This window comes from Thiorhodococcus minor (assembly GCF_010820565.1).
In the GTDB taxonomy this organism is placed as follows: Bacteria; Pseudomonadota; Gammaproteobacteria; order Chromatiales; family Chromatiaceae; genus Thiorhodococcus; species Thiorhodococcus minor.
Window position 1 is genome coordinate 57,672 of record NZ_JAAIJQ010000006.1, and the last position, 57,545, is coordinate 115,216.

Annotated in this window: 51 protein-coding genes and 1 tRNA gene (1 of these 52 only partly in view); 34 read left to right on the top strand and 18 right to left on the bottom strand. The window is 64.8% G+C overall.

The features are described from left to right. The 12 genes from mutL to bioA form a co-directional block, all read left to right on the top strand. On the top strand, positions 1-341 hold the 3' end of the coding sequence (mutL, locus tag G3446_RS03280) for a DNA mismatch repair endonuclease MutL (RefSeq protein WP_164450977.1). 1,543 nt of this gene lie to the left of the window's left edge; only the last 341 of its 1,884 coding nucleotides appear in the window; its start codon lies off the left edge, out of view; its stop codon occupies positions 339-341. A 1-nt stretch (position 342) separates the two neighbouring features. Beyond that, positions 343-1,347, top strand: coding sequence for a tRNA (adenosine(37)-N6)-dimethylallyltransferase MiaA (gene miaA, locus G3446_RS03285; protein WP_164450978.1), 1,005 nt, complete (start codon positions 343-345; stop codon positions 1,345-1,347). A gap of 373 nt (positions 1,348-1,720) precedes the next feature. Next, a complete protein-coding gene (gene hfq / locus G3446_RS03290) occupies positions 1,721-1,972 on the top strand; it encodes an RNA chaperone Hfq (RefSeq protein ID WP_164450979.1) in 252 nt (83 codons plus the stop codon). Positions 1,973-2,010: 38 nt separating this feature from the next. Further along, on the top strand, positions 2,011-3,330 hold the full coding sequence (gene hflX, locus G3446_RS03295; RefSeq protein WP_164450980.1) for a ribosome rescue GTPase HflX: 1,320 nt from the start codon (positions 2,011-2,013) through the stop codon (positions 3,328-3,330). 258 nt (positions 3,331-3,588) lie between these two features. Continuing rightward, positions 3,589-4,761, top strand: a complete 1,173-nt coding sequence (hflK, locus tag G3446_RS03300; RefSeq protein ID WP_164450981.1) for an FtsH protease activity modulator HflK — start codon at positions 3,589-3,591, stop codon at positions 4,759-4,761. Continuing rightward, entirely contained in the window at positions 4,761-5,642 is an 882-nt protein-coding gene (hflC, locus tag G3446_RS03305) for a protease modulator HflC (RefSeq protein WP_164450982.1), read from the top strand. The genes hflK and hflC overlap by 1 nt, the downstream gene beginning before the upstream one ends. 186 nt (positions 5,643-5,828) lie before the next feature. Continuing rightward, on the top strand, positions 5,829-6,011 hold the full coding sequence (locus G3446_RS03310) for a DUF2065 family protein (protein WP_164450983.1): 183 nt from the start codon (positions 5,829-5,831) through the stop codon (positions 6,009-6,011). Positions 6,012-6,020: 9 nt separating this feature from the next. Further along, on the top strand, positions 6,021-7,259 hold the full coding sequence (locus tag G3446_RS03315) for an ATP phosphoribosyltransferase regulatory subunit (protein ID WP_164450984.1): 1,239 nt from the start codon (positions 6,021-6,023) through the stop codon (positions 7,257-7,259). 23 nt (positions 7,260-7,282) lie between these two features. Continuing rightward, entirely contained in the window at positions 7,283-8,578 is a 1,296-nt protein-coding gene (locus G3446_RS03320; protein WP_164450985.1) for an adenylosuccinate synthase, read from the top strand. Between the two features lie 264 nt (positions 8,579-8,842). Next, entirely contained in the window at positions 8,843-11,923 is a 3,081-nt protein-coding gene (locus tag G3446_RS03325) for a DUF2868 domain-containing protein (RefSeq protein WP_164450986.1), read from the top strand. After that, positions 11,923-13,359 (top strand): GTPase/DUF3482 domain-containing protein, encoded by a 1,437-nt coding sequence (locus G3446_RS03330; RefSeq protein WP_164450987.1) that lies wholly within the window; start codon positions 11,923-11,925, stop codon positions 13,357-13,359. Before G3446_RS03325 ends, G3446_RS03330 begins: the two co-directional genes overlap by 1 nt. Positions 13,360-13,458: 99 nt before the next feature. Further along, complete coding sequence (bioA, locus tag G3446_RS03335; RefSeq protein WP_164450988.1) at positions 13,459-14,742, top strand: adenosylmethionine--8-amino-7-oxononanoate transaminase; 1,284 nt, start codon at positions 13,459-13,461, stop codon at positions 14,740-14,742. Between the two features lie 420 nt (positions 14,743-15,162). On the opposite strand, the gene G3446_RS03340 is transcribed toward bioA, so the two are convergent. The 3 genes from G3446_RS03340 to G3446_RS03350 all read right to left on the bottom strand — a co-directional run bounded on the left by G3446_RS03340 (position 15,163) and on the right by G3446_RS03350 (position 19,993). Beyond that, a complete protein-coding gene (locus G3446_RS03340) occupies positions 15,163-16,092 on the bottom strand; it encodes a hypothetical protein (protein WP_164450989.1) in 930 nt (309 codons plus the stop codon). Positions 16,093-16,607: 515 nt separating this feature from the next. After that, entirely contained in the window at positions 16,608-17,519 is a 912-nt protein-coding gene (locus G3446_RS03345) for a cysteine peptidase family C39 domain-containing protein (RefSeq protein ID WP_164450990.1), read from the bottom strand. A 590-nt stretch (positions 17,520-18,109) separates the two neighbouring features. Continuing rightward, a complete protein-coding gene (locus G3446_RS03350) occupies positions 18,110-19,993 on the bottom strand; it encodes an LTA synthase family protein (protein ID WP_342450020.1) in 1,884 nt (627 codons plus the stop codon). A gap of 155 nt (positions 19,994-20,148) precedes the next feature. Here G3446_RS03350 and G3446_RS03355 point away from each other — a divergent pair, with 155 nt between their 5' ends. Genes G3446_RS03355 through G3446_RS03370 form a run of 4 tightly spaced genes read left to right on the top strand, consistent with a single transcriptional unit; the run spans position 20,149 to position 24,359 of the window. Next, complete coding sequence (locus tag G3446_RS03355) at positions 20,149-20,604, top strand: (2Fe-2S)-binding protein (RefSeq protein ID WP_164450992.1); 456 nt, start codon at positions 20,149-20,151, stop codon at positions 20,602-20,604. A gap of 10 nt (positions 20,605-20,614) precedes the next feature. After that, positions 20,615-22,789 (top strand): xanthine dehydrogenase family protein molybdopterin-binding subunit, encoded by a 2,175-nt coding sequence (locus tag G3446_RS03360; RefSeq protein ID WP_164450993.1) that lies wholly within the window; start codon positions 20,615-20,617, stop codon positions 22,787-22,789. Then, the gene (locus tag G3446_RS03365; RefSeq protein WP_164450994.1) at positions 22,789-23,754 is read left to right on the top strand and encodes an XdhC family protein; all 966 of its coding nucleotides are present in this window, start codon (positions 22,789-22,791) and stop codon (positions 23,752-23,754) included. The genes G3446_RS03360 and G3446_RS03365 overlap by 1 nt, the downstream gene beginning before the upstream one ends. Next, positions 23,751-24,359, top strand: a complete 609-nt coding sequence (locus G3446_RS03370) for an NTP transferase domain-containing protein (RefSeq protein WP_164450995.1) — start codon at positions 23,751-23,753, stop codon at positions 24,357-24,359. The genes G3446_RS03365 and G3446_RS03370 overlap by 4 nt, the downstream gene beginning before the upstream one ends. Before the next feature lie 45 nt (positions 24,360-24,404). On the opposite strand, the gene G3446_RS03375 is transcribed toward G3446_RS03370, so the two are convergent. The 8 genes from G3446_RS03375 to G3446_RS03410 all read right to left on the bottom strand — a co-directional run bounded on the left by G3446_RS03375 (position 24,405) and on the right by G3446_RS03410 (position 30,887). Then, entirely contained in the window at positions 24,405-25,145 is a 741-nt protein-coding gene (locus G3446_RS03375; protein WP_164450996.1) for an SDR family NAD(P)-dependent oxidoreductase, read from the bottom strand. Positions 25,146-25,185: 40 nt separating this feature from the next. Further along, entirely contained in the window at positions 25,186-26,763 is a 1,578-nt protein-coding gene (locus G3446_RS03380; protein WP_164450997.1) for a GAF domain-containing protein, read from the bottom strand. A 292-nt stretch (positions 26,764-27,055) separates the two neighbouring features. Then, positions 27,056-28,267, bottom strand: a complete 1,212-nt coding sequence (locus G3446_RS03385) for a phosphatidylserine decarboxylase (RefSeq protein ID WP_164450998.1) — start codon at positions 28,265-28,267, stop codon at positions 27,056-27,058. 159 nt (positions 28,268-28,426) lie between these two features. Further along, positions 28,427-28,948, bottom strand: coding sequence for a phospholipase D-like domain-containing protein (locus G3446_RS03390; RefSeq protein WP_164450999.1), 522 nt, complete (start codon positions 28,946-28,948; stop codon positions 28,427-28,429). 35 nt (positions 28,949-28,983) lie between these two features. Continuing rightward, positions 28,984-29,409, bottom strand: coding sequence for a HEPN domain-containing protein (locus G3446_RS03395; RefSeq protein ID WP_342450021.1), 426 nt, complete (start codon positions 29,407-29,409; stop codon positions 28,984-28,986). Then, a complete protein-coding gene (locus G3446_RS03400; RefSeq protein WP_164451000.1) occupies positions 29,406-29,756 on the bottom strand; it encodes a nucleotidyltransferase domain-containing protein in 351 nt (116 codons plus the stop codon). The genes G3446_RS03395 and G3446_RS03400 overlap by 4 nt, the downstream gene beginning before the upstream one ends. Positions 29,757-30,030: 274 nt before the next feature. Continuing rightward, on the bottom strand, positions 30,031-30,387 hold the full coding sequence (locus tag G3446_RS03405; RefSeq protein WP_164451001.1) for a hypothetical protein: 357 nt from the start codon (positions 30,385-30,387) through the stop codon (positions 30,031-30,033). A gap of 80 nt (positions 30,388-30,467) precedes the next feature. Continuing rightward, the gene (locus tag G3446_RS03410; RefSeq protein WP_164451002.1) at positions 30,468-30,887 is read right to left on the bottom strand and encodes a hypothetical protein; all 420 of its coding nucleotides are present in this window, start codon (positions 30,885-30,887) and stop codon (positions 30,468-30,470) included. Positions 30,888-31,276: 389 nt separating this feature from the next. Between G3446_RS03410 and G3446_RS03415 the strand changes: the two genes are divergently transcribed. The 5 genes from G3446_RS03415 to G3446_RS03435 all read left to right on the top strand — a co-directional run bounded on the left by G3446_RS03415 (position 31,277) and on the right by G3446_RS03435 (position 35,199). After that, positions 31,277-32,134, top strand: a complete 858-nt coding sequence (locus tag G3446_RS03415) for a L,D-transpeptidase family protein (RefSeq protein ID WP_164451003.1) — start codon at positions 31,277-31,279, stop codon at positions 32,132-32,134. A 19-nt stretch (positions 32,135-32,153) separates the two neighbouring features. Further along, a complete protein-coding gene (locus G3446_RS03420) occupies positions 32,154-32,813 on the top strand; it encodes a hypothetical protein (protein WP_164451004.1) in 660 nt (219 codons plus the stop codon). 45 nt (positions 32,814-32,858) lie between these two features. Further along, positions 32,859-33,764 carry an SH3 domain-containing protein gene (locus tag G3446_RS03425; RefSeq protein ID WP_164451005.1) on the top strand — a complete coding sequence of 302 codons (906 nt, stop codon included), beginning with the start codon at positions 32,859-32,861 and terminating at the stop codon, positions 33,762-33,764. Between the two features lie 63 nt (positions 33,765-33,827). Next, positions 33,828-34,229: a hypothetical protein gene (locus tag G3446_RS03430; protein ID WP_209262239.1), complete on the top strand. Its 402-nt coding sequence runs from the start codon at positions 33,828-33,830 to the stop codon at positions 34,227-34,229. A gap of 73 nt (positions 34,230-34,302) precedes the next feature. Next, a complete protein-coding gene (locus G3446_RS03435) occupies positions 34,303-35,199 on the top strand; it encodes a patatin-like phospholipase family protein (protein ID WP_164451006.1) in 897 nt (298 codons plus the stop codon). A 21-nt stretch (positions 35,200-35,220) separates the two neighbouring features. Here the strand turns inward: G3446_RS03435 and G3446_RS03440 are convergent, their stop codons facing one another. After that, the gene (locus tag G3446_RS03440) at positions 35,221-35,610 is read right to left on the bottom strand and encodes a hypothetical protein (protein WP_164451007.1); all 390 of its coding nucleotides are present in this window, start codon (positions 35,608-35,610) and stop codon (positions 35,221-35,223) included. 226 nt (positions 35,611-35,836) lie between these two features. Beyond that, a complete protein-coding gene (locus G3446_RS03445; RefSeq protein WP_164451008.1) occupies positions 35,837-36,301 on the bottom strand; it encodes an Lrp/AsnC ligand binding domain-containing protein in 465 nt (154 codons plus the stop codon). Positions 36,302-37,008: 707 nt separating this feature from the next. On the opposite strand from G3446_RS03445, the gene leuA reads away from it, so the two are divergent. Both leuA and G3446_RS03455 read left to right on the top strand, forming a co-directional pair. Beyond that, on the top strand, positions 37,009-38,676 hold the full coding sequence (leuA, locus tag G3446_RS03450) for a 2-isopropylmalate synthase (RefSeq protein WP_164451009.1): 1,668 nt from the start codon (positions 37,009-37,011) through the stop codon (positions 38,674-38,676). A 156-nt stretch (positions 38,677-38,832) separates the two neighbouring features. Beyond that, entirely contained in the window at positions 38,833-40,059 is a 1,227-nt protein-coding gene (locus tag G3446_RS03455; RefSeq protein ID WP_164451010.1) for a cyclic di-GMP phosphodiesterase, read from the top strand. A 178-nt stretch (positions 40,060-40,237) separates the two neighbouring features. Here G3446_RS03455 and G3446_RS03460 read toward each other — a convergent pair whose 3' ends face one another. The 4 genes from G3446_RS03460 to G3446_RS03475 all read right to left on the bottom strand — a co-directional run bounded on the left by G3446_RS03460 (position 40,238) and on the right by G3446_RS03475 (position 44,753). Next, complete coding sequence (locus G3446_RS03460; protein WP_164451011.1) at positions 40,238-40,573, bottom strand: STAS domain-containing protein; 336 nt, start codon at positions 40,571-40,573, stop codon at positions 40,238-40,240. A 334-nt stretch (positions 40,574-40,907) separates the two neighbouring features. Continuing rightward, complete coding sequence (locus G3446_RS03465; RefSeq protein WP_164451012.1) at positions 40,908-42,137, bottom strand: HD-GYP domain-containing protein; 1,230 nt, start codon at positions 42,135-42,137, stop codon at positions 40,908-40,910. Between the two features lie 52 nt (positions 42,138-42,189). Beyond that, positions 42,190-43,860, bottom strand: coding sequence for a DNA repair protein RecN (gene recN, locus G3446_RS03470; protein WP_164451013.1), 1,671 nt, complete (start codon positions 43,858-43,860; stop codon positions 42,190-42,192). Further along, on the bottom strand, positions 43,854-44,753 hold the full coding sequence (locus tag G3446_RS03475) for an NAD(+) kinase (RefSeq protein WP_164451014.1): 900 nt from the start codon (positions 44,751-44,753) through the stop codon (positions 43,854-43,856). Before G3446_RS03475 ends, recN begins: the two co-directional genes overlap by 7 nt. 501 nt (positions 44,754-45,254) lie before the next feature. Here G3446_RS03475 and hrcA point away from each other — a divergent pair. From hrcA to dapB, 5 genes are all read left to right on the top strand, one after another. Further along, on the top strand, positions 45,255-46,328 hold the full coding sequence (gene hrcA, locus G3446_RS03480; protein ID WP_342450022.1) for a heat-inducible transcriptional repressor HrcA: 1,074 nt from the start codon (positions 45,255-45,257) through the stop codon (positions 46,326-46,328). An 88-nt stretch (positions 46,329-46,416) separates the two neighbouring features. Then, complete coding sequence (gene grpE / locus G3446_RS03485) at positions 46,417-47,073, top strand: nucleotide exchange factor GrpE (protein WP_164451015.1); 657 nt, start codon at positions 46,417-46,419, stop codon at positions 47,071-47,073. 89 nt (positions 47,074-47,162) lie between these two features. Beyond that, entirely contained in the window at positions 47,163-49,118 is a 1,956-nt protein-coding gene (dnaK, locus tag G3446_RS03490) for a molecular chaperone DnaK (protein ID WP_164451016.1), read from the top strand. Positions 49,119-49,259: 141 nt separating this feature from the next. Continuing rightward, a complete protein-coding gene (gene dnaJ / locus G3446_RS03495; RefSeq protein ID WP_164451017.1) occupies positions 49,260-50,396 on the top strand; it encodes a molecular chaperone DnaJ in 1,137 nt (378 codons plus the stop codon). Positions 50,397-50,483: 87 nt separating this feature from the next. Then, a complete protein-coding gene (gene dapB / locus G3446_RS03500; RefSeq protein ID WP_164451018.1) occupies positions 50,484-51,299 on the top strand; it encodes a 4-hydroxy-tetrahydrodipicolinate reductase in 816 nt (271 codons plus the stop codon). Between the two features lie 23 nt (positions 51,300-51,322). Here the strand turns inward: dapB and G3446_RS03505 are convergent, their stop codons facing one another. Continuing rightward, positions 51,323-51,709, bottom strand: coding sequence for a DUF3775 domain-containing protein (locus G3446_RS03505; RefSeq protein ID WP_164451029.1), 387 nt, complete (start codon positions 51,707-51,709; stop codon positions 51,323-51,325). A gap of 673 nt (positions 51,710-52,382) precedes the next feature. Here G3446_RS03505 and G3446_RS03510 point away from each other — a divergent pair. From G3446_RS03510 to G3446_RS03535, 6 genes are all read left to right on the top strand, one after another. After that, on the top strand, positions 52,383-53,504 hold the full coding sequence (locus tag G3446_RS03510) for a lipocalin-like domain-containing protein (protein WP_164451019.1): 1,122 nt from the start codon (positions 52,383-52,385) through the stop codon (positions 53,502-53,504). 137 nt (positions 53,505-53,641) lie between these two features. After that, positions 53,642-55,027 carry a c-type cytochrome gene (locus tag G3446_RS03515; RefSeq protein ID WP_164451020.1) on the top strand — a complete coding sequence of 462 codons (1,386 nt, stop codon included), beginning with the start codon at positions 53,642-53,644 and terminating at the stop codon, positions 55,025-55,027. A gap of 102 nt (positions 55,028-55,129) precedes the next feature. Then, positions 55,130-55,206: transfer RNA gene (locus tag G3446_RS03520), tRNA-Met, on the top strand. A 612-nt stretch (positions 55,207-55,818) separates the two neighbouring features. Continuing rightward, positions 55,819-55,950 carry an IS4 family transposase gene (locus G3446_RS29090; RefSeq protein WP_164451021.1) on the top strand — a complete coding sequence of 44 codons (132 nt, stop codon included), beginning with the start codon at positions 55,819-55,821 and terminating at the stop codon, positions 55,948-55,950. Between the two features lie 246 nt (positions 55,951-56,196). Next, entirely contained in the window at positions 56,197-56,973 is a 777-nt protein-coding gene (locus G3446_RS03530) for a Fic family protein (RefSeq protein WP_245232275.1), read from the top strand. A 123-nt stretch (positions 56,974-57,096) separates the two neighbouring features. Continuing rightward, positions 57,097-57,531 carry a HupE/UreJ family protein gene (locus tag G3446_RS03535; RefSeq protein WP_164451023.1) on the top strand — a complete coding sequence of 145 codons (435 nt, stop codon included), beginning with the start codon at positions 57,097-57,099 and terminating at the stop codon, positions 57,529-57,531. Positions 57,532-57,545 lie beyond the last annotated feature (14 nt).

A 57,545-nucleotide genomic window follows, 5' to 3' on the forward strand; every position in this document is an offset into this window, starting at 1 on the left:
GGCTGCGGGTGGACCGTATCGATGCCGGGAGCCTGGTGGTCCGGGATGTGCCGGCCATCCTCAAGGACGCGGACATCGAGCAGCTGGTGCGCGACCTGCTTTCGGACCTGGCGGAGCATGGGCACAGCGGCCGTCTCGAAGAGGCGATCAATGGCGTGCTCGCGACCATGGCCTGTCACGGCGCGGTGCGGGCCAATCGGCGGCTCACGCTCGACGAGATGAACGCCTTGCTCCGAGACATGGAGCGAACCCAGCGTATCGATCAGTGCAACCATGGCCGGCCGACTTGGATCAAGCTCACCTACGCCGAGCTGGACCGCATGTTCGCGCGAGGGCGTTGAGATGGTCGCGAAGGCGCCTGCTGAGCCCAATGTCTGGGACGATCGGCCGCTGGCCGTCCTGCTCATGGGGCCGACGGCCTCCGGCAAGACGGATCTCGCCGTCGAGCTCGTCGAGCGGTTGCCCTGCGAGATCATCAGCGTCGACTCGGCAATGATCTATCGCGGGATGGACATCGGCACCGCCAAGCCAGGGGCCGAGGTGCTGGCGCGCGCACCGCACCGGCTCATCGATATCCTGGATCCCGTCGAATCCTATTCGACGGCGCGGTTCCGCGAGGATGCCCTGGCGGAAATGGCCGAAATCCAGTCGCGCGGGCGCATTCCCCTGCTGGTGGGCGGCTCCATGCTCTATTTTCGCGCCTTGCAGCAGGGGCTGGCGGCGCTGCCCAGCGCGGATCCCGGGGTGCGCGACACGCTCAACGCGGAGGCGGAGCGTATCGGCTGGGATGGGCTGCATGCGCGCTTGACGGAGGCGGATCCGATCTCGGCGGCACAGATCCATCCGCACGACCCGCAGCGAATCCAGCGTGCGCTGGAAGTGCTCATGCTGGCCGGGCGCCCCATGAGCGCCCTGATCGCGGAGGCCGAGGCTGCCGCGCTTCCTTATCGCCTGCTCAAGCTCGCGCGCGCACCGCGGGAGCGGCGCACCTTGCACGCGCGCATCGAGCGGCGGTTTCACGCCATGATCGAGGGGAGGCTGGTCGATGAGGTCAGCGCGCTCTGGGCGCGTGGCGACTTGGATCCCGATATGCCCTCTATGCGCTGCGTGGGCTACCGCCAGGTCTTGAAATATCTCTCCGGCGCTTACACTTGGCAGGAGATGTTGCATCGCGGCATCGTGGCGTCCAGACAGCTGGCCAAGCGGCAGCTGACCTGGCTGCGGGCAGAGTCCGATTGCCACTGGCTGACCGACGAGCCGGCGCCCGCCGAGGCCGCCGAGGAGCTGGTGCGGCAGGCGATGGCGGGGGAGGCGGTCGCGGTCGCGACTGGGCTCGGGTGCTCGTAGTCGAGTTCCGCTATGGCACGTCGGCGTCGTTTCTAAGACACTAAGGGCCTGCGGCAGTGGCGGGCGTTTCCAGGGTACTCATGGGCGCCCTTCGATTGCCGCGTCCTTGGTGCCTTAGCAGTATCAGGCTTCAACATCGGCCGATCTTGCCACTCCCTGGGCCGCGGGCTCGCGGGGTGGAAGTACCCCTTGGTACAGGAGCAAGGATCGGAGCCGGCTCGTGGGAGCGAGCCTGCCTGCAAGTCTCCTTCGGAGGGTGTGCCTGTCCCGGCTGCGCCCCATCCGATCTCGGCGCGTCTCTACTCATCTGACGACGCGCTGGTTTTTGAGCCGGGCATTGCATGACTTACCCAAAACAACAAGGAGCCAATCCATGTCCAAGGGGCAAAGCCTCCAAGATCCCTTTCTGAACGCCCTGCGCAAGGAGCGTGTGCCTGTCTCGATCTTTCTGGTCAACGGCATCAAGCTGCAAGGCCAGATCGAATCCTTCGACCAGTTCGTTGTACTGCTCAAGAACAATGTGAGCCAGATGATCTACAAGCACGCAATCTCCACGGTGGTCCCGGCGCGCAACGTGAAGCTGCCGACCAATGACCCCAGTGCACCTGAGCCCGGGAATACTTGAGCGCGGAATCTGGACCCGCGCCGTTCCGGGATCTGGGCATGACTGGCGGCGCGACGCTCGTCGACGGGCGGCCGGACGCGGGCGAGCTGGCGATCCTCGTCCATCTCGACATCGGTGGCACCGTCGAGCAGGACGAGCGCAACGAGCTCAGGCTGCTCGCGGAGGCGGCTGGTGCCGAGGTGGTGGGCGAGCTGGGCGGTACACGCTCGGCTCCGGATCCGCGCTTTTACGTCGGCACCGGGAAGGCGGAGGAGCTGAAGGACCTGGTCGCGTCGACCCGCGCCGAGCTGGTCATCTTCAACCATCCGCTGTCCCCGGCACAGGAGCGCAACCTCGAGCGGCTGGTGCAATGCCGCGTGGTCGATCGGGCAGGACTCATTCTCGACATCTTCGCCCAGCGCGCCCGCTCCTTCGAGGGTAAGCTGCAGGTCGAGCTCGCTCAGCTTAGGCATCTGTCGACACGGCTGGTGCGCGGCTGGACCCACTTGGAGCGCCAGAAGGGCGGTATCGGACTGCGCGGCCCTGGTGAGACCCAGCTCGAGACGGACAGGCGCCTCCTCGGCAAGCGTGTCGCCATGCTCGAGCGTCGTCTCGAGCGGATCGAGCGGCAGCGCGCCCAAGGGCGCAAGGCGCGGGCGAAGGCGGAGCTGCCCATCGTCTCGCTCGTCGGCTACACCAACGCAGGCAAGTCGACCCTCTTCAACCAGCTGACCGAGGCGGGTGTCTTCCAGGCCGACCAGCTCTTCGCGACCCTGGATCCGACCTTGCGGCGTCTCGAGCTGCCGACCGGAGATCCGGTTCTGGTCGCCGATACCGTGGGGTTCGTGAGCGACCTGCCGCATGAGCTGGTCGCGGCCTTTCGGGCGACGCTCGAAGAGACGCGCAGTGCCTCGCTGCTGCTCCATGTCATCGACGGCGCGGCGAGCAATCGCAGCCGTCTCATCGCCGACGTCGAGGCCGTGCTCGGGGAGATCGGTAGCCTCGAGATCCCGCGGCTGGAGGTGATCAACAAGATCGACCTCATGTCCGGCCAAGAGCCTCGGTTGGATCGCGATCAGGATGGCCGTCCGGTGCGTGCCTGGCTGTCGGCCCAATCCGGCGAGGGCATGGATCTGCTCCTGCAGGCGGTGGCCGAGCTGACGGGGGGCGAGCGGGTGCAGCATCGCGTCCGACTCGAGCCGGCCGACGGCCGGCTGCGGGCCTGGCTCTATGGACACGCCCAAGTCTTGTCCGACCGGCCAACGGAGCAGGGCGGATGGGAGCTGAGCTTCACCATGGGGCGGGTCGATTTCGAGCGTCTGGCGGCGCGCGAGCCCGAGCTGGAGGCTAGACTCGTGGACGGCGCATCGGCCGCCTGAGCGCAGCGGCCGGCGCCGTTGCGTTTGCCCGCGCCGCACGCCTCACTTAGAATCCGCCGCTCGATCTCGCTGCATCACTTGCTTTTGTCCTGCCCGAGCTTGATATCCTCGAACTCGGTCGGCACAGTTTCCGACAGCCCCGCGCGGCGAAGTGCGATGGCGCATCTCTGACGGCCAGACTGGCGTGGCCCTTTCGGTCAGCGATTCGAGTCGGTCTGACGACTCACTTTCCTTTATCAAGAGACAGACGGAGAAGCTATGGCCTGGAACGAGCCAGGTGGCGGTAACAAAGACCCTTGGAGTGGCAAAGGCGGCGGGGAGGAAGGACCCCCTGATCTCGATGAGGTCGTACGGAAGCTCCAAGAGCGTCTTGGCGGGCTCTTCGGCGGGAAGCAGCCCCCAGGCAGCGGCTCCGGCGGTGGCGGCTTTGGCGGCGGTGGTCGCCTCAGCACCAAGGTCGTGGGCGTTATCCTCGGTGTCCTGCTGGTCATCTGGCTTGCTACGGGCATCTACATCGTCGAGCCCGCGGAGCGTGGTGTCGTGATGCGCTTCGGCCACTACGTCGATACGACGGGTCCGGGGCCGCATTGGCATCTGCCGATGCCGATCGAGCGCGTCATCAAGGTCAACGTCGATGAGATCTCGACCCTAACCCATAAGGCGGCCATGCTCACTCAGGACGAGAACATCGTCGAGGTCGAGCTGACGGTGCAGTCGCGCATCCAGGACGCTGCCGACTATCTCTTCCAAGATCAGGATCCGGAGCGCACGCTCAATGACGCCACAGTGACGGTGCTCCGCGTCGTGATCGGCCAGAGCAAGCTCGACTATGTGATGACCGAGGGGCGTGGCGCGGTCGCCGTCACCATCAAGGAGCGCATCCAGAATCTGCTGGATCGCTATAAGACGGGTCTCTTGGTGACGAGCGTCAACATGCAGCCGGCCAAGCCGCCGGAGCAGGTCAAGGCGGCGTTCGACGATGCCATCAAGGCACGTGAGGACAAGGAGCGGCTCGAGAACCAGGCCGAGGCCTACGCCAACGAGGTGCTCCCTGATGCCCGTGGTAAGGCGGCGCGCATCGTCGCGGACGCCAAGGCCTATCGGGACCAGGTGATCGCCGAGTCCGAGGGTGAGGCGTCGCGCTTCACGGCGATCCTCGCCGAGTACGCCAAGGCGCCCCAGGTGACGCGTCAGCGGCTGTATCTCGAGACCATGGAAGACGTGCTCGGCAACAACGGCAAGGTCCTCCTGGACGTTCAGGAAGGCGGCAACAGCCTGCTCTATCTCCCAATCGATCAGCTCATGAAGCAGCATCAAAAGACGCAATCGCAGACGGTACCTTCGTCGACGGCGCCAAGCGCGTCGACGGCGATTCCATCCGACCAAAGCCCGCCGCGTCGCGTGGTGGATCGTGATCGGAGGTCGCGCTGATGAATCGCTCGACACTCATCAAGACATTGCTGCCGCTCGGCCTCGCCGTCGTCGTGGTCTTCTTTTCGGCCTTCACCTTCGTCGTTCAGGAGTACGAGGTTGCGCTGAAGCTCAGGTTGGGCGAGATCGTTGCCGATCAGTACGATCCGGGAATCCACTTCAAGGTGCCTGTGCTCAACCAGATCAAGAAGTTCGACCGTCGACTCCAGACACTGGATTCTCAGCCGGAGCGCTTCTTGACGGTCGAGAAGAAGGACGTGATCGTCGACTCCTATGCCAAGTGGCGGATTGCGCAGCCGGCTCAGTTCCTGCGCTCCACGGGAGGCAGCAACGCGAGGACCAGCAGGCTGCTATCTGAACGGATCAATACCAGCCTGCGTGACGAGTTTGGTAAGCGGACCATCCAAGAGGTGGTCACGGACGACCGGCTTGCCCTCATGGAGCTGCTGACCAAAGAGGTGAACGCCAATGCGGGCGACCTGGGCGTCGAGGTCATCGACGTCCGGGTCAAGCAGATCGACCTCCCACCCGAGGTCAGCGAATCCGTCTATCAGCGCATGCGCGCCGAGCGTGAGCGGGTAGCGAGAGACCTCCGGGCCAAGGGTGGGGAGGCTGCCGAGCGTATTCGCGCCGATGCGGATCGTCAGCGCACAGTCATTATCGCTGAAGCCTACAAGGAAGCGGAGGAGACCCGTGGCGAGGGCGACGCCAAATCGGCGGAGATCTACGCCAAGGCCTACACGCGGGATCCGGACTTCTACGCCTTCTACCGCAGTCTCGAGGCCTACCGCAACTCGATGGGCGAGGGTGGAAACATGATGGTGCTCGAGCCCGATTCGGAGTTTTTCCGCTTCTTCCGAGAGGCCGACGGCCAGCCTTAGCGTCCTCCCGTCCCAGGACCAAGGGTCCTTGTCCCATGAAAAATCCCCGTAAGGGGATTTTTCATTGTTGGACAAAGCGATTGGTTGGACAAAGCGATTGCGGTCTGAAAAGATAGCGGCCTTTGGCCGCGCGCCTCAATGCAGCGGGACTCGCGATCGATTGCCTGTCGGGACTGTCTCTAAATCGTGCACGATCTCCTAACCGCCCTTGCTCTCATGCTGGTCATCGAGGGCATTTGGCCCTTCCTCAGTCCAGGCACATTCCGTCGCATCCTCGCAATGATGGCGCTCGAGGGCGAGCGGCCGCTCAGAATCGGTGGCCTGCTCAGTATGCTCCTCGGCGTCGGTCTGCTCTATCTCGTCAACTGAAGAACAACCATGAATGAGGAACGGTGGCTCCTACCGGCAGGCATCGAAGAGGTGCTGCCGCCACAGGCCCAGGTGATCGAGTCCCTGAGGCGCGAACTGCTCGATCTCTACGCGAGCTGGGGCTATGAGATGGTCATACCCCCGTTCATCGACTATCTGGATTCGCTGCTCACCGGGACTGGACAGGATCTTGACCTCCAGACCTTCAAGCTGACGGACCAGTTGTCCGGAAAGCTCCTGGGGGTTCGCGCCGACATGACCCCGCAGGTGGCGCGGATGGACGCGCACCATTTGCGCCGCGAAACGGCAACCCGGCTCTGCTACCTGGGGACCGTGCTGCATACCATGCCGGATGGCTTCGGCGGCAGCCGCAGCCCGCTCCAGATCGGCGCCGAGATCTATGGGCACTCGGGGATCGAGAGCGATGCCGAGATCCTTCGCCTGACCCTGCTCACGCTGCAGACTGCGGGCATCGGCGAGTGCTATCTCGACCTGGGGCATGTCGGAATCTATCGGGGCCTGGCACGTCAGGCAGGGCTGGATGCCAGTCAGGAGCATGCCCTGTTCGACGCCTTGCAGCGCAAGGCAATTCCCGAGACCGAGTCTCTGATCGGCGGGTTCGGCGTCAGTGGTGGCGCGGCCGACATGCTCCGGGTGCTCGCCGAGCTGAACGGCTCCGATGCCTTGCAGCAGGCCGATACCCTGCTGAAGGGTGCGGATGCCCAGGTGCGCGAGGCGCTCGACTACCTCCATGCGCTGGCCGAAGAGCTCGGCCGTTGGATTCCGGGCTACTCCATTCACTACGACCTCGCGGAGCTGCGCGGCTACCGTTACAAGACCGGCGTCGTCTTCGCCGCATTCGTGCCTGGCTGGGGTCTGGAGATCGCCCGTGGCGGACGCTACGACGACATCGGTCAGGTCTTCGGGCGGGCGCGCCCCGCAGTCGGCTTCAGTACGGATCTCAAGGGTCTGTTGAGGCACGGTCAGGGCCTCGAGGAGCGTTATCGGAGCAGCGCGCCCGTCTATGCCCCCTGGTCCGCGGATCCCGCGCTGCGCGAGACCGTCGAGACGCTGCGCAGCTCGGGCCGACGCGTCATCAATGCGCTGCCCGGACTCGCCCAAGACCCGCGCCAGCTCGGCTGCCAGCAAGTGCTGGCAGAGCGGGACGGGAGCTGGGAGCTGCAGACGATCGATTCAATAGACATCGATTCAATAGACACTGATCTCAATAGCCACAGATCTCAATAGATATTGACTAGGAAACCTGATTGATGGGCAACAACGTCGTCGTAATCGGAGCCCAATGGGGCGATGAGGGTAAGGGTAAGGTCGTCGACCTGCTGACCGACCGTGCAGCCGCCGTGGTGCGCTTCCAAGGTGGTCACAACGCAGGTCACACCCTGGTCATCGAGGGTCACAAGACCGTGCTGCATCTGGTCCCCTCGGGCATCCTGCGCGATGGCGTGCGCTGCCTGATCGGCAATGGTGTCGTGCTCTCGCCGTCGGCCCTGTTCGAAGAGCTCGATATGCTCGACAAGGCCGGTGTGCCGGCGCGCGAGCGCTTGGGTATCAGCGCCGCCTGTCCGCTGATCCTTCCTTACCACATCGCATTGGACCATGCGCGTGAGCGCGCCCGTGGCTCCAAGGCCATCGGCACCACGGGCCGCGGAATCGGTCCGGCTTACGAGGACAAGACCTCGCGGCGGGGCATTCGGCTCGGCGAGCTGCTCGACGCGGACCACTTCAAAGAGCGCCTGCGCGAGGTCTTGGATTACCACAACTTCACGCTCGAGCACTATTTCAAGGCGGACACCGTGGACTATGCGGCCGTCCTCGACGAGGCCCTCGCGCAGGCCGAGGCGCTGCGACCCTTGATTGTCGACGTCCCGGGTCTGCTGCAAGAGCTGCGCGCGCAGGGCAAGGACGTGCTCTTCGAGGGTGCGCAGGGCGCACTGCTCGACATCGATCATGGGACCTATCCCTATGTCACCTCCTCCAACACCACGGCCGGCGGCGCGGCCTGCGGCAGCGGCGTCGGCCCGCGTGATCTGGATTACGTGCTCGGTATCGTCAAGGCCTATACCACTCGTGTCGGCGCTGGACCTTTCCCGACCGAGCTGCACGACGCCGATGGCGATCGGCTCGGCGAGCGCGGCAACGAGTTCGGCGCGACGACCGGCCGCAAGCGCCGCTGCGGCTGGCTCGACATGGTCGCGCTCAAACGCTCCTTCGCCATCAACAGCGTCAGCGGCATCTGCATCACCAAGCTCGATGTCCTGGACGGCATGGAGACGATCAAGATCTGCACCAGCTACGAGATGGATGGCCAGGAGCTGAGCGCGCCCCCCGTCGGCGCCGACGCCTTCGAGCGCTGTCAGCCCAAGTACATCGAATGTCCGGGCTGGAGCGAGTCGACCATCGGGGCTGCCTCCATGGACGACCTGCCAGCCAATGCCCGTGCCTATCTGGAGACGATCGAGCAGCTGAGCGGCCTGCCGGTCGACCTTATCTCGACCGGACCGGACCGTCTCGAGACCATCATTCGACGCCATCCCTTCGACGTTTGATCCTTGACGTGATCTCGGCGCGCTTGGATGCGCGCGCCGAGCGCACCTCCCTCAGCGTTTCCGGCGACGCGCCGGCGACTTCTCTGGCACTGATCCTTGCATCTCGATGGATCGAGGACGCCGAAGCCGCGTCGGCGCGCTGTCGCAGGCTCGGCGCGATCAGGCCAAGCCGATGAATTGATGTCCCCAATATGGGATTATTCCCACCCTCGCGGCGCATCTCGCGCTCGTCCTCAGACCTCGGTTCAAGAGCAAGCAATAGCAATGGACCCTCGACAGCAGCCAGACGATTGGATCCAAGCGGACACGCCCAAGGCCAAAAAGGACGACTGGAGCGTCGCGGATCTGATCGATTTCGAATACTACCTCGACGCCGACGAGCGCGAGCTGCGTGAAAAGCCGGCGTCGCGCAAGGCATTGGCGGAACGGGACCGGTCGATCTACACGGAGGAGGTCGATGGACGGACGTCGGGGCAGACGCCGCACTCCCCCGGACATCGCCGGCTGAGTCTGCGGCTTTGGCTCAAGTCCCGCCGAAATACCGAGGATCCGAGCATCCGGGGGCTCTTGCCGGGGACTACCTTCGGCGCGGCGCAGCGTCTCGGCGCCTATGCGCTCGGTGGGCTGGGCTTCTTCCTCGGCATCGCTGTCGCCTCTGCATTGCTGAGTTACGACGGCACCCTTCCAGTCAGCGTTCCCTGGTTCGTCTTTTTGCTGGTCGTGGTGCAGTTCGGTGTCGTGCTGGCGGCCGTCTGGACCTGGCTGCGCCGCGCCTTGCGCCGCGAGAAGGCATCGGTGGATGAGTCCTGGCTCCTCAGTCACGCCATTCGTCCCTTCCTGACGCGCGCGGCGAGCTGGCTTCAGCAACAGCGCCTATCCCAGACCTCCAACGAGATCCGCGAGCGTGCGTTGGCGACGCAGGGACTGCTCAAGTCTCAATACGCGGTCTATGGCGCGGTCTCGGTCATGCCGCTCGTCATCCTTGTCCAGGTCTTCGGCGTGGCCTTCAACCTTGGCGTAGTCCTGACCACCATCGCACTGGAGTGGTTCACGGACATCGCGTTCGGCTGGGGGACTTCCTTGGCGGCGCATCCGCAGACCATCTACGACATCGTCCGTGTCATCGCGACACCCTGGAGCTGGCTGTTCGGTGAAGGCGTCGGCTATCCGACACTGGAGCAGATCGAGGGCTCGCGGATCTATATGGAGCAATGGGCGTCCTTCGCACCTGGCTCCCGGCCCGATCCCGAGCACCTGAGGTCGTGGCGCTGGTTCTTGGTGCTTGCGGTCATGACCTATGGGCTGCTTCCACGGCTCATTCTGCTCGGTGCCTCGGCGCTCGCTCAGCGATTTGCGCTCGCCCGACTGACCTTCACGCACGGTCGCACCCAGGCACTCTATGCGCGCATGCTGACGCCACTGCTCGATTTCGAGAGCAAGTCGTCGGGGCAGGGCGTCGAGATGCCCATTCCGGCCAAGCTGGAGCCAGGTAAGCCAAGGTCCGGTCTAATCGGTCCGCTGACCCAGGGCAAGACTGCGGTCGCCAAGCGTCCATGGCGCGAGGAGAGTCCGGCGAGGATTCGCAGAGGGCCGTACAAGCCTGGGCCGGCGGACAGGACAGAGGAGGTCGAGGAGGCCGGGCCTGCGGAGAAGACGGCTGCGCCTGCTACCGCTCCGATCGCCGATCTCAGTGCCCCTGAGCGTCCCCTGGAGCCGACTCCCGAGATCCCTAAGGCGGAGGTGTCTCCACCAATCGAGCCTCCAGCCGAGACAAGAAGCCTCGCGACGCCCGTGGCGCCCGAAACTGAGGCTCCGCCGGAAGAGGCCGAGACCGTCGATCAAGCAGCGAAGCTAGTCCCCGAGAAAGATGTTGGCGCGCCGGAGACTCCAGAGGTCAGGCCGAGTCCGACGCCTGAGCCTGAGCGCTCGGGCGAGACCATGGAGAAGCCGGACACCGGGTCCGGGGCAGCTCCCGAGCCCGAGGCAACGTCCGAGAAGCCTGATGAGCGGGCTTCACAAGCGGCGCAGGAAGCAGCGCGGTCTGCGGCAGTTGAGCCAGCCGCCGAGGTAGAGGGACAGGAGGAGACCTCTCCTGCTGGGGAGATCTCGGAGCCCGCAGAAGCTCGGGCGGCAGAAGAATCCGTCGAGCCTGCCGCAGAGGAAGTGGAGCATCCTCTTGCAGAGCCAGAGCCAGAGCCAGAGCCAGAGCCACCTGCGGCGGTCGATGAGACCGAGGTCAAGGTCGGCGAAGAGTCGAGAGAGCCGGCCGAGGGCGACGAAGGCTTGGCGTCACCGGAGGCGGCCGTCAAGCCAGTCTCGGCCGAGCCCGAGACCGAGTCCCCTGAGTCCCCTGAGTCCCCTGAGTCCCCTGAGTCCGCCACAAAGCCTGAGGTCAGGGAGCCGGAGGAGGCGGCCGAGGTCGAGGAGACCATCGAATCCTTCGAGACGCAGCTCACCGAGCCGGCGCCAGAGCCAGAAGATGAGGGGCAGGAAGCAGCCGAAGGCGAGAGCTTTACCAGGGAAAGGCCGGAGGAGCCGCCAGCCCAGGAAGAGGAATCTCCGGACACCCGCAGCGTCCAAGCGCCTGAGCCTGAGCCTGAGCCTGAGCCTGAGCCTGAGCCTGAGCCTGAGCCTGAGCCTGAGCCGGCAGAGGCCGGGCAAGGGGAGACGGCCCCGCACGAGGAGCCGGCTGTCGACGAGCCTTCCGGCATCAAGGATGAGGTGTCTCGCCCCGATGCACCTCAGCCGCCGGTGTCGGACGCGGAAGAGGCGCCGAGCGCGGAGGATGTGTCCGAAGAGCCGAGTGCGCTGGACCGGGAGGAGGTCGTCGCGCAGGTGGAAGCGTCGCCTCCGGCTAGGGGCGGCGAAGAGGAAGGCGCGCTCCTCTACGCGCCGGATGCTTGTCTGCTCCTGGTTCACGTCGATGTCGACGACGTGCTGGAGGAGGAGGATCGGCCCCGGCTCGAAGCCCTCTTGCGCAGCCTGAGCGGCTGGCGCGTCGGGGCCTATGCAACCTTCGGCGCCGGCAGCGCCATGACCGCTCAGTCGCTCGCACTGCTCGACGAGGGCGAGTGGCAGGCGCCACCGCCGCGTGTCGCCGTGCTGCAGGACGGCTCGCAGCCGCCGATTACCGAGAACCTGGTGTTCTTGCGTGAGCTGAGGGCCGCGGCAGGTCAGCACGCACAGATGCTCTTGGCGCTGGTCGGCGATCCCGAGGACGAGGATCGGCTGCCGTCGGTCTCGACGTTCGATTACACGGATTGGCAGCGCAAGATCGACCAGATGGCCGACCCCTATCTGCGTCTCGAGATGCTGGCACCCTCGAGTGAGGAAGGAGAAGTCTGATGGCGGCGAAGATACCGCGACTGGCCATCATGGGGCATCCCAACGCTGGGAAGTCCTCCGTTGTGGCCACCTTGACCGAGAACGACTGCATCGCGATCGACAAGCGTGCGGGCACGACCACGACCTCGGACGTCTATCCGGTGGTGATCGACGGCCGAACCGTCATCGAGTTCATCGATACACCTGGCTTCCAGAATCCCAATGCCATCTTGGAGTGGTTCCAGGCCAACGAGAACGAGCGCGACCTGGCTAAGGCGTTCGTCAAGGCCCACAAGGCGGATCCGCTGTACGCCCACGATGTCGCACTCCTCGAGCCGGTGGCCGCTGGCGCTGGAATCATTCTTGTGGTGGATGGCTCCAAGCGCATCAAGGAGAAGGACCGGGTCGAGATCGAGCTGTTGCGGCTTACCGCGCGCCCGCGGATGGCGATCCTCAACAACTTGAGCAACCAGAATCGTCATATTAGCCGCTGGCAGGACGCCTTGAGCATGGCGTTCAACTCCGTGCGCGAGTTCAATGCCCACCGCGCGACCTATGCCGAGCGGATCCGCTTGCTCAATGCCTTGAAGGCCATCGATCAGCGCTGGGAGCCCCTGGTGGAGCAAGCGGTGGATGCCTTTGCGCGCGACTGGGATCGCCGTACCGACCAGGCCGTCAGCACCATCATCGAGCTGTTGAAGGATGCGCTCTCCTTCAAGACCTCCAAGACCGTCAAGAGTGGCAAGGTCATCTTTCAGAGCGGTCGGGATCGCGTCAGGGAGGAGATCACGGCGGAGTTCGAGGATGGTCTCCGTCAATTGGAGATCGACGCCCAGGAGCAGATCCGCGCCCACTTCCGTCACAACGTCTGGAATGTGAAGTCCGATTCGCTGCTCGGCCAGGATTTGCTGTCGGAAGAGGTCGGGCAGGCACTGGGACTCTCGCGGCGGCAGCTCGCCGTGGTCGGTATGGCCGCTGGCGCGGCTTCGGGCGTTACCCTGGACCTTGCGACCGCCGGCCATTCGCTTGGCACCGGGGCATTGGTCGGCGCGGCGACGGGCGGCTTCCTCGGCGTCATGGGTGGCAAGGCCCTGGCAAAGCTCAATATCGAGCGTGCCCCCAATACGCACGTCTTCACGATCGGGCCAGTGTCGAATCCACGCTTTCCCTTCGTCCTGCTCGACCGCATCGTCCTCTATTGCGCCAGGGCGATGAACTGGGCGCACGGCCGCCAAGCCGCGGACGAGAGCGCCGCCGACAAGGTGCCGGAGAAGGGCGTGGTCAGGCAGGGCTTCACGGAAGAGCTGTCGTCACAGGAGCAGCGCACCCTCGCCAAGTTCTTCAATGCGGCGCGGCGCGGCAAGGAATCCGATCTCGAAGAAGATTGCCGGGAGATCGCCAAGCGCATCCTGCGCGGCGTGTCCTTGAGCGAGATCGACAGTCGCAGTCATCTGTGAGCCGCCAGCCGCCAGCCGCCAGCTTGAAGCCTGGCCTTGGGCTGATCTCGCGGCAGGCGGCTTTCGTCCCGTCCGTCCCTTCTAAGGTTGAGTGATCGAGTGACAAGCGACGAGATACTCTCCATCGACCAGGCGCATGCCTGGCACCCCTATACCTCGACCATGGATCGCGATCCCGTCTATCCGGTGCGATCCGCCCGGGGGTGCGAGCTGGAGCTGATGGACGGGCGCATCCTGATCGACGGTATGGCCTCCTGGTGGTGCGTCATCCATGGCTACAGCCATCCAGTGCTCAACCAGGCGGCGCGCGAGCAGCTGGATGCCATGTCGCACGTCATGTTCGGCGGCTTGACCCACGAGCCGGCGATGCGGCTGGTCAAGTCATTGGTCGACCTCTCGCCCGAGCCACTGCAGCACGTCTTCCTCTGCGACTCAGGCTCGGTGTCGGTCGAGGTCGCGATCAAGATGGCCCTGCAGTTCTGGATCTCCTCGGAGCGCCCCGAGAAGCATCGGCTCATGACCATCCGCTCCGGCTACCACGGCGACACCTTCAATGCCATGTCGGTGTGCGATCCGGTAACTGGGATGCACCATCTGTTCAGCCGTGTCCTGCCGCAGCAGGTCTTTGCTCCGGCGCCGGTATCCAAGTTCGGAGAGGCCTGTGCGGCGCAGGATATCGACGCCTTCGCGGCGCTGATCGAGCACCGTCACGGGGAGCTGGCGGCCGTCATTCTCGAGCCGATCGTACAAGGGGCAGGCGGGATGCGCTTCTACAGCGCCGCCTATCTGCGGCAGGTCCGGGAGCTGTGCGACCGCTTCGACGTCCTCCTGATCGCCGACGAGATTGCGACGGGCTTCGGCCGCACGGGGCGCCTCTTAGCCTGCGAGCATGCCGGGATCTCGCCAGACATCATGACCCTCGGCAAGGCCCTGACGGGTGGCTATCTCACCCTCGCGGCGACCCTGGCGTCGCGCCGCGTGGCCGACACCATCTCCTCGGGCGAGCCGGGCGTCTTCATGCACGGCCCGACCTTCATGGGCAATCCGCTCGCCTGCGCCGTTGCGAACGCCAGCATCGAGCTGCTGCTGTCTGGCGACTGGCAGGGCAATATCCAGCGCCTGGAGCGTATCATGGCGGCCGGTCTCGAGCCTTGCCGCGCCGCGCCTGGCGTGGCGGATGTCCGCGTCCTCGGCGGGATCGGGGTGGTCGAGATGGCAGAGCCGGTCCCCATGCGGGAGATTCAGCGCCAGTTCGTCGAGCGGGGCGTCTGGGTGCGCCCCTTCGGGCGGCTCGTCTACCTGATGCCGCCCTACGTCGTCTCAGACGCACAGCTGGCGCATCTGTGCGGCGCCGTTCGCGATGTGGTCGGGGCTGCTAGCTAGGCCCCTGTGGGCGGTCCTGCCTTCGGCAGCCCTGTCTTCTCAGGCGCATCGCTTTCTCTGCCGATCCAGTGCGTCGGCAGCGCGATCGGTGGAGGGGCACCCCGCGGCGGCCAGGCTAGGTCGCGCCGAGGCAGGGCTCCCACGTCGGTCGGTCAACCTAGAAGGAGCTGCCGGCCACCAACAGCCAGCTTAGAGCTCTGTTTCGGGGCTGCTTTCGGGTCTTCTCCGAGTCACCCAACGGGTGAGCGGCTGGCTGGCCGGCCAGATAATCCGACAACCGTATGATATTCCTCGGCTGACGGCTGATAGCTGGAAGCTGGAAGCTGTCTGCTCCAATTAGGATCGTTCGACCTGAAAAGGCTAGTCGGGCCCCAAAGATCAGGAAGCCAGGCCCTGATCTCTGGGCGCCGAATGAAGAAGCTAGGTGCAGGTGCCGCGCTGCAATCCGCCCATGTTTCCCTTGCAGGTGCCGCTGGCACACATCGCGTCCGACCAGCAGGTCGATCCCTTCCGCATGCTCGAGCAGTAGTCGAAGCCGGCATAGGTGCGGGTGTCGCCGCTTGCGCAGCAGGTCAGGCTGGTGTCTTCGGCAGCCGTGGCCCGCGCGCAGGCGTTGTTGATGCAATCGGCATTCGACGAGCAGGCGGCGCCCACGCGGCCTCGTGATTTGCAGGTCCCCCGCTGCACGCCGCCGGCATTCCCCTTACAGTAGCCGCTGGCGCACATGGCATCCGACCAGCAACTGCTGTTGTCGGCCATGGATGCGCAGTAATCGTAGCCGGCATATCGGGTCGTATTGCCACTGGCGCAGCATGTCAGACTGGTGTTTTCGGCGGCCGTCGCCCGGCCGCAGGCATGGTTGTCGCAGTCGGAATCAACCGAGCAGGTCTCTCCGACGCGCGCGAGCTGGCTGCAGGTGCCTTTTTGCAGGCCGCCCTTGTTGTCACGGCAGTGGCCGCTGGCGCACATCACGTCAGACCAGCAAGGGCGGCCGTCGGCGATCTGCGTGCAGTAGTCGAACCCAGCGTAGGTGGCGATCGACCCGCTAGGGCAGCACACCAGTGCGCCGGAGCCAGCGTCGATCCGCCCGCAGGCGTTGTTCTTACACTCGGCGTTGCTCGTACAGTCCTCTGATACCCGCTTGGTCTTGAGCTTCTCTTCCGGCGTCACGAGGCCGATGCCCTCGCCAGCCTGCTCGACCCCTTCGCCCACTGTCTCTACGGCTGTTCCGACGCCCTCGACGATGGCGCCCGCGCCCTCCATAACCCCTTCGTTGCTGGAAAAGAGGACGTACGAGCCGACGCCTGCAATCACGAGCACAATCGCGAGAATGGCCAACTTGAGCTGCATCGCTTTTCTCTCTCTTTCAGTGACTTCGTTATGTGCATCAGCCTAGATTCGGCAATTGGAACCGCAAAGCCGCGAACGACACGAAGAAAAACAGAGGCTTGCATTGCTACGTCGCTTCACCCTCTGGGTGAGCATCGCTTCGTAGACAAGGTGTTGAAATCCTTTGCGCTCTTTGTGCCCTTTGCGGTTCAACTGCTCTTTTCAGGATCAGACTACAATCGATGGACACGCCGATCGCCCGAGCTCGCAATCCGCTTGTCGTGGCGCTAGGCCTTGGCGGGAGCGCCGTTCGAAGCTCAGTCGAAACGCGGCCAGCCCTTCGTCTAGCGCGCTAGCCCCGAGCAGCGATTGTGCAGGCTGGCGTCCGCGATCATGCCCGGGTGGGCGAAAACGCGCCGGTTCTTGCGCGCGAGCTTCTGGGGGCTGCCTCAACGGACATGTCAGCGCCGGACATCATCGGGCCAAGGGTGAGGCAGCGCGGGCAGGAGACCTCTCTGCTCGAGACCCTGGGCTTCTTAGGACGGGTTGGTCGTCAGCACGGCGTCGAAGCTCCAATCGCACCAACCGTAGCTCTTTGTGCTGCCGCTGTTATCCACTGGTGTGTAGCGCAGATAGCCGTTGGCGTCTTTGGCGTTGATGTCGACGTATTGCACGACGTCGCTGTACCAGGGGTCGAGGATGATCAGTTTCGACTTGTCCGGGGTCAGGCCGGCGCATACGGTCCAGTGCCCCCCTCTTTTCTCGTTCGTCGTCGCACTTGACGTCCAATACCATCCGACGATCCCCCGATAGTTGTTCGTGCACTGCTTGAGGGCGTTGTCGACTGCGTCCGCACTGCCTTTGTGGGCCTTGGCCTTGACGCCATTGGTTGTTAGGACAGGAACAAGACTCGTGAGGACCGAGCCTTGCGACTCCCAATTGTGGCTCGAGCTGGTCGCGCCGGTATTGGCGAGTCCTTGTTGATGCAGCCCAGCGAGGTCTTGCAGCTCAGCTTCGGTCATCCGCCGAAGGTGGGTGAGCTCCTTGAGGACCATGTAGAGGCACGCTGGCCCGCAGGAGTTTTGTTTTTCCTGGTTGTAGATCTCGTAGCTTTTGCCGGAGCTGTCTTTCTTCCTCAGCATCGCAGGCGTCGCCTGCGGCGGCGCACCAGTGAGGCTGACCTTGAGCGGCACGGGTAGGTAGTTGCTCAGCCAGTTCAAGGATGTCGCATAGCGCGTCTTCTTGGCCGCCGGCAGGGCGTTGATGGCGTCACGCACCCTCGAAGCGTTCGGTGGCTGTAGGTAGGCACCCCTGGGCGGAGCAGGCTGTACCGTATTTAGAATCGCAAAGATGGGGCGCAACGAGGTGTTGGCGTGGTTGATGCGCTTATGGTCTTTCTTCGCTTCTGCGGCGAACAGCTTCGCGAAGCTCGACGTGGGATTGGCCATAACGCCTGCTCCTTGGCGGACGCGTGCTTGGGGGGCGCGTCCGCGGCTATCTCGAGTTGTAAGGCAAGGCTGCGGTATCGGTTGGCTCGGCGGCTCGGCGGCTCGGCGGGGCGAGGCCATGGTCGACTCGCTTGGAGCTTCCGCGCCTCAATGAGCCAGGCTCTCAATCTCCGGGGAGACGAGGGCACGCCTGCACCGCCCTTTCTCGTGCCGACGCAGCTGAGAAGGGGCGGCATCTCTTGGACTACGCGAAATCCGTGACGGTGCAAGGGTGCAGACCGCATCCGCGCGCCGTGCAGCGCATCAACATCAATAACGCGCCGTGCTCGTTTCCGGGCAGTTTAGGACATCTGAAATATTGAAAACCCGCCGGAAAAGGCGGTTAGCCAGACGCGCCGGGCGAATTCACGCGCAGGTGCTCTTCGTATCCGGTCAGTGCTTCTGTGCGAACGGGCTCGCGGTTTACGTCACCAGGTGCCTTCTGCGTTTTGCTTGGCGAGAGCCAAGCTCGAGGGTGAGGGATTCAGGAAACGGGCAGCACCGCGAAGACAGCAGCAAGCCGACTGGGTGCTCTCTCATGGGCCAAGCGCCTAGAAATATCGCTCCGGCGTCGCATCGGCTGGCGCGACCGCGGCCTCCCGGAAGCTCTCGCTTGGAGCTTCGATCTGGAGCAGGCTGTGCTGATCGCCGGCCAGAAGATCGTCGCGCAGGGTCTCGATGGCCCGGACCCATTCCGAAGACTCCGCGCATTCCTGAGGGTCGGTCTCTGTGCCGCGGCAGACCCTTATGCCACCGTCGACGAGCGCGAAGTGCATGCCGGGCAGGGGACGAATCGCCGCCCTTCCCTCGGCTTGTGTGGCCAACTCCATGATGCTCGGCCGCTGATCGCCCAAGAGGTCGAGGACGAGGCCGGGGAGCTTATAGGCTGGCACATCACCGACCGGAACCGGACCGCGCTTGCCGTCGACCACGATCAGCGGGGTTTGGACCAGGGTGCGGAACATCTCGCCCTCGAGCTCGCCGCGCCGCTTGGCGAGCAGGCCCGATTCCGTATAGCCGCCGAAGTTGGGTTGGAGCGCGGGCAGGTGATCGCCGAAGAGGACGATGAGCGCATCCGGATCTGCCGCCCTGAGCGTCGCTAGGAAGGCCATCAGCTCGCGTGACTTGTAATAGAGGGTGTTGGCGTAGGCGGCGACAACTTCGTGACCCTCCGCCGCCTCGATCACGGCGGGCCGCTTGTCGTTGAGCGGGTAGGGCAGGTGACCGAAGTAGGTGAGGACGTAATTGAAGAGCGGCCGCCCTTCGCTCAGCTCAGGCTCGATCCGCTCGAGGACTTGACGATAGAGTGAGGCATCGCTCAGGAAGGCGCGATTCATGTCGTCCATCGCGAAGTCCTTGTCCGCGAGATAGGTCTCGAAGCCGATCCGCCGATAGGCGTTGACGCGATTCCAGAAGGACGCCGCGTTCGGATGGGATGCCTGGGTGTGATAGCCGGCTTCCGCCAGGTGGCGCGGCAGGCAGGGCGCGTTGCGCTTCAGCCCGGTCTCGAAGTAGACGTTGTCGGCCGTGACGGGAAAGCCGCAGAGCACCTCAAGCTCCGTATTGGCCGTGTAGCCGCCAAACACGGGGGCGAGCAGGTGCGAATGCTGAGCTGCGGCCCACAGGGCGCGGAATTCCGGCGCCAAGGGGTCGGCTGACAGCTTTGACGCCTTGAGCTCTGCAGGATCCCAGAAGGACTCGAGCACGATCAGGTGGAGGTTGCGGGGAGGCCGGGTTGCGGCCGCAACCTTGACCCATCCGGCTTGTGAAGGTAGGGCGAGATCGGCGAGGGCGTCCGCAACCTCCGCCTCCGTTGGCGGCGACACGCGACGGGAAAGGTTCCGCGCCGTCTCTTGAAGTAGGTGGATGGGTAGGCCACGTTTCTGATAGTTCTCGGGCTGGTTCCAGACCGAGTTGCCGAATCTCTTGTCGAGCGCAGTCTTGACCAAGCCGGGATAGCCCACCACCAATGAGAGCGTCACGCCAGCGATGCCGAGACCGACCCAGGTACGGGGATGCTTCCAGGCGATCATCCAGCCCAAGAGGAGGAGTGGCGCGACGACCAGGATGACCGCGCCGATGAGCAGCCAGCCGTCGAGGAGTAAGAGCATGTTGCGCGCGGCGACGAAGTCGTCCGGCATCACGGGAGCCCCGAGAATGGACAGCTTCGCCGCGTTCCCGGCCGTGAGCGCGCTGAGGAGGACGCCTGTGGCGAGCATGAAGCGCGGCAGGGAGCGAGCGATCGCGAAGAGCAAGGCGGCAATGATCAGGTGTGCCGCCAAGTCGCGTGCGTAGTTGGAGGACCAAGGCTTGACGTCGAAGACATACCCGGTCGCCGTCTGAGCTGCGAAGTACCAGATGACGACGAAGAGCAGCGCCGCTGCCCAGGCAAGGGTGGCGCGGGCGATGGGGTGTGAGAGTTTAGAAAGCTTCACGTTATCTGCGACAAGAGTCCGCGTTGTCCAAGGGGTGATCAAACGCACGAAGGCTAACCTAATGTCATCGAAATGTCTTTGAAAGGTAACAATAGCGTCATACAGCTGAACGACGCCTGAACGGCTGACGACCAGCCGCATGAAAGGAGTGAGTGATGGTCAAGATCACAGTCAATGGTCGCGAGCATGCCCTCGACCTGGATCCGGAAACGCCGCTGCTCTGGGTGATCCGTGAGCACATCGGCCTCACCGGCACCAAGTACGGCTGCGGCATCGCGCAGTGCGGTGCCTGCACGGTCTTTCTGAACGGAGCGGCGGTGCGCGCCTGCTCGACGCCGCTGTCCGCCGCTGCGGGCGGGAGCATCCTGACTATCGAGGGACTCGAGAGCGCGCAAGGCCGTGCCATCCAAGCGGCCTGGGCCGAGCTGGATGTGGTCCAGTGCGGCTTCTGCCAGTCGGGGCAGATCATGTCCGCAACGGCCCTGCTGACGCAGAATCCATCGCCGACGGATGCGGACATCGATGCCGCCATGTCAGGCAACATCTGCCGGTGCGCCACCTATGCGCGCATTCGCTCCGCCATCAAGCAGGCCGCGGCCGCCTTGGCCTGAGGAGAGGGATATGCGAAATCGGATCGAGAATCTCAGCCGTCGCGTCTTTCTCAAGCAGGGTCTGGCCGTCGGGGCTGGTCTAACGCTCGGCATTCACCTCGGCGCCGTCCCGCGCCGGCTCGATGCCGCGCCGGGCGCCACAGCGCTGCCTGAAGAGCTGGCGCCCAACGCCTTCGTGCGCATCGGCACCGACGACAGCGTCACCGTGATCGTCAAGCACCTGGAAATGGGGCAGGGCACCTACACAGGGCTCCCGACCCTGGTCGCGGAAGAGCTCGACGCCCGTTGGGATCAGGTCCGCGTCGAGGGCGCGCCCGCCGACGCCGAGCGCTACAACAACCTGTTCTGGGGACCTGCACAGGGCACGGGCGGCAGTACCTCGATGGCCAACTCCTGGGAGCAGATGCGCAAGGCGGGCGCCGTGGCGCGGCAGCTGTTGGTGGAGGCCGCCGCCAAGCGGTGGAAGGTCGATCCCCAAGAGATCCAAGTCCGTGACGGGCAGCTCAGTCACGCCAGCGGTCAGCTTGCGAGCTTCGGCGAGCTGGCCGAGGCTGCCGCCGAGCTGCCCGTGCCCGAAGACGTCTTTCTCAAGGACCCGGAGGCGTTCCGTCTCATCGGCGACGCCGCACTGAGGCGCAAGGACACGGCGGACAAGATCGACGGCAGCGCGCGCTATACGCAGGACGTCGCGCTGCCTGGTTTGCTGACCGCAGTCGTCGCGCATCCGCCCAGGTTCGGCGCACGGCTCAAGTCCTTGGATGCGGAGGCGGCCTTGGCGATCGAGGGCGTCGAGAAGGTCGTCCAGATCCCATCCGGCGTCGCTGTGCTTGCCGGAGACTTCTGGACCGCCAAGCGGGGACGTGACCGGCTCACCATCGCGTGGGACGAGAGCGACGCCCTCAGGCTCGGCTCGGATGAGATCCTGGAGCAATACAAGGCGCTGGCCGAGGGGCCGGGTGCGGTTGCGACGGCCGAGGGCGACGCCGAGACGGCCCTCGGCTCTGCGGCTAAGGTTATCGCGGCGGACTTTGCCGTGCCCTTTCTAGCGCATGCCTCCATGGAGCCGCTGAACTGCGTCATCCTGCCCGAGGAGGACGGCGTTCGGGTCATCAACGGCGAGCAGTCGCAGACGCGCACCCAAGCTGGCGTCGCCGAGGTGCTCGGACTCGAGCCTGGGCAGGTCAGCATCGAGATGCTCTATGCCGGTAGCTCCTTCGGCCGGCGTGGCAACCCTCGGGCTGACTTCACCTCGGAGGCGGCGGAGATCTTCAAAGCCGCGGGCGGCAAAACACCCATCAAGCTCCAGTGGACCCGTGAGGACGACACCCGCGCCGGCTGGTACCGCCCGCTCTTCTTCCACCGGGTGCGTGCCGGACTGGATGCCGAGGGCAAGCCGGTCGCCTGGCATCAGCGCATCGTCGGTCAGTCCATCGCTGCGGATGCCGGCATGGAGGCCCGCATGGTGGTCGACGGGGTGGACCGGCTCTCGGTCGAGGGCGCCGCCAATCTCGCCTATGCTGTCCCCAACCTCTACGTTGACCTGCACTCGCCCAAGCTGCCGGTCCCCGTCCAATGGTGGCGCTCCGTGGGTCATACGCATACGGCCTTCGCGGTCGAGTGCGTCATCGACGAGCTGGCGGAGGCTGCCGGGCGAGACCCGGTCGACTTTCGCATGGAGCTGCTCGAGGGGCATCCGCGCCACCAGGGCGTGCTCAGGCTGGCGGCCGAGAAGGCCGGCTGGGGCGAGCCTTTGCCGGATGGCAAGGCGCGCGGGGCTGCCGTGCACGCGTCCTTCAATTCCTACGTCGCCCAAGTGGCGGAGGTCAGTGTGCGCGGCAAGGCGTTCAGCGTGGATCGGGTCGTCATCGCCGTCGACTGTGGGATTGCCGTCAACCCCGACGTCATCAAGGCACAGATGGAAGGCGGCATGGGCTATGGCTTGGCGGCCGCCTTGGTCAGCAGCCTGACCCTGAAGGACGGGCGCGTGGAACAGTCGAACTTCCATGACTATCAGGTGCTGCGCATGGATAAGATGCCTGAGGTCGAGGTCCACATCTTGCCTTCCGCCGAGGCCCCGACCGGCGTCGGCGAGCCGGCGACACCCGTCATCGCGCCGGCCGTCGCCAACGCCCTCGCCGCGGCGACCGGGCAGAGGTTGCGCACCCTGCCGCTCGAGCTCGCCTGATGACGTCCGCCGCGCTCGCCCCGGACCCCGAGCTGTTGACGCGCGCCCGGGATTGGCTGGCAGCCGGGGAGCGCGTCGCACTAGTGACCGTGCTGCACACCTGGGGCTCGTCGCCACGTCCGCCGGGCGCCTGGCTGGCGATCCGCGGCGACGGGTCCATGGTCGGGTCCGTCTCCGGGGGCTGCGTCGAGCAGGAGCTGGCCGAGCGCTACCGCAGCGGCCAGCTTGGCGGGGGGCTCCCGGCCCGCGTGGATTTCGGCGTCGATCGGCTGGAGGCGGGCCGGCTGGGGCTGCCCTGTGGCGGACGCCTGGCCCTCTTGGTCGAGGAGCTATCGGCCGCGGCACCGATCGTCGCCTTGCTTGACCGCTTGGAGGCCGGAGAGCTCGTGGCGCGCCGTGTCTGTCTGCGGACGGGGGAGGCCAGTCTGCACGCGGGCGGCGGACGGCCAGACTTCTCGGCCGACGCGCAGGCGGTCACCAAGGTCCTGGGACCTGCATGGCAGCTGCTGCTGATCGGGGATGGCCAGCTTGCGCGCAACCTGGCCCGCATGGCGCGACTGCTCGACTACCGGGTCATCATCTGCGATCCGCGTGAGCTGTTCGCCGACCCCGAGCCCTTGCCGGACGTCGACTATTCTCGGCTGATGCCAGACGACGCCGTTCGGGCATTCTGCGCGACTCCCCGCAGCGCCATCGTCACCCTCTCGCACGACCCCAAGCAGGACGACCTCGCGCTCAGCGAGGCGCTGGTCTCCCCGGCCTTCTACATTGGCGCACTGGGCTCCAAGGCGACCGCCGCGGCGAGACACGAGCGGCTGCTGGCTCTCGGGCTGGAGTCGCGTCAGCTCGCACGGCTCGACGCGCCCGCGGGCCTGCCGATCGGCAGCAAGCGGCCGGCCGAGATCGCCCTCTCCATCCTGGCGGGTATCACGGCGGCGCGAAACGCCCTTGCCGGTGGCCTGTGAGTCGCGTCGTCGGAATCCTCTTGGCCGCTGGCGCTGGCCGCCGCTTCGGCGGCAGCAAGCTCCTGGCGCCCTTGCCGGATGGTGAGCCGATCGGGCTGAGATCGGCGCGGGTGCTGATCGCGGCCGGGATCGGGACGGTCGTCGTGACCCGCCCCGGCGATCGCGCACTCGCCGAGATGATGCGGCTTGCGGGGGCGGACGTGGTCGAGAATCCGGCCCCGGACCAGGGGATAGGACTCAGCATCGCGACAGGTGTCGCCGCAGCCAAGGACGCGGACGCCTGGGTGATCGCCCTCGCCGACATGCCCTGGATTCAGCCGAGAACCGTCCGTCGGGTCCTGGCCGCGCTCGAGGCGGGGACGCGGATCTGTGCGCCTAGTCTGGATGGCAGGCGAGGTCACCCGGTCGGCTTTGCGGGGCACTATCGCGAGCAATTGCTCGGCTTGACTGGAGAGGCTGGGGCGCGCCGCATCATCGCGGCCGCAGCTGATCGGCTCCTGCTCATCCCGACCGATGACGCCGGGATCCTCTTGGATGTCGACGTGCCCGAAGATCTGCATCCGGTCCCTGGCGGTTCTCGCGCGTCCTCTGCAGTCCTCGGCTAGGGCCCCTTGCGATCGCAGGCATCGAATGCGGCCCTGACCCAGAGACTAACGGGGAGTCCCGTAGAGTCGGGCGTAGCCCTCGGGATCCATGATCTGGCGGATATCGACGAAGCTCCCGCTCGGCCAGTCCTTGAGCCTGTCGAGGACGGAAACGACGCGCTCGGCGGCAGTCAGTGGCCCGGGCATGGCCTGGGCTCCGCGCGCTTCGCGCAGGCGCAGGAGGGCGGGAAAGCGCTCGGCGTCGGCCTCGTCGCAGAGATGATCCATCATGGGGGTGTCGATGATTCCCGGTGCCAAGGCCGAGATGTGCGTCTGTGCGAGCTCATGGGCGTAGAGCTTGGCGAGCATGTTGAGGGCGGCCTTGGAGAGCGCGTAGCCGCCCCACCCCTTGTTGCCGAGCACCGAGGCGCCCGAGGAGATCATCAGGATCTGCCCGATGGGCCGCTTCCAGGCATGGAGCCAATCCAGGACCGCCTTGTTGGCCCAGAGGTTGACCTCCATGACCTCTTTCAGGTCCTCCAGGGGTGTTTCCGAGAGGTCTCGAATCTCGCCCAGCATGCCGGCATTGAGGATGACGAGGTCGAGGCGCTCGACGTCGGCGAGGAGCCCGCTCAGGGCCGCCGGCAACTGCGCATCGTCGGTGAGGTCGCAGACCGCATCCCGCACCTCTGCCAGGTCGCAGCCGCGCCGGCTGCAGCCATAGACCTGCCAGCCGGATCGACTCAGGTGCTCGGCGAGCCCATGGCCGAGGCCGGAGCTGGTCCCAGTAATGAAAGCCGTCTTCATGGATTCATTGCCCCTGTCGGTGATGTTAGCCGCTTGGCCGCTAGCCACGCAGCAGGCTGCTGTTCAGATCGCGCAGGATCAGACTGCGGAATTTCTTGGCCCTGAGCAGATCGGCGTCCGTCCAGGGCTCGGAGTGTCCGGAGCTGGTCTCGATCCAGCGCTCGAAGGAGGAGCGTGGCGAGAGGGTTGCGCTCTGGCTGTCGAACATGGCGCTCTTGCGCGGGTCGCCCGCCCAATGGACGGTCTGAGGCTGCTCCGGACGCCACCAGAGGAAGGCGCTCTCGGCCTTGTCTTCGCTTTGACCGACGCGAACCGCGAGCAGTCCGCTGGCGCCGGCCGCGAAGACCGCTGCCGGCCTGTAGTGCTGGGATAGGGCGTCGGTGGCGAAGACAGGCTCCTGGTGGTTTTCGCGAAGCCATTGATAGATCGCGCGAACGGCGTCGCTGCTTGGGGCCGCCCCGAATGAATAGATGGCCTTGCCTTCGATCAGGGTTGCGCCGTCGGCGCCAACGAGCGACAGGAGCGACTGGCCGAGTGTCGGTCCGAGGTGGTCAGCGGGGTCGGGGTCGGCCTCTGGCGCGAATGCGCGCCCCGCGTACGCTTGACGGAGTGCCTCCAGCAGGCTGGCGATGTCGTCGTCGCTCTCGCTGACCTCCAGCAGGCGCCGAGTGCTTTGATAGCCGGCGATGGAGAGCGTGAAGACCTGCGCCATCTCGGCGCAGCGCTCCCGAACGGCGAGATGCAGGTTGCGGGGAACGCTGTTGTGGCAGGCGATCAGCCCCCAAAGCTGCCCCGGAAGGATGATGGAAAAGGAGAGCGACGCGGTGACGCCCATGTTCTGGAGGTATTGGATATGAACCGGCGAGACGGCGCGCAGATCCGAGAGGCTCAGGTCGGCGATGGCGCCCTCATTGCCGAGGATGGGGATGCTGGGCGCGTCGACATCCGGGATCTGACGGTGGCGATTGCTGAGATAGAGCTGGCGGGCGATCTGAGGGATGTCCGAGGCGGGATAGCGCAGCCCGAGATAAGGGTCGAGGCCCTCCGCGAGGCTCTCGCTGATGACCTCGCCGCAGCCGTCGGAGCGGAAGCGGTAGATCATGACCCGCTCGAACCCGGTGGCGCTCCGCAGCTCGTCGGCCAGATATTGACACTGGGCGACCCAGTCGTGCTCCGTGTAGGGCATGCGATAGAGCCTGTGCGGCACCAGCCGGTAGGCCTCGCGCTCCAACGCGGGGGGCAGGGCGGCCTCGAGCTCGAGCAGCCAGTTGGAGGCGTTGCAGGATAGCAGCCCGTCTAGGGCTCCGCCGGGACCGGTCGCGAGCTTCGGATAGAGGCGCTTTTGAGGGCTGGGCTGGGTCCAGGCGTCCGATGTCGCGGTGACGTCGGCCAGCTCCGTCTTGGGTGGGAAATGCGGCAGCAGCTCTGCCAATGGGCGGCCGAGCAAGGCCTCTGCCGGCTGCCCGAGCCAGTCCTCCGCGTTGGCGCTGACGAAGCGGATGCATGGATCCCCGACCGGTCCTCCGAGAAGGCACCCGAAAGGCTGGATGGCTTGTGCCCTGTGCAGCTGCTCGCGCTCGCATTCCGCCAGGAAGCCCTGAAGTGATAGCTCGCTCACCGTCTCGGTCCTCTGGTTGTCTCTTTGTCGTCGCTCAGGTTATCCCGCGAGACATGACTCTGACGATACCCTGCCGGCCCTGCCAAATTTTGCCACAGCCGCCACCGAGGCTCTGAAGCCCTCAGTCTCTTGGGACGGCGGCAACCTGTCCTGCGGCGGCTCAGAGGAGCCTAATCCATGGACGGCGTCGGCCGCCCCGTCAGATTGCGCGCGATCGCGTCGATGCTTGACCGCGACTCCGCATCTCCTTTGGTGGTGCCGGCACCTGTCGAGACGGAGTGCCCATGCGCTGTCAGTCGCCCGGCGTCTCGAAGACCCCAATCTGGTTGCCGAGTCGGACCTTGACGGCGCCTGAGCTGTAGCGGCCGGGCTCGAAGATCATGATGAAGAGGGAGCCGCCATAGAGGAAGTGGCCGAGCTCGTCGCCGCGTGTGATGGAGACGGGCGCGCTCAGCGACTTGAGCTTGTCAGTGAAGACGACGGAGCTGATGGTGTTCAGACCCACGGCAACCAGGGCGACATGGCCGTAGCTTCCGGTGTCGATGATGAAATAGCCGCGTTGGAAGTCCTCGAACTGACTGAGCTCGGTGCCATGGGCGCCGACGTCGCCATTGGCCGGGACCCAGGCGGGAAAGTTGTCGTAGCCGAAGAAGGCCCCGCCGACGAGCCTCGCCTCCACCACCTGACCGCTGACCGGGGCGTGATAGTGATGGTAGGTGTTGGGCATGAGCACGCAGGAGAGGGCGGTTCCGCCGACGAAGCGCTCGGCGTAGCGGGACCCGCCGAGCAGCTCCACGATGTTCAGCGCCGCGTTGAACTTGGTCGGGATCTCCGCCTGCAGGTCGGTGATGCGCTGCGGCACGGTATTCATGATGCAGTCGGTCGGGGCCGCGATGACATAGTCGCGCTCGGGCAGGGTTTGCGGCCGGCTCGCCGCCTGGTCCTTCAAGGTGCGGGCGAAGAAGTCGTTGAATGAGGTGAAGCCGCCGTCGGCGCGCGTCGGATCTGGGAGCTGATAATCCTCCCGCTCGATACGGGGATCGGCCAGCCACTCGGCGACCTTGGCCGCGGAGGCCGCGCTGTCCATGAAGGCGCCGCGCTCGCGCACGAAGCCTTGGGTGATCTCGCGTCCTGGGCTCTGCTGGACGAAGGCGACCCCGTACTCGTTCCGATAATAGAACTGCGCGAATTCTTTGATGTAGCGCAGTCCGTCGTCATGTGAGCCGCTGACTTCCGGTAGGAAGGTGCACCAGCGGGCGAAGAAATCCGCCATGGCGTGGATGTCCCGGCCTTGCCAGGGGTTCGGACCTGTTGTGTCCGGCATCGGCTGTACGTTGGCGAGTGCCCGGTCGGTCAGGGCGCGGAAGGCGGCATCCTCCTCATAGGTCGCCAGCAGTTGGTCGATCGCACCCTGGCAGGGGCTGTCGGCTGCGGCCACTCCCCATCCTGACCAAAGGACGGCGACGAGCAGAAGCGCTGCTTCGAGACGGGGGCCTGGTTTCATGGGGGGCGCTCCTGTTCGGGGTGGGTCTTGGTCCGCTGCCTTTGGGCTCAGTGTAGATGGCAGGCTCGCGATGGGGGTAGGGCGGGGAGGCGTCGGCGCGACCAATGCTTGGTGAAAACGCCCGATCGGTCAGAGGCCTGGCCCCGGTCTCAGGGTAAGTCATTCGCGAGCTCGATGCGCTCGGCGAGCACTGGACGCTTTGCGCGACGGACGACAGCGAGCGAGCCAGATTCCGGGCTCGCCCTGCTTCTCGCGGGGCCGGAAGGCGGCAAGGAGGCGTCCACCTGGTCGGCGAACTGGGCGTCCTTGCCCCCCCTCCCAGTCGCAGCCGACCACCAGGTTCTCGGCGTTGAGGGTCAAGGCGGTCTTCGATTCGTTCAGCGAGCCAGCGGCGACCAGCCGGTTGTTCTCCGCATCGCGAAAGACGGCCCACTGCTCGTGGGCATAGCCGTCGACGCCGACCACGAGACGGACATGTCTCTGATGCTTGATCAGCGCCGTGAAGCCCTGGGAGGCCACGGCCAGGGAGGTGGAGGTGAAGTACCCGGCAACCCGGTCGTAGCACACCGACGCGCGCAGCGCCGGGATGTAGACGTCGTGCAGGATGTCGCACGCGGTGCTGCGGTCCCAGGCCTGCCAGACCGAGTTGGAGAGACAGGGGGTCGAGGACTGGTCGCTCATCTGGGCATCCCTGCGCCGATGTGCCGCATCCCGGTCTACGCGTGGTCGGCCGGCGTGCCATCAGTGCCTCGGGAGCCATCATCCAGATAGTTCCGCACCGCATCGACGAAGTCCTCGGCCTGAGAGAGCAGCTCGCGTGCATCCGCGGACTCAACCGAGCCGCCGGTGTAGTCCGCCAGCAGCCGAACCTCCTCCGCGCGATTCAGCATCCGTCCCAGCGCCTTTGGCAACCGACCGGGCTTGACCAACTGGAGCCCGAAGGCAGCGATGAGACCGCCGTGGGTCTTGGTGGTCTCGAGCTCGACCTCGTTGGCGAGCGCGGCCCGCGCGGCATCGAACATGGCGTAGTAGGCGCGGTTGCAGGCCCCGTCCGTGTCTCCGGCATCGAGCAACAGGCGAGCCGACGCCAAGGCCCGGTCGGCCTTCTGCATCAGCGCTGCACGGTCGTTCGGCTTGGTCACAAGCGCAGACCCTCGCGGGCGATGTTCTTCAGCAAGCGGGGATTGGCGTAGTGATCCGGGTCCGCCCACTCGTCTTCCCAGATGGGCAGGGGTTGGATGCGAATGCCGGTCTCCAGCAGAACGTCGAAGGCCTCGTCGGCCATCGCGAGCTTGGTGGGCAGCAGGCGCTGGTGATCGCCGCGCAGCAGTACGGCAACATCGGCGTCGCTGTCGCGGGTGTGATCGCCGCGGGCGCGACTGCCGAACAGCATCAGGTCCAGCACGTCGTACTTGGCCGTGATCCGCTGGGCGAACAGGCGCAGAGCCTCCGAGGTGGCGGTGTCGAGCGTTGGAGCATTGTCCAGCATCGTCATACGTCTTCGCAGTTTAGAAGATTCACCACAGCGGACACAGAGATCACAGAGTTGAAGAGTGGATTGGTCCAGTTATTTTTCACCGTTCTCTGTCTTCTCTGTGCTCTCTGTCCTGATGCAGGCGATGGGGCGGAGGGCTTGGCGCTTTTCCGACTGTTCGCGGAGGCTTTGCGGGGTCTCTGGATTTGCCGGGTCTCGAGGCGGGCGTCCAGGTCCCAGCCGAGCCGGCAGGGATCTGAACACCCGAGATTGGATCAACCCCCACCGATCAGCGCCGGCAGCGCGGGTGGGTCTGGATGTCCTGCGAGGAATCCACGCGCCCACTAACCGCGATCACCTGCAGACACTGCCCGGTGGCGTCGCTGTACCAAACCGAGCCATAGCCATCGCGGCCCGACTCGAAGGAGTCGACCTGACGGAAGCCCTTGATGCGTAGCTGGTTTTCCGCTCCGTCGTCGGCGGCCCCAACGAGGCGGGTATACCAAGTGTCGCTCTGCCCGCTCATCGCGGAGCCGGAAGGCGGCGCGGCAGTGCTTCCAGACTCATAGCTGCCTGTCGAGCCGCAGCCGGATAGCGCAAGCGCGGCGGCAGTGCCGAGCGCGGCGAGGTGAAACACGCTTTTCATCTCGGTCTTTTCCCTAGCTCTTGGGTGTCTTGGAGGCTTGATGTCTTGTAGATCGAGCGGGTGAGTGGAGTCCGGCGGCATCAGCCCCCAGTGATCACTGCATCCGGGAAGCGGAAGAAACCGCCGTCGGAGGCCGTGATCGTCCACCTGTCGCCGTCCCGTGTCGCCTGCAGCGGGGTGCCGTCGCGGGTGGTGAATTCGCCCTTCGAGAAGGTCAGCACGCGATAGGCGGGCTTCGTCTCCCTGGCGATGTTAGAGATCCAGATCTCGGCGCCGCCCGATCCGTCGCGAACGACACGCCAGCCGCACGCCTCATTGAAGCTCGCACGGCCCGCCGAGCAGGGCATGGTGCCGCCGGCGTCGTAGTCCGCCGGCCCCATGTCGATCTGGGCGCTCTCGGTCGAGCCGGCATTGTAAGAGGGCGATCCTCCGCAGCCGGCGAGCACCGCGCTGAGCGCGAGGGCGGAAGCGAAAGTCGAAGGCGCACGTTTATCAATCATGTCGGACTTCTCTGTTGCCGCAAGGAAGGCATTTGGCTGCGCTCGGTTTGGGGCCAGGTCCTGTCGACCGCGTCGCAGCTCGGGGCGTCGCGGATCCGCCCTCTCTCCGCGCGCAATCAGCTGCTCGGAACATCTGCCAGCGCCGCCCAAACGCGGGGGGAAATGGGGCTAGATGACCGCATTGCAAACACAAGGCGTTTGGTCGCCTGCCGGGATTCCCTACCCGTAGCGCTACGGATACCCACTTAAATCCGTTTGCAATATCAGCTCGGGAGAATCTGAAAAGCCTCGCGTTTTAGACTTGGTCACGACGCTGCCTTGCGTAAGTGAGCTCGCCCTCCCAAAGGCTGTCGGCACGACGACTTTTTTCGAGAGGATCCGGACTGGCTATGACCCAACGTATCACCCGCAAACGTATCACCCGCAAACCTGCATTGCTTCGCCTGGCTGCCTTGAGCGCGGCCCCGCTGTATCTGACCTCGCGCGACTTGGCGTCCGAGATCGTCAAGGAGATCCAGGACCTCCAACCTGGTGAGTTCACCTGGCATCCGGAGCGCTCGCCGAAGGGGGGCGTGGCCGTGGTGGTCTGGATCCCGGAGCAGCTGGTGCATGTTTACCGCAACGGGATCCGGTCCTCGACCTACAACAACGCGCCCATGCCGAATATGAATCGCCTCACCTGGGACGGCATCGCCTTGCATGCGGGCAAGCTGCCGGGCTATCCCGCCTCGCACGGCTGCGTGCGCCTGCCCCTGGCGTTCTCCAAGAAGCTGTGGACGGTGACGCACCTCGGCACGCCCGTCATCGTCGCCGGCAGCCACAGCGATCCCTGGGAGCTAACCCATCTGGGCATGGTGCTCGGGGCCTACGCCGAAGAGGAGCTCGAGCAGGCCGTCGCCGGCTTGGAGGGCAAGCGCCATCCTTCCGATTGGGAGGCGGCCGAGGAGTATCCGGTCACCACGGTGGTCGCTTCCACGGCCGACCGCAAGATAGACCTCCTTCAGACCGGCTGGTCGCTAAGGGTTGCGCGGATTGCAGCCGAAGCGGGTGCGATGGCTCCGCCCATTCCGGCCGAAACCATCACCAAAGGACGTGCTGTTGAACCGCAAAGCGGCCAAGGGCGCAAAGGATCTCAACGCACCGAGGAGTCGGTTTGGCTCGCCCGGCAGGTGAGTGCTGCACTCCAGTCGAGCCCTTGCCCCGCTTCGCGTCCCTTGGGCCTTTGCGGCTCGATTCGCCAATTCTAGATTCACCGAGGCCTGTGCCATGCGAGCTCCAAAGCGCTTGTTGTCCCTAATGATGTTGCCGCTGCTGCTCGGCGCGGCGACAGTCACTCCGCAGGCATCCGACCAAGCGCTAGAGGACGGGACGGCGCAGCCTGACGCCCAGGCGCCAATCGTCGCGACCGTGCTCGGCGAGGAGGTGCGCGCCGAGGACGCGGAGGCGATGCAGCAAATTGTGCTGAGCAGGCTGTTCGATCGTTATGCCGAGCGCCAGGGAATCGAGGTCACGGACGCCGAGATCGACGCCTTCGTCGAGGACATGCGCCGCGGGATGCGCGCCAAGGGTCTGACGGCCGAAGACGACCTCTCACCGGAGGAGGCCGCGCAAGTCGAGACGATGCGTCGAGACATGGCGCGCTCGATGATCCGTCAGTGGAAGCTGAACCGCGCCCTCTATCGCCAGTACGGCGGCCGCATCATCTTCCAGCAGCCCGGCCCCGAGCCTCTGGACGCCTATCGGCAGTATCTCGAGGAGCGGCAAGCCGCCGGCGACTTCAGGATCCAGGATGCCCAGCTAGAGGCGCAGTTCTGGCGCTATTTCACCGACGATGGGATCCACAGCTTCTACACGCCTGGCAGCGAAGCCGAGGCGAAGGCATTCGAGCGTTCGCCGTGGGAGCGGTCGACGGTCGGCGGTGAATGATTCGTCTCGCGCTTTACTCTTGACGCCAATGGAGGATCGATCGACATGCGAGCATCTCCGCACCTGTTGATGATGCTGGTCTGCATCCTGGGGATCACGGCGCCGGCCGACGCCCGATCCACTGGTGCCATGCTCGATGCCTGCGCGCGGGTCGGGAAGTCCTTTTTCCGCGAGGGTCAGGCGCGCACCGAGATGAAGTACAACGGCCAGCGCGTCGATGGCACGCACGCAATCAATGGCGACATCTTTCTCGAGACACGCAAGGAGTCCTTTGCCTGCTCGTTCGATCGGGGCGGAGGGCGAATGGTTGAATTCTTCGCCGAAGGCCGGCTGCAGAACGCCTATCTCCCTGGCGGCGGCGCTGACGCGAGTGGAGGAGACATGGTCAGGGTGCCCGACGTTGGGGCCGGCGACGTGCTCAATGTCAGAAGCGGTCCGGGCACCAATTACCGGATCCTGGGCGCGCTCGGCAACGGCGACTCGGTTTACAGGCTCCGCTGCAAGGGGCAAGGCCGATCGCGCTGGTGCGAGATCGAGATGCGCTCGGACATGCGCGAGCGGGGCTGGGTGAATGCGCGCTACCTGCGGGAAGGCGCCGCCGTTCAACAGCCCAGTCCGCCGCCTGCCGGTCAGGGCGGGACCTCGACGGAGCGGGTGCGCTTCAAGCCCGGGACGAGCGGCGCCGAGCTGAGCGGGTCGCTCATGCCCGGCGAGTCGCGTCGTTACCTGCTGCGCGCGTCGAACGGACAGGATCTGCGTGCGCGCTTGGATGCGGGCGGACCTGATCTCTACTACCAGATCTTCAACCCCGACGGATCCTTCTTGCTTGAGCAGGTGGGCGCTGCGCAAGCCTACCGGGGACAGCTTTGGCAGTCGGGGGATCACGTCGTCGAGGTCATCAACCGCGGCAATCGCCCCCGGTCATACCAGATACGTTTGCGTGTCCGGTGATGGGGGGAGAGCCGGTCGGCTCGATTTCCCAAGATCAAATTCGTCCATGCAAGGGGATCAATCGTGAAAGCAATCGCAGCGACGCTGGGTATTTTCTTGTTGGCGGGCGCGCCGGTTCTGGCCGACGACATCCGAACCGAGCGCGTCCAGTTCAAGAAGGGTGCGAGCAGCGCGACCGTCGAGAGCTCGATCAAGGGCTATGAAGGCGTGGACTATGTGCTGGGCGCCCGCAAAGGTCAGTCCATGAACGTCAGCATGGCCACCAGCAATACGGCCAACTATTTCAATATCCTGGCGCCAGGAAAGGACAACGAGGCGATGTTCATCGGCTCCACATCTGGCAATCAGTCCGAAGGGACGCTGCCCGCCAGCGGCGACTACAAGATCCGTGTCTACCTCATGCGCAGCGCCGCGCGCCGGGGAGAGGTGGCCGCTTATCGTCTGGAGATGATCATCGACGACTGATCGGATCGCATTGACCTGATCCGGCATTTTCGGCCAATCTCGGGCCCATCCCGAGTCTCGATGGGTCCATGTCATGTCCAGCAAGAAGCCCAGTGTCTCCTTAGCCCTCGGCAGCGGTGGTGCCCGTGGGCTGGCCCACATCGGCATTATCGAGTGGCTGGAGGAGCACGGCTACCGCATCGCGTCGATCAGTGGTGCCTCCATGGGGGCGCTGGTTGGGGGGATTCATGCGGCGGGCGAGCTGGAAGCCTATAAGCGCTGGGTTTGTGCGCTCAATCGGGCAGACGTGCTGAGATTCCTGGATTTCGCCTTCAGCGGCGATGGGCTGCTCAAGGGCGATCGGATCATGGATACGCTCAAGGCCATGGTCGGCGATCGGGAGATCCAGGACCTGCCCGTCAGCTACACGGCGGTGGCGACGGACATCGACCGGCAGCGTGAGGTCTGGATCTCCGAGGGGCCATTATTCGACGCCATCCGTGCATCCATTGCCGTTCCCGGCGTCTTTACCCCGCACGAGTATCAGGGAATGACGCTGGTCGACGGCGGCCTGCTCAATCCGGTCCCCATTGCGCCGACGTTCAGGGACTTCACGGATCTGACCGTTGCGGTGAACTTGAACGCCATGACGGTGCGTATCCCGACAAAGCTGCAGAAGCAAGTGCAGCAACGTGGCCGGGAGTCTTCCGATGAGCGCAGCTATCAGGACAGAATTCGTCAGTTCCTGGATGCGATCAGTGACAATTTCGGCGGGGGAGGTGCCCAGAAGCTGGGTGTCTTCGAGCTGACGACGCGGTCATTCGAGACCATGCAGAACGCCATTGCGGCGACCAAGGTGGCGGCGTATCACCCGGATGTGCTGATCGATGTGCCGCGCGACTCCTGCGCCGCACATGAGTTCCATCGCGCCCGCGAGGTGATCGAGCTGGGGCGCGGTCTGGCCGAATTGGCCATGGGGGCGCATGACTGAGCGTTCGAGCAGGACATCGTCTCAGTGCGCCGCCGCGCGCATGGCCTCTTCGCGCGTGTAGAAACGTCCGTCGCGGATGAACCCGGAGATGACGCCGGGCTCGAGCTCGGCGACCTTGCCCTTGCTGTCGCGCGTGCGAATCCACTGGTCGGGCAGGCCGTCGAGGACATGGACAGGTGCGAGACGGCCGTCACTGAAACGTGACAGCGCACACTCGCCATTGCGGCTGTTCAGGTATCCCGGGCGGAAGCCGAGCGATTTGTTGTTCTGGCTGACGCCCTCTGTGTTCGCATAGAGCAGGTTTTCGTCACGAAGTGACATTTCGCTCAGCACGCCCCGCATCCGGCGCGCGCGCTCCCGGTCTTGTTGATCATGGCTGATCGGCTGCTCTTGGATCTGCTCGATGTACATATCTTCGCTCCCTAGCTCGGTTGGCGAATGGCGGTCTTTGCCTACACCGCAGCATCACTCATGCCATTCTTTTCGAGAGGCTTTGCGGTGGATGCTGCGCGGCATCTGTCTTTCTCTGGCACGACCGGCAGCGCCTTGGTGTCGCGCTGAGGGCTTGCCTCCAAGGGGCTGAAGCGCGCCCTTGTCCACCCGCAGTTTCTCGAAGTCTCACCTTGTGAAGCCTCTCCTAGGGTATCGGCAGATTGCTCCCTTCCAGAACCCGTCTCAGCACGAAACTGGAGTGAACGCCTGAAACACCTTCCAAACGTGTGATCTTGTTCAAGAGAAAGTCCTGGTAGGCATCCATGTCGCGGACGACGACCTTGAGCTGATAGTCCGCCTCCCGGCCGGTGATCAGCAGGCATTCGAGCACTTCCGGCATGTCCTTGACGGCGGCATCGAAGCGCTCGAAGCGCTCGGGGGTGTGTCTGTCCATGGAGATGCTGAGAATCACCATGAGGCTCAATCCGAGCTTCTGAGCGTCCAGAGTGGCCCGATAGCCTGTGATGAGGCCGGCCTCTTCGAGCGCGCGAACCCGTCGCAGGCAGGGCGAGGGGGAGAGGCCGATGCGGTCCGCGAGCTCCTGGTTGCTGATACGGCCGTCCTGCTGAAGCTCGGCGAGGATGCGGCGGTCGTAGCGGTCGATCTTCACTGAGTCCTCCTGATGAAGCGCTCATGCGCCATGCGGTTGCCGGCTGGGCAGGGTCCGCTGCAGCTCTGATGCTGTCTAGCCAAGTTAATTTAGCAGAATCTTGCTCAAATGATGTGAATGGCGCCCTTATTGGCAATCACCTGCCGCGCGACCTTGCGTAAGCTTTCAACCGTCGGCTTACCGGCCGGCACTCAGGCAAGCGCCCACAAGGCGTGCGTCGACCAGGCTCCCAGTCCCAACCAGGAGAGGAGCGGATCCGGCCTGACCAAGGCGGCGGAACAAAGAGACCCCAGACGCCAGATGCCTTCGCGGCATCGCTGCGTCTCGGAGCTGGAAGGCTTGGACCTTCTGGCTCCCGATGCTTCAACCTAGATTCGGCAATTGGAACCGCAAAGGCGTGAAGGACAGGAGGAAAACAGAGGCTTGCATCGCCGCCTCGCCTCAGCCTCTGACTGAGCATCGCGGCCTTGATCGTCACTTGGACCTGTAGGGTGGACGAGCGAGAGCGAAGTCCACCGAATCCCGCGCCGGCGTTGGTGGGCTGCGCTAGTCCACCCTGCGGCGGGACGCCGGGACAATCGATGGTCGACGCCAGCATCGCTTCGCAGACAAGGTATTGAAATCCTTTGTGATCTTTGCGGCCCAACTGCACCCATTAGGTTCAACGGCTTACAGACACCTTGAAAGACCGACCCAGGGAGAGCCCCATGAGCAGCTTCGACCACCGCAGATACCGCCCTGGCCCGGTGGTGGATTTACCCAATCGCCAATGGCCGAACAAAACCGTCCAAGCCGCGCCCATCTGGGCTAGCGTGGACCTTCGCGATGGGAATCAGGCCCTTTTCGAGCCGATGAGCGTGGCTCAGAAGCGGCGGCTTTGGGGACTGCTCGTCAGGCTCGGCTTCAAGGAGATCGAGGTGGGTTTTCCGGCGGCGAGTCAGCCGGACTACGATTTCGTGCGCTGGCTGATCGAGGAGGACCAGATCCCGGAGGACGTCACCATTCAGGTCCTGGTCCAGGCGCGCGAGGAGCTGATCCGGCGCACCTATGAGGCACTGCGCGGTGTGCGTCAGGCGATCGTGCACGTCTACAACTCGACCTCCCCGGCCCAGCGCGACTGGGTCTTCGGCCAGGGCAGGGAAGGCGTCAAGGCCATCGCACGCCAGGGCGCGGTCTGGGTGCGGCAGATGGCGGCCGAGTATCCGCAGACGCGCTGGACCTTCCAGTACTCGCCGGAGAGCTTCACCGCGACCGAGATGGACTATGCGGTCGAGGTCTGCGATGCGGTGCTGGACGTTTGGGAGCCGACGCCCGAGCGCCCCTGCATCATCAATCTGCCTGCGACCGTGGAGGTATCCAGCCCGAACGTCTTCGCCGATCAGGTCGAGTATTTCGCGACCCACATCCGTCGGCGAGAGGGGATCCTGCTCTCCGTGCATACGCACAACGATCGCGGTGGCGCCGTGGCCGCGGCGGAGCTGGCGATGCTGGCCGGGGCGGACCGGGTCGAGGGCACCTTGCTGGGGAATGGCGAGCGGACCGGAAACGCCGATCTCTTGACGCTGGCGATGAATCTCTACAGCCAAGGGATCGATCCCGGACTGGACCTGAGCCAGCCCGACGAGATCATCGAGGTCTGCACCCAGTGCACGGGTCTGCCGGTCCATCCGCGGCATCCCTGGGTCGGCGAGCTGGTCTACACGGCCTTCTCCGGGAGCCATCAAGACGCCATCCGCAAGTGTCTGGCGCGTCAAGGCGATGACACCGCCTGGCAGGTCGCCTATCTGCCGATCGACCCGCAGGACGTCGGCCGCAGCTATCAGGCGGTCATCCGGGTCAACAGTCAGTCGGGAAAGGGCGGCGTTGCCTTTGTGCTGGAGCGCGAGTACGGCCTGGTGCTGCCGCGCTGGATGCAGGCCGAGCTGGCCAGACTGGTCCAGCGCGAGACCGAGGCGCGCGGCGGCGTCATGGACGCGGCCAGCATTCGCGCGGTCTTCGAGCGGTCATTCATTGTGGACCAGACCCCGGATCGTCTGCTCGGCTACAGCCTGGACCGCAACGGACATGACCGTATCCAGGTGCGGATCCGTGGGGCCGAGGGGGTGAGCATGCTGCATGGCGAAGGGCAGGGCGCCATCGCCGCCTTCGTGGACGCCTGGACGCGCTGGAGCGGTCGCCGGCTCAGCGTCCTGGACTACCAGGAGCATGCGATCGGCGAGGGAACGGATGCGGAGGCGGCGGCCTATGTCCGGCTGGAGGTCGACGGCGAGCGTGTCGCGGGCGCGGCCATCGATGGAGACACGGTTGCGGCCTCGCTGCGGGCCGTCATCTCCGCCCTGAATCGGGCGCGAGCCGCGACAGCGCAGGCCGCCTGACGCGGGGGCGGTCAGGGTCGGCAGGGATGCCTCGGCCCGATCCAATGCGATCGCTCAAGCGAAAACCACGACCTGCTCCACAGCGTGACGATTCGATTTCAGGGATACTCAGGCCCTGATCTCAATCGGTATGCTGTAAAGCCTCTCGCTCCCTCAATGATAAAGAAGATCGCTATCGACCAGCTGCAGGTCGGCATGTATGTGCACGATCTCAACTGCGGCTGGATGGACCACGGCTTCCTGCGCAGCCAGTTCGCGGTGAAATCTCCCGAGACCCTGCAGCAGATTCGGCGCACTGGGACGCGCGAGCTCTATATCGACACGGAGAAGGGTGCCGATGCTTCACCGGCGCCGAGCGAAGCCGAGGTCATCGCCGGACTGGAGGGCGGGCTGGGCGAGATCGCCCAAGACGAGCATCCCGACGCGCGACCTGTCTCCCTGGCCCAGGAGCGCGCTCAGGCGAAGCGTATCCATGGCGAGGCCGTCAATCTGGTTGCTGGCCTCATGGAGGACGTGCGGCTGGGGCGGCAGATCGATCTGGAGCGGACGCAGCCGGTCGTTGGCGCCATGGTCGGCTCGATCTTCCGCAATCCGAACGCACTCATGGGACTGGCACGCATCCGGCGCATGGATCGCTACACCTTCGAGCACTCGGTCAATGTCTCCGTGCTCATGGTCTCATTCGCGCGCAGCCTGGAGCTCGACCAGAATCTGATCCATGAGATCGGCATGGGGGCCTTGCTGCACGATATCGGCAAGATCCTGGTCCCGCCCGAGATCCTAAACAAGCCGGGCAAGCTGACCGACGCGGAGTTCGTCGTGATGCGCAATCACGTGGTCCACAGCCGTGACACGCTCGCGAAGATCCCGGGCTTTCCGCCGGCCGCCCTGGCGGTCGCCGCGGAGCACCATGAGCGCGCCGATGGCAGCGGCTATCCGGGCAAGAAGGATCTCAAGGGGATCAGCCTCGCGGGAAAGATGGCTTCGATCGTCGATGTCTATGACGCCATCACTTCAGATCGGGTCTACCACAAGGGGATGGAGCCGCATCAGGCGCTTCGTAAGCTGCTGGAATGGAGCGCGCATCACTTCGATCCGCAGTTGGTCCAGCAATTCGTTCGCTGCGTCGGCATCTATCCGGTGGGGACCCTGGTGATGCTCGAGAGCGGGCGACTGGGGGTGGTCCTGGAGACCGGCCGGGAGGAGCTGTTCCATCCCGTGGTTCGTGTTGTGATGGATGCCAAGCACCGCCGCTATCTGCCGGTCGAGGATCTCGATCTCGCGCGCCAGCCCAAGGGGCGTCCAGATCGCATCCTCAGTGCGGAGTCGCCGCAACGGTGGCGGATCGAGCCCGAGGAGATTCTGCAGATGCCGCTCCGGTAGCGAGACGCGATTTGGCCTAAGGGCCAAGCAGCCCGTTTCTGGCGATCTGCGGGGCTCGGCAGGGGGATGGTCGTGTGTGGGGGGAGTCTGGTCGATCGGCGCGCTGTCCTTGCACGGTCGCGGTGGATTCTGTCGGGACGTCCCTGTCCCTGCTCGGCAGCGTTGCGGAGAGACTCGACTAGCGGGCGGAGGCCGCCAAGCCGGAGTCCTGCGGGACAACGCTGAAGGCGTTGCTCATGATGCGCGGGAGCCGCTGCAAGATCTCGGGATGATCCGTGAGCACGACGACGGTTGCGCCAATGCGCTGCAGTTGCTCGTTGAGCAGCCAGAGCAGCGCCATCCCGGAGTCGAACACACGCTCTAGCTCGGTCAAGTCCAGTATGCAGGTTCTCAGCGTGGAAGGGATCTTGAGAAAGAGCTGACAGACTTCTTGCGTGATCGTGAGATCCAGATCACCATGAAACGAAAGGTCGAGCCGATCCTCGCTCTCGATAAACGACGTAATCATCGGCATGACTGCCTTACCTCCTGTGGATTTGCCGATCACCGGTCGTGCCGGCTCTCGACAGTCGCGCTCGGTGTCTTCGAGCACCCAGTGCGTCCTAAAATCGCCTGGGCTTTATTATGGACCCATTGATCGGGCATCGCCCAGTGCTTTCCTAGGAGCCTTTCGCCGTAAACCAATGGCCATCCCTTGGCAGGCGCCCCCAATTCTCCAATTATAACGGAAATGGAACATTTCCCAAGTCCGTACGATTACTCACGCGGCGTGCGCCTTTCACACTTCTTGCGGATTCGAGGGCGCTGTTGCTGCTTTGCTCGGTCACTTTCGAGGGGGGAAGTAGGTCCTACTTGGAGGGGAGCTGCAGGACCTCGATCGGTTCGATACCCCAGCGGCCGGGCAGCTCGGCGCCCATGATTCGCTCTTCGGATCCCGGGGCGAGCTTCGAGAGGTCGAGGTCTTGGATGCTCAAGTAGCGCTTCTGAGTGTCCATCACGATGCGGACGACTGGGTGGAAGGGCCCCTCCTTGCCGGACTCGATCACGACGCCGAGCCGGTCGCTGTGCAGGCGGACCAGGGTGCCGACTGGATAGATGCCGACGCAGCGGATGAAGTGCTGGACCAGCTCTGGGTTGAAGTGATACCTGCTCCACTCGAGCAGTTTGCGGAGGGCCTCGTGCGGCTCCATCGCCTTGCTGCTGTAGATGCGCTCCGAGGTGATGGCATCGTAGACGTCGACGATGGCGGCCATCTGGCCGTAGCGGCTGATCTGGTCGCCCTTGCGCTGGTTGGGGTAGCCGCTACCGTCCATGCGCTCATGATGCTCGGCGATGATCGCCAAGGCAATCTTGGGGATGTCCGGCATGCTGGCGGCGGCACGGAAGCCCTGGGCGACATGCTCGCGCATCTGGGTAAGCTCGGTCTCGGTGAGGCGTCCCGGCTTGTTCAAGACGGAGATGGGCAGATAGGTCTTGCCGATGTCGTGGAGGAGACCGCCGATTGCCAGGTCGCTCAGGACGTCGCGGTCGAGTCCGAGCGTTTGCCCGAAGGCGACCAGAAGGGTCGAGACATTGACGCCATGCTCGAGCTGATAGCGCCCCAGGCGGCGAACGCGCGAGTAGCCCATGAGGGCATCCGGGTTGCGACAGACCGAAGCGACCAAGTCGTCCGCCAAGGGCCGAACGTGCTCAAGGCTCAGCGGCCGTTTCGCGCGGATATCGGCGGTGAGTCCGCTCAGCAGTCCAAGCGCCTCGTTTTGGATGCGACGGGCATGGAGACGCTCTTCCGCGAGCGAGACCGCGTGCTCTTCGGACGGATTTTCCTCGGCGGCCACCTGGGCCAGGTCTTGCTCCAGGGCCTCTTCGACCTCGAGCTCCGTCGGGGCCTCGGAGACATCCAGTCCACGCTCAGTGTCGATATAGAGGTCGCGAATGCCGATGTCGCGGATACGCGCAAGGGCTTCGTCGCCCTTGACCAGGAAGCGATTGCGGATGAACCCATGGTCCATCCAGCCGCAGTTGAGGTCGTGCACATACATGCCGACCGCAAGCTGCTCGACCCCGATCTTCTTGATCATGACCTGACCTCTCGAGGCGGTGCCTGCCGGCAGGATGCCGAATTCCTCGCCATCATCCGCTCGCCCAGCCTAGCATCTCGCTCGCGTGGTCACGTGTGCGCGCGGTGATCTCGGTGCCGCCGAGCATGCGGGCGATCTCGTCGACGCGGGTCGCCTCGTCGAGCGGCTCGATACGGGTATGGGTTTCTCCGCCGACCGCCTCTTTGCGCACGCGCAATTGCTGATGCGCCTGGGCCGCGACCTGCGGCAGGTGGGTGACGCATAGCACCTGGCGCGCGTCGCCGAGCCGCCGCAGCAGACGGCCGACGATCTCGGCGACGCCGCCGCCGATCCCGACGTCGACCTCGTCGAACACCAATGTTGGCACAGTGCCGCACTCGGCCGTCGCAACCTGGATCGCAAGGCTGATACGCGAGAGCTCGCCGCCAGAGGCGACCTTGGCTAGCGGCTGCATCGGCTGTCCCGGGTTGGCGCTGACGAGGAGCTCGACACGCTCCAGTCCAGCCGCGCCGACGCGCTCCTCGGCGAGTGCCTCGAGCTCGATGCTGAGCCGCCCGCCGGCCATCCCGAGCTGCTGCATGGCTTCGGAAACGGTCTCGGCGAGCCGCTCGGCCGCGGCGCAGCGCTCCGCGCTGAGCTTGCGGGCATGCTCCATGAAGGTCTTCCAGGCCGCGTCGCGACGCTGGCGCAGGTCGCCGAGCGTGACCCCCGCCTGCTCCAGGCGCTCCAGCTCGGTCTGACGCTCCGCCAGCAGCTCCGGGAGCTGGGCGGGAAAGACGCGGTGCTTGCGCGCCAGGTCGTGGACCTGCGCCAGGCGGCTCTCGACCTCTTGAAGCGCGGCGGGATCCAAGTCCAGCCCGTCGAGATAGTGACGCAGCCCGGCGGCCGCCTCGCCGACATGGATGCTGGCCGTCTCGAGCAGATCACGGCTTTCGCCGAGCCCGGGGTCGATGGTGGCCAGCTCGGTGATCTCGGTGGTCGCGAGCCCGAGCTGGTCGGCGATGGCGGGCTCGCCCTCGGAGAGCAGCTGGAGGATGCCGCCCGCGGTCTCCTGCAGCCGGCCGAGGTGGCTGAGCCGGCGCTGCTCCTGGTCGAGCTGCTCGATGTCCTCGCCCGACATGCCGAGTGCGCCGAGCTCCTCGACTTGAAAGCGCAGCAGCTCCAGGCGATCGGCGCGGTCCTGGCTCGCCGCCTCCAGCTCCGCGAGCTGGTGATCCAGGTCGCGATAGGCGCGAAATGCGCTCGCCGTCGCCGTGGCCCTGTCGGCATGGCCGCCATAGGCATCCAGGAGGTCGCGCTGGGCGTTCGCCCGCAGGAGCGATTGATGCGCGTGCTGTCCGTGGATGTCGATCAAGAGGTCGCCGAGCGCGCGCAGCTGCGCGCCGGAGACGGCGCTCCCGTTGATGAAGGCGCGGGAGCGCCCCGCGCGCACGATGCGTCGGCGGATGATGCACAGACCGTCATCGTCCAGACCCTGCTCGATGAGCCAGGCGCTGGCGGCTGGCGCCGCGCCGAGGTCGACCTCGCAGAGGATCTCGGCCCGCTCGGAGCCCGCGCGAATCATGGACACGTCGGCCTTGTCGCCGAGCACCAGACCGAGCGCGTCGATCAGGATGGACTTTCCGGCACCGGTTTCGCCTGTGAGGGCGGTCATGCCGCGGCGACAGTCCAGCTCCAGGTGACTGACGATCGCCAAATCCCTGACCTGCAAATGTGTCAGCATGGCTTGGCTCTTCTCGAATTGTGGCCGCCCCAGTGCAGCTTGGCGCGCAGGATCTCGTAGTGGTCGTGCCCCTTGGGATGCAGCAGATGGACCCGATCCGGGTGGCGCGCGACGAGCACACGCTCATTTTCCGCCAGCCGCAGGTCGGTCTGGCCGTCGCAGGTGACCTGGACGTGGCCGACGTCATGGGCGTGTATGCGAACCTCGATCTGCCGGTCGCCGGGCACCACGAGGGGGCGGTTGCTCAGATCGTGCGGGCAGATCGGCACCAGTAGGATGGCGTCCAATGCGGGGTCGACCAAGGGTCCGCCCCCAGAGAGCGCGTAGGCGGTCGAGCCGGTCGGCGTCGCGATGATGAGTCCGTCTGAGCGCTGTGCGCTGACGAAGGCGCCATCGATGTAAATCTCCAGCTCGATCATGCGCGCCGTGTTCCACTTGTGGATGGCGACGTCGTTCAATGCCGCGTGCGGCGCACCGGCGCCGTCCGGACCCATGATGCGTGCGCTCAGCATGGAGCGTGTGTCGGAGATCAGCTCGCCGGCGAGGGTCTGATCGACCGCGGATGCGATGTCTTCCGGGGAAACGTCGACGAGGAAGCCGAGACGCCCGAGATTGATACCCATGAGCGGGACGCCGAACGCCGACATGCTGCGTGCCGCGTGGAGCAGTGTGCCGTCGCCGCCGACCACGATCACCAGCTCGCAGCGCGTGCCGATCTCATCGATGGTCTGCGCCCTGGCAATGGGAGCATCTAATAGGTGTGCGCTCTCCGCATCCAGCAGGACTTGGAGGCGGTGGGCGTTCAGGTGCTGCAGCAGCTGGCGCAGGGTCGCGCGCACGCGCTCGGGGTCACCTTGCTTGGCGATGATGCCGACGGTGGAGAAGGGCGGCATGAATGCTATCTACCGTGAAACACTCGGCGTTGGGTGGCTCCCCCAATCCTTGGATCTCCGCCAGCTTGTGGCGCGGAGAGGATCGGCAGGCTGGGCGTTGGTCGATCCTAGGATCTTACCCGATACGCTGACGCTTGCTAATCCTGCCGCAGGCTCGCGAGATCGGCTCCTGTCCGGATCGGGCGGTCGATCCGGCTCGCTCGGCTGCTCGGAAACATTGCGTCGAGACTGCCGCCGCCCTTGGTATGCCCTGAGGTTGGCATGCCCTGAAGCAGCAGGCGTGGCGTCGCTGCTGGTCGAGCTGCCGCCGGCGTGGTCGAAAGACGGTCGCACGCGCCCCGAAATGCCCCAATCCCGCTCCTTCCCGCCTATTCGCGCAGAGGTCCGAGCCTTGACAGCCCCTGGTGGAATCCCTAAATTCACGTGTTAGCACTCGGTCGCGGTGAGTGCTAACCAAAGTGGGCACAACCCTCAAACCTTGCAGTAGGCGTTGTCACTATCGTGGGCACCAAGAAGAAGAGAACGGAAAGCGACTCCCTGCATGCGGGGACTTTTGTCAGCGAGCGGGCTCTGCACTTCCTGAAGGCCCTGGTCGAGCGCTATATCAAGGAAGGGCAGCCCATCGGCTCCCGCACCCTGGCGAAGGACACCGGGCTGGACCTGAGTCCGGCCACCGTCCGCAACGTGATGGCGGATCTCGAAGACATGGGGCTGATCGTCTCGCCGCACACCTCGGCGGGGCGTGTCCCGACCGCGGCGGGGTATCGGCTGTTCGTCGATTCGCTGCTGACCGTGCGGCCTCCGTCGGAGCACGACATCGATTCGCTGCGCACGCGCTTCGACGTCTGTATGGACCCGAAGTCCTTGATCGAAACGGCGTCGAATCTCTTGTCGGGGATCACCCACTTGGCGGGGGTGGTGATGATGCCACGTCACGAGCGCCACGTCTTTCGCCAGATCGAGCTGCTACCTTTGTCGGAAAAGCGCGTGCTCGCGATCCTGGTGACGAGCGAGGGAGAGGTCCACAACCGCATCGTCAATACGGATCGAACCTTTTCGGCCTCTCAGCTCGAGCAGGCCGCGAACTATCTCAACGCGATCTTCACGGGGCAGGATCTCGGTCAGATCCGCAAGCGGCTGCTGGACGATCTCAAGCAGACGCACGCCCACATGGATCAAATGATGATGCAGGCGCTCTCGATCGCGCAGGGTGTGGTCGAGACGGCAGAGTCCAGAGACGACTGCTTCATTGCAGGACAGACCAACCTGATGGAGTTCGGCGAGCTGGCGAGCATGGACCGCCTCAAGCAGCTCTTCGATGCCTTCAATAAGAAGCGCGAGATCCTGCACATCCTGGATCGTTGCATCGCGGCTGACGGCGTGCAGATCTTCATCGGCGAGGAGTCCGGCTACGACCTGCTCGACGACTGCAGTCTGGTCACCACCACCTATCGGGTCGATCAGCGCGTGGTGGGCGTTCTGGGTGTCATCGGGCCGACGCGCATGGACTATCAGCGCGTCATCCCGATCGTCGACGTCACCGGGCGGCTGCTGGCCGCCGCACTGAGGCAGTAGGTGCCGAGCGAGTTTGCAATGGTCTGACGGCCAGCCGCCGAGGCGCGGTTCTGGCGTCGGGCCAATCGAAGAGAACTGGAGGTTATCGATGAAACCGGATCCACAGAACGTGGAGCCTGCTGAGCAGGAGGCATCTTCGTCAGAAGATGCGGCCATGCGCGCTGCAGTGGATGCCTACATGGAGGCGACGACGGCGGAGAAGGACGCGAGTGCGCCCGAGGCCGAGTCGGATCCGTCGGCCGCCGAGGAGTCCGGGGAGGCGCAGGCCTCGCCGGAAGAGCTGCGTGCGGCCCTCGACGCGGCGCGCACCGAGGCGGCCGAGAATCGCGATCAGCTCCTACGGGCGCGCGCGGAGATGGAGAACCTCAGGCGCCGCCACACGGCCGAGCTGGAGAAGGCGCACAAGTTCGCACTCGACGGCTTCGTGCGCGAGCTCCTGCAGGTGCGCGACAGTCTTGAGCTGGGTCACAACGCGGCATTGGATGAGTGCGCCAACGTCGAGAAGCTGCGCGAGGGCACCGAGCTGACGCTCAAGCTGCTCGGCGATGTGATGGAAAAGTTCGGCGTGGCGGTGGTCGAGCCGCTGGAGCAGCCGTTCGATCCCGAGCTGCACCAGGCGATGTCGATGCAGCCAAGGGATGACCTGCCCGCGAACACCGTGGTGGCGGTCATCCAGAAGGGCTACACGCTCAACGGGCGCCTGGTGCGTCCGGCCCTGGTCATGGTGTCCCAGCAGGGTAGCTGAGCACCGGGTTGAAGGGGACCCGGCTTCTCCCCAACTGATTGAATAACTTGGCGTCGCTGCGCCAACAAAGCTATTTCGGAGAACACTCTATGGGAAAAATCATCGGCATCGATCTCGGCACGACGAACTCGTGCGTCGCCGTGATGGAGGGCGACAACGTCAAGGTCATCGAGAACGCGGAAGGCGATCGCACCACACCCTCGATCATCGCCTACACGGGTGAGAGTGAGGTCCTGGTCGGTCAGTCGGCCAAGCGTCAGGCGGTCACCAACCCCGCCAACACGCTCTTCGCCATCAAGCGTCTGATCGGACGCCGCTTCGAGGACAGCGTCGTCGGCAAAGACAAGGACATGGTCCCATACAAGATCGTCAAGGCGGACAACGGTGACGCCTGGGTCGAGGTGAACGGCAAGAAGATGGCCCCGCCGGAGATCTCGGCCAAGGTCCTGCAGAAGATGAAGAAGACCGCCGAGGACTATCTCGGTACCCAGGTGACCGAGGCGGTCATCACGGTCCCGGCCTACTTCAACGACTCGCAGCGCCAGGCGACCAAGGACGCTGGTCGCATCGCCGGGCTCGAGGTCAAGCGCATCATCAACGAGCCGACCGCGGCTGCGCTCGCCTACGGCATGGACAAGAAGCGTGGCGATCAGAAGATCGCCGTCTACGACCTCGGCGGCGGCACCTTCGATATCTCCATCATCGAGATCGCTGAGATCGAGGGCGAGCACCAATTCGAGGTGCTGTCGACCAATGGCGACACCTTCCTCGGCGGTGAGGACTTCGACCTGCGCATCATCGACCACCTGGTCGACAGCTTTAAAAAGGAGCAGGGCGTCGATCTGCGCAACGACCCCTTGGCGCTGCAGCGTCTCAAGGAGGCTGCGGAGAAGGCGAAGATCGAGCTGTCCTCGAGCCAGCAGACCGACGTCAACCTGCCCTACATCACGGCTGACCAGACGGGTCCCAAGCACCTCAACCTCAAGCTGACCCGCGCCAAGCTGGAGTCGCTGGTGGAGGAGCTCATCAACCGCACCATCGAGCCCTGCCGTGTGGCGCTCAAGGACGCCGGCCTCGGGGCGGGCGAGATCGACGAGGTCATCCTGGTCGGCGGTCAGACCCGCATGCCCAAGGTGCAGGCCAAGGTCGAGGAGTTCTTCGGCAAGACGCCGCGCAAGGACGTCAACCCGGATGAGGCCGTTGCCATCGGCGCCGCCATTCAGGGCGGTGTGCTCGGCGGCGAGGTCAAGGACGTGCTGCTGCTCGACGTGACCCCGCTGTCGCTGGGTATCGAGACCCTGGGCGGCGTCATGACCAAGCTGATCGAGAAGAACACCACCATTCCCACCTCGGCTCAGCAGGTCTTCTCGACCGCCGACGACAATCAGACTGCGGTGACTGTCCATGTGCTGCAGGGTGAGCGTGACCGCGCGGCGAGCAACAAGTCGCTCGGTCGCTTCGACCTGAGCGACATCCCGCCGGCGCCGCGCGGCGTGCCGCAGGTCGAGGTCAAGTTCGACATCGACGCCAACGGCATCCTGAATGTCTCCGCCAAGGACAAGGCCACGGGAAAGGAGCAGTCGATCGTCATCAAGGCGTCCTCCGGTCTGTCGGACCAGGAGATCGAGCAGATGGTCAAGGATGCCGAGGCGCACGCCGAGGACGACCGCCACTTCCAGGAGCTGGTCGGGGCCCGCAACCAAGCCGACGGCATGATCCACGCGACCCGCAAGTCGATGGAGCAGCTCGGCGAGAAGATGGAGAGCGGTGAGAAGGACTCCATCGAGTCTGCGATCAAGGAGCTGGAAGAGGCTATGAAGGGCGAGGACAAGGAGAAGATCGAGTCCCTGACCCAGAAGCTTGGCGAGATTTCTGGCAAGATGGCGGAGCGTCTCTACGCGGATACCGGCGATGCCGGGGCGGCTGGGGCCGCCGGCGCGGCGGGTGCCGCTGGTGCGGGCGATGCCCAGTCCGGCGGGGCCAATGCGAGCGCGGACGACGTCGTCGACGCCGAGTTCGAAGAGGTCAAAGACGACAAGAAGTGAGGTGATGGGCTAGCCACCGGCGTCCTGTTGCCATCAAGTGAAGCGTACTGGCGCGATTAGCGCCCGTGCGCTTTCTATTTAGGCGATCGCCTTCGTTGGGGGCCGGACAAGCTCGGTGGCTGTAGGCTGGAAGCAAAATACATGGCAAAGCGCGACTATTACGAAGTTCTGGGGGTCCAACGCAACGCTAGCGAGGGCGACATCAAGAAGGCCTTCCGGCGGCTCGCGATGAAGCATCACCCCGACCGCAACACGGGCGACGCCGACGCCGAGACCAAGTTCAAGGAAGCCAAGGAAGCCTACGACGTCCTGAGCGACGCCAAGAAGCGCTCGGCCTACGATCAGTTCGGACATGCCGGCGTGGATGCCGGTGCGGGCGGATTCGGCCCTGGAGACTTCGCGGGTGCGGGCTCCTTCTCGGACATCTTCGGCGACGTCTTCGGCGACATCTTCGGCGGTCGCGCCGGCGGTGGGCGACGCACGCAGCGCGGCGTGGACCTGCGCTACGATCTCTCGCTGACGCTGGAAGAAGCGGTCGCCGGCAAAGAGGTCAAGATCCGGATTCCGATCCAGGTCGACTGCCACCACTGCGGCGGCACAGGGGCCAAGCCGGGCACCAAGCCCAAGCAATGTCCGACCTGTGGTGGCATGGGCCAGGTGCGCATGCAGCAGGGCTTCTTCTCGATTCAACAGACCTGTCCCGAGTGCCGGGGCTCCGGAACGGTGATCGAAGAGGCCTGCAGCCACTGCCGAGGGCGCGGGCGGATCCCGGAAGAGAAGACGCTGTCGGTCAAGGTGCCCGCTGGCGTGGATACGGGCGACCGCATTCGGCTCGCCGGCGAGGGCGAGCGCGGCGAGCAAGGTGGGCCTCCCGGCGACCTCTATGTCCAAGTTCAGGTCATGGAGCATTCCATCTTCACCCGCGAGGACAGTAACCTCTACTGCCAGGTGCCGATCAGTTTCGTAACCGCGGCACTGGGCGGCGAGCTGGAGGTGCCGACGCTCGACGGCAAGGTGATGCTCAAGATTCCCGCTGGAACGCAAACGGGAAAGATGTTCCGGGTCCGCAACAAGGGTGTGAAGCCGGTGCGTGGCGGCGTGGTCGGCGATCTCATCTGTCGCGTCACCGTCGAGACCCCGGTCAACCTGACGGATCGGCAGAAGGAGCTGCTTCGCGAGTTCGAATCCAGCGTGCAGGAAGGCGGCTCACGGCACAATCCGCAGTCCCATTCCTGGCTCGATGGGGTCAAGAGCTTCTTCGAGAAGATGGGGCTTTGATGCCGAGGCGGATTTGGGAGGCCGAGCGCTCTTGGCGATCTTCGGCTGCCTTGATGCAGAGACGACAGACTTTCTAGGACTTAGCGCATGAGCGAGATACGAATTGCCGTCGCCGGTGCCGGCGGGCGCATGGGGCGCAGCTTGGTGCAGGCGGCGGCCGAGGCCGACGGCCTGCGGCTTGGCGCCGCGACCGAGCGGGCGGGGAGCTCCCTGCTCGGAGCCGATGCGGGTGAGCTTGCGGGCCTCGGGCGGCTCGGGGTCGGCCTGGTCGCTGATTTGGCGGATGTCATGGACGACTTCGATGTGCTCATCGACTTCACCAGCCCCTCGGCGACGATGGCGCACCTGGAGCTGTGCCGGGCCGCCGGCAAGCGCACGGTGATCGGCACGACTGGCCTTGACGAGGCGCAGCGCGGGGCGATCGACGCGGCCGGCGGGGAGATCGGCATCGTCTTCGCGCCCAATATGAGCGTTGGCGTGAACCTGTGCTTCAAGCTCTTGGATATCGCGGCACGCGTGCTTGGGGATGATGTGGACATTGAGATCATCGAGGCGCACCACAGGCACAAGGTGGACTCGCCCTCGGGAACGGCGCTGCGCATGGGCGAGGTCATCGCCTCGGCCCTGGATCGTGATCTCAAGGAGGTTGCGGTCTATGGTCGCGAGGGACACACGGGTGCCCGTGACCGCACCACCATCGGCTTCGAGACGATTCGCGCTGGGGACGTGGTCGGCGAGCACAGTGTCTGGTTCGCCGCCGAGGGCGAGCGCGTGGAGATTGCGCACAAGGCCTCGAGCCGGATGACCTTCGCCCGTGGGGCGGCGCGCGCCGCGGGCTGGATCGCCAAGCAAGAGAAGGGGCAGTTCGACATGCAGGACGTCCTCGGCCTCAAGAGCCTCTGACCGCCTCGTCCGCGAGGCTGCGGCTAGTCCTGGCAGGAATAGCCGTGGGCGATCAGCCCTTCCTCCAGATCATCTGCGACCATTGGATGAGCGAGTAGATAGCCGGCGGCGTTGAGCGAATAGTCGCCGATGGCGTCGTCGACGGCGGTCTCCCACTCGTCGATACTGTAGTCGCCGCGCCCGACCCACATGAGGGCGACCAGCTCGGCGCGCTGACGCTCGCTCATTTCGCCGATCGCTCGGGTCGTCTCTCGCACGCTGTAGTCCTCGCTGTGGTCGGCGAGGACTTGCAGCGCCCAGTCCTCGCTGGGGCTGGCGGGCGTATCCGGCAGCACCACCTCTTCCTTGGCCTGAAATTCCCGGGCCTTCCCGATGATGTAGCACAGGGTATCCGATTGGATATGAAGCATCATCTTCGTTTCTCTCCCCCTGTTGTGAGCCTCCTGGGGCCGCCGCGGCTCGCGGCTTTAACCAGATCGCTCCGTGCCCTGAGTCTACTACTTTCGTCCCCAGGCTTCGGGTCGGATTGCGTCACACTTTAGCCTAGATCCGGCGGTTGGACGGCCTCCAGGGTGCGTCCAGCGTGGTGTCTGGCAAGGCGCAACGCGGCGTCTTAGTGGTTCTACGACAACGCGTTGCAACGCAGCCAGGCGCCGCGCGGGGCGTGCACTGGGGGCCGTAGCGGGCTTCACCCGGCGGGTGAGCCAGCAGGAAACCCCGATCTTGAAAGTGATCAAGGTGATTTCCGGGAAACAGATTCCCCGGATGGGCAAAGCGCAGCCTGCCCATCGTCCAGGCGCCTGAGTGACCTGGGTGGGCACGCCCCACAAACGTCTTCTCCATGCGAGCCGGCGTACCAGGGGCTTTGCCCATCCGACTGGAGGCGCTGTTCTGGGTAGGATCATTTCAGGAAATCATCCAAGGCCTCGCATGAAGCGCGGAGCGGTCAACTGCCGGATCTAGGTTCAGGCCTATTTGTCCTGCCGCAGCCTCCTCGTGGCGGATCTCAGGGCGTTTGCTTAGGGTGTTTCGGCCCTATCTCTCGATAATGTGGCAATCGGTTGTGACCTGACTCGGGAGTCCATGTCTCGTCCTGCAAAGCTCTGGCTGACCGGCGTCTTGATTGTCGGCCTCATGGTGGCGCTTCTGCTCTTTGCCGGCGCGATGCGGCAAAGGCCGCAGCTGTCGTCACAGGCCATATCGCTGCGGACGCTGATCGACCCCGGGGAAGGCGAATTCGGCGTTCCCGCGCAATCTTGGCAGCTGAGTCTGCCGAAGGACCATGGTGCCCATTCGGCCTTTCAGGCGGAGCTGTGGACCTTTCTGCTCTGGCTGCGGGATGAGCGGTCGAGGCCGCTGGCGGTGCAGGTCGTCCTCGCGCGGGCCGCCTTGACTGCCCAGCCGCAGGAGCGGCAGTCCGAATGGGCCGCCAATCAGCTTTATGGCGCCGGCGTGTGGGCGCAGGGGGGCAGGGGCTCTGCTCCCGCGACCCATCAACGGCTGCAGCGCGCCGCGCTGGGCCTCGCTGGGTCGGGCACGCAGCCGACGCGAGTCTGGGTCGACGATTGGTCTTTCCAGACGATCGGGGACACCGAGGAGATGCGCCTCCAGATCAAGGAGGACGACCTGCGACTGGATGTGGCGCTCGGCTCGTTGAAGACGCCGCTCACTGAGACGGAGCTGGGGCTCTTCGCGCGCGCGCCAGACCCCGCGCGTGGCCGCGGCTATGCCATATCGCGGCTTCAGGTCGAGGGCGAGGTTTGGCTCGGAGGGTCGCTGACCAAGGTTAGCGGGACGGGCTGGCTCGATCATCTCTGGGGCAACCTGGGCACAGATGCGCTTCCGCTCGAGATCGGGCGTTTGATTGCCCAGCTCGACGACGGTCGTGAGCTGCTGTGTCTGGAGCTGAGTCGTGCGGGCGGAGGCGGCCGGCCGATCCCGAGCTGTGCCCTCGTTCTACAAGACGGGCGGGTCCAGAGCTTCCAGCGCAGGGAGATCGCGCTGGAGCGGGATGACGCGGCATGGCGGCTCGCGATCCCACTTCTTCAGCTGCAGTTGGACCTGGTGCCGCGAGAGATGCAGCCCGGCTCGGGTGCCTTGCGATCCGCCTGGGGCATGCCGATCCTGGTGTCCGGCCTGGAGGCAGGCCGTAGCGTCGAGGGCAGCGGCTGGGCCGGCCTGGGCAGTGCCGACTGGCTCAGATGAGGCTGGCCTCGAGCGCCCACATGATGGATTTCTCAATGGTGACGCGAGCTGCGGATAGACTGATGGCGGGTTTTCCTCTTCGGGTGAGGGCGGCGGCGAGCGCGCAGGGGCCTGCCTTCGCTCTTTTGGCGTGTTTGATGGCGCTGACCGGCTGCGACCAAGATGTGCAAGAGCGCAACGGCGTCTATAAGGCCGAGGTCGGGCGCGTGCCGGCCGCGCCACAGCGCCCAGGGGACCCCGAAGCGGGGCGACATGCGCTGCTGAACAAGTCCGCGGTGACCTGTGGGCTACCAGACCGCGTCTATCGTGAGACGCTGGCTGCCGCCGCGGGCGACTCCCTGCCCGATCTCGCCGGCCGGGTCGGCCGGAACGCGGAGCTGCCCTACATGCTGACGGCGGCGACCTCGGCGTCCGGTGTCGAGATCGTGACTTCGAACTGTCTCGGCTGCCACGCGACCGTGCTCGATGGCGAGGTGGTCGTGGGCCTCGGGAACGAATTCCTGGACATGACGCGCGATCCTTTGATCGGTGTCGAGGCGACGGCGTCGGTCGACATGAGCGAGGCCGAGCGCACTGAATGGCAACTCTGGGCAGACCGCATCACGGCCATCGCCGACGCCATGATGACGGACACCATCGGCGTGAATTCCGCCAACAATCTGACCTTGGCGCTGATGGCCCATCGCGATCCGCAGACCCTGGCCTGGTCTGACGAGCCGCTCATCGAGCCCCCGCCGGAGAAGCCCTTGCCCGTGAGCGTGCCGCCCCTGTGGAACGTCGGGAAGAAGAACGCCATGTTCTACAACGCGGAGGGCCGCGGCGATCATGTCCGCTACATGATGCTCGCATCGACCACCTGCACGGACTCGGTCGAAGAAGCCGCCGAGATTGATGCTTGGTTCGTCGATGTGCGCGCCTATCTCGCGACGCTGCAGCCGCCGGCCTATCCATACCCCATCGACACCGACCTCGCGCGCCGCGGCCATGGTGTCTTTCAGGAGACCTGCAAGGAGTGCCACGGAGCATATGAAGGGGAGGGGAGCTATCCGAACAAGGTCGTGGCGCTCGGAAAGGTCGAGACCGATCCGCTGCTCGCCCGTAAAGGCTTCAGTGAGGCAGACCGCTTCCTCAAGTGGTTCCAGGACTCCTTCTATGGCGAGCTGTCTCAGGCGGCGCCGGCGCTCGGCTATATGGCTCCGCCGCTCGACGGCATTTGGGCGACGGCGCCCTATCTGCACAACGCATCCATTCCGACACTGGAGGCGCTGCTCGACAGCCGCCAGCGTCCGACCTATTGGGCCTTCGATCGGGACGGCGACGAGCGCCCCGCCTATGATCAAAGCCGTGTCGGCTGGGCCTACAGGACGCTCCCGCACGGCAAGGCGGGCGCCATGAGCTGGTCCGAGCGCAATCGCATCTATGATACGACCTTGCCTGGCTACGCCAACCAGGGACACACCTTCGGAGACGCACTGAAGCCCCAAGACCGCACAGCCCTGTTAGAGTATTTGAAGAGCCTGTAGTCGCTGGCGGAAGCCAGCGGCTCGCCCTTCCGCGAATCGACACCCAATCGCAAAAACGGGGTTGCAAGAGGGCGATTTAGGCAGTAATATAATCGAATCAGTTGCGGGGTGGAGCAGTCAGGCAGCTCGTCGGGCTCATAACCCGAAGGTCGTAGGTTCAAATCCTGCCCCCGCTACCAACTTGTCCTTCGAGAAGCCCAAATCGTCCATGACCGACGGTTTGGGCTTTTTCGTTGTAATGGCGAGGATTTCCGCCAAATCCCCATAGAGATCGATTGCAGACCGGTCTTCGCCGTCAATCGGGGTCAGTACGATCTTGTCGATCAGGTTTCGCAGCCGCTCGGCAGCTTCGCCCTGATGTTCGTCACTCGTGAGTCCTGTCCGCAGGGCTCGGATCTCCTCAAAGTAGCTTGGATGCCATCTTGGGGTGGACCAGGGTTGGCGGCTCTTCGGGCTGTTGAGGATCGCGTCGATCTCCTCCAGACGCTGGGCGATCTGCTCAAGCTCCCCCGGGATTTCTTCAGCCGGAATGCCGTTCTTGATCGCTCCGATGAGCCTGGACTCTTCGGATTCGAGATTGGCGCGCTCTTTTCGAGCCTTCTCTACCGTCCTGTTGCGACTGCTGTGCAAATAGTTGAGTCGCCTGCAAGCGAGTCACCCGCAAGCGGGCTCCTACGGCGCCGTCTTCGTAGGAGCCCGCTTGCGGGCGATCCTGGGGCTTCAGAAGAAACGACAACAACAGCTTCGGTCTTTGGGCGCGTTGATAGTGCTTTCCCGAGCCTTGATCGTCGTTGGGCGGGCTCTTCAATCGTAAAGGCGATGGCTTCCCCGGCTCCAAGACCTTGTGGATCGGACTGCAGTGCGCGGCCGACTTTGTGCTCTCCTTGGAGGCACAACGATCCGTGAGTGGGATCTATGGTTAAAGATATGGCCTATACCCAGCCATTCTGGCCCTACAACACATCTCACCTGGATCAGTAAGTGCGCGAGAAAAAGGAAGAAGAAAGGCGCAAACGCGAACAGGAAAAACAGGCCAGGGGTGGTTCAAGTCAAGATGACCTCTTCGGTTGACCAGCTAGGACCAATGCTCGTGAAAGCAAATGCCTAAAGCGATGACGATACCCAAGCTGAAAGCCCTCGATGGACTCGACCGCGATCTGCGGCAGTCGTTGCTGAGCCAGATCCGCGACCTCTGGACGCATAGCTCCACCGCGCTTGAGGGCAACAGCCTCACCCTGGGCGAGACCAAGTTCGTCATCGAGGAGGGGCTGACGGTCTCCGGCAAGCCGCTGAAGGATCACCAGGAGGTGATGGGCCACGCGCGCGCTATCGAGCTCGTCTACCAGGGGCTGGGCGGGACATTCACCCAATCGCACCTGTTCGAGCTGCATCGGGCGGTGCAGTCGGAGGTCGTGGCAGACATCTACAAGCCTTATGGGGCGTGGAAGGTTGAGCCGAACGGAACCTATGCCGTCACCGAGGAGAATCGCCAGACCTTCATTGAATATGCCTCACCCGAAGACGTGCCCGCGCTGATGACCGAGTGGCTGGCCGAGCTCAAACGGCTTGCCGCCGAACACTTAAGTGAGAAGGACGCGGTCGATGCCTATACCCGGCTGCACCTTGGGTTTGTGCATGTGCACCCGTTCTGGGACGGCAACGGGCGCATGGCACGCTTGTTGAGCAACATCCCGGTGCTGCGTTCCGGCCATCTCCCGGTGGTGATCGAGGTGCGCGCCCGGAAGGAATACATCGACATCCTGGCCCAGTACGAGCTGGCAAGCGGGCAGCTCACCGCCGAGACGGGCGTTTGGCCTGTCGAGGCCCAGGAAGCGCCCTTCCGGGCATTTTGTCAGCGCTCGTATCAAGCGACACGGCACCTGGTCGAACAGGCGAGCGAACAGCAGGCCAGGCGCAACCGCAGGCACGGTGGGGATGCGGAATGACAGGCATTGCGTTCAAGCCCCTGCTGGCCCTGTTCTCCAGCGGCAGTTGCCGCGCAGGCGACAGGCACAACGACCGGCTGCTCGGCGGTATCGCATCGCGCACCCCAGCACGGATCGGCGTCATTGGATTATCAACCAGCGGCTTCGGTCACGCTCGCCCTGGCAGTGCTCGGCTGGGTCAGCGTTCCGATCCCGCCGATCGAGGCGAGCATCGCCCTGTCGATCGCCTTCGTTGCCCGCGAGGCCATATTGCCGCAGGCGAGCCGACGCCACGGCTTCTGGCTGGTCGCCGCCTTCGGACTCCTGCATGGGCTCGGCTTCGCCAGCGCCCTCGCGGAGATCGGCGTCGATCCGCGGCATCTGCTGCTGAGCCTCCTCGTGTTCAATGTCGGTGTCGAGCTGGGGCAGCTGCTCTTCATCGGCGGCGTGCTCGGAGCCATGATGGCGGCTCGGCGCATTCTGGTTATGGATAGCCGTCGGCTTAGGTCGGCAACCGCCTTCGGGCTTGGAACGCTGGGGATGGTTTGGACCTTCGAGCGTGTAACGGGCTTCCTTTAGGCGCCGACGGCCAG

Bases quoted from the DNA above. Each gene is read 5' to 3' on its own strand.
- G3446_RS03325 (WP_164450986.1), top strand. From the start codon at position 8,843: ATGGACCCTCGACAGCAGCCAGACGATTGGATCCAAGCGGACACGCCC.
- G3446_RS03375 (WP_164450996.1), bottom strand. From the start codon at position 25,145: ATGAAGACGGCTTTCATTACTGGGACCAGCTCCGGCCTCGGCCATGGG.
- G3446_RS03410 (WP_164451002.1), bottom strand. From the start codon at position 30,887: ATGATTGATAAACGTGCGCCTTCGACTTTCGCTTCCGCCCTCGCGCTC.
- G3446_RS03475 (WP_164451014.1), bottom strand. From the start codon at position 44,753: ATGCCGCCCTTCTCCACCGTCGGCATCATCGCCAAGCAAGGTGACCCC.
- hflK (WP_164450981.1), top strand. From the start codon at position 3,589: ATGGCCTGGAACGAGCCAGGTGGCGGTAACAAAGACCCTTGGAGTGGC.
- hflX (WP_164450980.1), top strand. From the start codon at position 2,011: ATGACTGGCGGCGCGACGCTCGTCGACGGGCGGCCGGACGCGGGCGAG.
- dnaJ (WP_164451017.1), top strand. From the start codon at position 49,260: ATGGCAAAGCGCGACTATTACGAAGTTCTGGGGGTCCAACGCAACGCT.
- leuA (WP_164451009.1), top strand. From the start codon at position 37,009: ATGAGCAGCTTCGACCACCGCAGATACCGCCCTGGCCCGGTGGTGGAT.
- G3446_RS03340 (WP_164450989.1), bottom strand. From the start codon at position 16,092: ATGCAGCTCAAGTTGGCCATTCTCGCGATTGTGCTCGTGATTGCAGGC.
- G3446_RS03360 (WP_164450993.1), top strand. From the start codon at position 20,615: ATGCGAAATCGGATCGAGAATCTCAGCCGTCGCGTCTTTCTCAAGCAG.
- G3446_RS03400 (WP_164451000.1), bottom strand. From the start codon at position 29,756: ATGCTGGACAATGCTCCAACGCTCGACACCGCCACCTCGGAGGCTCTG.
- G3446_RS03510 (WP_164451019.1), top strand. From the start codon at position 52,383: ATGTCTCGTCCTGCAAAGCTCTGGCTGACCGGCGTCTTGATTGTCGGC.
- G3446_RS03455 (WP_164451010.1), top strand. From the start codon at position 38,833: ATGATAAAGAAGATCGCTATCGACCAGCTGCAGGTCGGCATGTATGTG.
- G3446_RS03315 (WP_164450984.1), top strand. From the start codon at position 6,021: ATGAATGAGGAACGGTGGCTCCTACCGGCAGGCATCGAAGAGGTGCTG.
- dapB (WP_164451018.1), top strand. From the start codon at position 50,484: ATGAGCGAGATACGAATTGCCGTCGCCGGTGCCGGCGGGCGCATGGGG.
- G3446_RS03320 (WP_164450985.1), top strand. From the start codon at position 7,283: ATGGGCAACAACGTCGTCGTAATCGGAGCCCAATGGGGCGATGAGGGT.
- dnaK (WP_164451016.1), top strand. From the start codon at position 47,163: ATGGGAAAAATCATCGGCATCGATCTCGGCACGACGAACTCGTGCGTC.
- miaA (WP_164450978.1), top strand. From the start codon at position 343: ATGGTCGCGAAGGCGCCTGCTGAGCCCAATGTCTGGGACGATCGGCCG.
- G3446_RS03515 (WP_164451020.1), top strand. From the start codon at position 53,642: ATGGCGCTGACCGGCTGCGACCAAGATGTGCAAGAGCGCAACGGCGTC.
- grpE (WP_164451015.1), top strand. From the start codon at position 46,417: ATGAAACCGGATCCACAGAACGTGGAGCCTGCTGAGCAGGAGGCATCT.
- G3446_RS03405 (WP_164451001.1), bottom strand. From the start codon at position 30,387: ATGAAAAGCGTGTTTCACCTCGCCGCGCTCGGCACTGCCGCCGCGCTT.
- recN (WP_164451013.1), bottom strand. From the start codon at position 43,860: ATGCTGACACATTTGCAGGTCAGGGATTTGGCGATCGTCAGTCACCTG.
- G3446_RS03425 (WP_164451005.1), top strand. From the start codon at position 32,859: ATGCGAGCATCTCCGCACCTGTTGATGATGCTGGTCTGCATCCTGGGG.
- G3446_RS03415 (WP_164451003.1), top strand. From the start codon at position 31,277: ATGACCCAACGTATCACCCGCAAACGTATCACCCGCAAACCTGCATTG.
- G3446_RS03385 (WP_164450998.1), bottom strand. From the start codon at position 28,267: ATGAAACCAGGCCCCCGTCTCGAAGCAGCGCTTCTGCTCGTCGCCGTC.
- G3446_RS03355 (WP_164450992.1), top strand. From the start codon at position 20,149: ATGGTCAAGATCACAGTCAATGGTCGCGAGCATGCCCTCGACCTGGAT.
- G3446_RS03465 (WP_164451012.1), bottom strand. From the start codon at position 42,137: ATGATCAAGAAGATCGGGGTCGAGCAGCTTGCGGTCGGCATGTATGTG.
- G3446_RS03435 (WP_164451006.1), top strand. From the start codon at position 34,303: ATGTCCAGCAAGAAGCCCAGTGTCTCCTTAGCCCTCGGCAGCGGTGGT.
- G3446_RS03460 (WP_164451011.1), bottom strand. From the start codon at position 40,573: ATGCCGATGATTACGTCGTTTATCGAGAGCGAGGATCGGCTCGACCTT.
- G3446_RS03365 (WP_164450994.1), top strand. From the start codon at position 22,789: ATGACGTCCGCCGCGCTCGCCCCGGACCCCGAGCTGTTGACGCGCGCC.
- G3446_RS03390 (WP_164450999.1), bottom strand. From the start codon at position 28,948: ATGAGCGACCAGTCCTCGACCCCCTGTCTCTCCAACTCGGTCTGGCAG.
- hfq (WP_164450979.1), top strand. From the start codon at position 1,721: ATGTCCAAGGGGCAAAGCCTCCAAGATCCCTTTCTGAACGCCCTGCGC.
- hflC (WP_164450982.1), top strand. From the start codon at position 4,761: ATGAATCGCTCGACACTCATCAAGACATTGCTGCCGCTCGGCCTCGCC.
- G3446_RS03420 (WP_164451004.1), top strand. From the start codon at position 32,154: ATGCGAGCTCCAAAGCGCTTGTTGTCCCTAATGATGTTGCCGCTGCTG.
- G3446_RS03345 (WP_164450990.1), bottom strand. From the start codon at position 17,519: ATGGCCAATCCCACGTCGAGCTTCGCGAAGCTGTTCGCCGCAGAAGCG.
- G3446_RS03330 (WP_164450987.1), top strand. From the start codon at position 11,923: ATGGCGGCGAAGATACCGCGACTGGCCATCATGGGGCATCCCAACGCT.
- G3446_RS03505 (WP_164451029.1), bottom strand. From the start codon at position 51,709: ATGCTTCATATCCAATCGGATACCCTGTGCTACATCATCGGGAAGGCC.
- G3446_RS03440 (WP_164451007.1), bottom strand. From the start codon at position 35,610: ATGTACATCGAGCAGATCCAAGAGCAGCCGATCAGCCATGATCAACAA.